The sequence below is a fragment of the Pseudomonas sp. MWU347 genome (assembly GCF_017947305.1).
Classification (GTDB): Bacteria; Pseudomonadota; Gammaproteobacteria; order Pseudomonadales; family Pseudomonadaceae; genus Aquipseudomonas; species Aquipseudomonas putida_A.
In genome coordinates this window covers 115,344-171,739 of sequence record NZ_JAFGZB010000002.1, presented here as the reverse complement: position 1 = coordinate 171,739, position 56,396 = coordinate 115,344, and the positions used below count along the sequence as shown (strand labels likewise).

Annotated in this window: 55 protein-coding genes (2 of these 55 cut by a window edge); 21 read left to right on the top strand and 34 right to left on the bottom strand. The window is 61.4% G+C overall.

What is annotated here, in order from left to right; genetic code table 11:
• Both KCG87_RS04410 and KCG87_RS04405 read left to right on the top strand, forming a co-directional pair.
• Positions 1-1,686, top strand: partial view of a circularly permuted type 2 ATP-grasp protein gene (locus KCG87_RS04410; RefSeq protein WP_134785308.1) — the 3' portion only. The gene continues 801 nt to the left of window position 1, outside the view; the window shows 1,686 of its 2,487 coding nt (coding positions 802-2,487); its start codon lies off the left edge, out of view; its stop codon occupies positions 1,684-1,686.
• Entirely contained in the window at positions 1,686-2,576 is an 891-nt protein-coding gene (locus KCG87_RS04405; RefSeq protein WP_098966948.1) for a transglutaminase family protein, read from the top strand. Before KCG87_RS04410 ends, KCG87_RS04405 begins: the two co-directional genes overlap by 1 nt.
• A 211-nt stretch (positions 2,577-2,787) precedes the next feature.
• Here KCG87_RS04405 and KCG87_RS04400 read toward each other — a convergent pair whose 3' ends face one another.
• Positions 2,788-2,976, bottom strand: coding sequence for a hypothetical protein (locus tag KCG87_RS04400; protein ID WP_097089877.1), 189 nt, complete (start codon positions 2,974-2,976; stop codon positions 2,788-2,790).
• Positions 2,977-3,044: 68 nt separating this feature from the next.
• Positions 3,045-3,632, bottom strand: a complete 588-nt coding sequence (locus KCG87_RS04395; protein ID WP_003221147.1) for a TIGR00730 family Rossman fold protein — start codon at positions 3,630-3,632, stop codon at positions 3,045-3,047.
• Positions 3,633-3,972: 340 nt separating this feature from the next.
• Here KCG87_RS04395 and azu point away from each other — a divergent pair, with 340 nt between their 5' ends.
• On the top strand, positions 3,973-4,419 hold the full coding sequence (gene azu / locus KCG87_RS04390; RefSeq protein WP_098966950.1) for an azurin: 447 nt from the start codon (positions 3,973-3,975) through the stop codon (positions 4,417-4,419).
• Between the two features lie 198 nt (positions 4,420-4,617).
• On the opposite strand, the gene nadE is transcribed toward azu, so the two are convergent.
• From nadE to KCG87_RS04375, 3 genes are all read right to left on the bottom strand, one after another.
• Positions 4,618-5,445, bottom strand: a complete 828-nt coding sequence (nadE, locus tag KCG87_RS04385) for an ammonia-dependent NAD(+) synthetase (RefSeq protein WP_098966951.1) — start codon at positions 5,443-5,445, stop codon at positions 4,618-4,620.
• A 4-nt stretch (positions 5,446-5,449) separates the two neighbouring features.
• Positions 5,450-6,673 (bottom strand): nicotinate phosphoribosyltransferase, encoded by a 1,224-nt coding sequence (pncB, locus tag KCG87_RS04380; RefSeq protein WP_041065644.1) that lies wholly within the window; start codon positions 6,671-6,673, stop codon positions 5,450-5,452.
• A gap of 214 nt (positions 6,674-6,887) precedes the next feature.
• Positions 6,888-7,799, bottom strand: coding sequence for a LysR family transcriptional regulator (locus tag KCG87_RS04375; protein ID WP_098966954.1), 912 nt, complete (start codon positions 7,797-7,799; stop codon positions 6,888-6,890).
• Between the two features lie 165 nt (positions 7,800-7,964).
• Between KCG87_RS04375 and KCG87_RS04370 the strand changes: the two genes are divergently transcribed.
• The 9 genes from KCG87_RS04370 (at position 7,965) to KCG87_RS04330 (ending at position 19,130) form a co-directional block, all read left to right on the top strand.
• On the top strand, positions 7,965-9,455 hold the full coding sequence (locus KCG87_RS04370) for an aldehyde dehydrogenase family protein (protein WP_210556698.1): 1,491 nt from the start codon (positions 7,965-7,967) through the stop codon (positions 9,453-9,455).
• A 154-nt stretch (positions 9,456-9,609) separates the two neighbouring features.
• Complete coding sequence (locus tag KCG87_RS04365; RefSeq protein WP_210556697.1) at positions 9,610-10,893, top strand: FAD-binding oxidoreductase; 1,284 nt, start codon at positions 9,610-9,612, stop codon at positions 10,891-10,893.
• 368 nt (positions 10,894-11,261) lie between these two features.
• Positions 11,262-12,395, top strand: a complete 1,134-nt coding sequence (locus KCG87_RS04360; protein ID WP_027613531.1) for an ABC transporter substrate-binding protein — start codon at positions 11,262-11,264, stop codon at positions 12,393-12,395.
• 238 nt (positions 12,396-12,633) lie between these two features.
• A complete protein-coding gene (locus KCG87_RS04355) occupies positions 12,634-13,548 on the top strand; it encodes a branched-chain amino acid ABC transporter permease (protein WP_027613532.1) in 915 nt (304 codons plus the stop codon).
• Positions 13,549-13,551: 3 nt separating this feature from the next.
• Complete coding sequence (gene livM, locus KCG87_RS04350; RefSeq protein ID WP_135294846.1) at positions 13,552-14,853, top strand: high-affinity branched-chain amino acid ABC transporter permease LivM; 1,302 nt, start codon at positions 13,552-13,554, stop codon at positions 14,851-14,853.
• Positions 14,850-15,722 carry an ATP-binding cassette domain-containing protein gene (locus tag KCG87_RS04345; RefSeq protein ID WP_027613534.1) on the top strand — a complete coding sequence of 291 codons (873 nt, stop codon included), beginning with the start codon at positions 14,850-14,852 and terminating at the stop codon, positions 15,720-15,722. The genes livM and KCG87_RS04345 overlap by 4 nt, the downstream gene beginning before the upstream one ends.
• Positions 15,719-16,435: an ABC transporter ATP-binding protein gene (locus KCG87_RS04340; protein WP_047600666.1), complete on the top strand. Its 717-nt coding sequence runs from the start codon at positions 15,719-15,721 to the stop codon at positions 16,433-16,435. Before KCG87_RS04345 ends, KCG87_RS04340 begins: the two co-directional genes overlap by 4 nt.
• Positions 16,436-17,285: 850 nt before the next feature.
• Positions 17,286-18,050, top strand: coding sequence for an SDR family oxidoreductase (locus KCG87_RS04335; protein ID WP_027613536.1), 765 nt, complete (start codon positions 17,286-17,288; stop codon positions 18,048-18,050).
• Between the two features lie 174 nt (positions 18,051-18,224).
• Positions 18,225-19,130, top strand: a complete 906-nt coding sequence (locus tag KCG87_RS04330) for a cation diffusion facilitator family transporter (protein ID WP_098966960.1) — start codon at positions 18,225-18,227, stop codon at positions 19,128-19,130.
• 122 nt (positions 19,131-19,252) lie between these two features.
• Here the strand turns inward: KCG87_RS04330 and KCG87_RS04325 are convergent, their stop codons facing one another.
• The 7 genes from KCG87_RS04325 to KCG87_RS04295 form a co-directional block, all read right to left on the bottom strand.
• Positions 19,253-20,386 carry an AGE family epimerase/isomerase gene (locus tag KCG87_RS04325; protein ID WP_210556695.1) on the bottom strand — a complete coding sequence of 378 codons (1,134 nt, stop codon included), beginning with the start codon at positions 20,384-20,386 and terminating at the stop codon, positions 19,253-19,255.
• Between the two features lie 181 nt (positions 20,387-20,567).
• A complete protein-coding gene (locus KCG87_RS04320) occupies positions 20,568-21,140 on the bottom strand; it encodes a HupE/UreJ family protein (RefSeq protein ID WP_098966964.1) in 573 nt (190 codons plus the stop codon).
• A gap of 27 nt (positions 21,141-21,167) precedes the next feature.
• Positions 21,168-21,782, bottom strand: coding sequence for an urease accessory protein UreG (gene ureG / locus KCG87_RS04315; protein ID WP_098966966.1), 615 nt, complete (start codon positions 21,780-21,782; stop codon positions 21,168-21,170).
• A 23-nt stretch (positions 21,783-21,805) separates the two neighbouring features.
• Entirely contained in the window at positions 21,806-22,480 is a 675-nt protein-coding gene (locus KCG87_RS04310; protein WP_098966968.1) for an urease accessory protein UreF, read from the bottom strand.
• On the bottom strand, positions 22,477-22,977 hold the full coding sequence (gene ureE / locus KCG87_RS04305; protein ID WP_003221180.1) for an urease accessory protein UreE: 501 nt from the start codon (positions 22,975-22,977) through the stop codon (positions 22,477-22,479). Before ureE ends, KCG87_RS04310 begins: the two co-directional genes overlap by 4 nt.
• 314 nt (positions 22,978-23,291) lie before the next feature.
• Complete coding sequence (locus KCG87_RS04300; RefSeq protein WP_027613541.1) at positions 23,292-23,924, bottom strand: TetR family transcriptional regulator; 633 nt, start codon at positions 23,922-23,924, stop codon at positions 23,292-23,294.
• A 173-nt stretch (positions 23,925-24,097) separates the two neighbouring features.
• Positions 24,098-24,562 (bottom strand): hypothetical protein, encoded by a 465-nt coding sequence (locus tag KCG87_RS04295; protein ID WP_098966970.1) that lies wholly within the window; start codon positions 24,560-24,562, stop codon positions 24,098-24,100.
• Positions 24,563-24,947: 385 nt separating this feature from the next.
• On the opposite strand from KCG87_RS04295, the gene KCG87_RS04290 reads away from it, so the two are divergent.
• Entirely contained in the window at positions 24,948-27,023 is a 2,076-nt protein-coding gene (locus tag KCG87_RS04290; protein WP_098966971.1) for an AsmA family protein, read from the top strand.
• Positions 27,024-27,126: 103 nt separating this feature from the next.
• Here the strand turns inward: KCG87_RS04290 and KCG87_RS04285 are convergent, their stop codons facing one another.
• A complete protein-coding gene (locus KCG87_RS04285) occupies positions 27,127-27,660 on the bottom strand; it encodes a ferritin-like domain-containing protein (RefSeq protein ID WP_027613544.1) in 534 nt (177 codons plus the stop codon).
• A gap of 90 nt (positions 27,661-27,750) precedes the next feature.
• Complete coding sequence (locus tag KCG87_RS04280; protein WP_210556692.1) at positions 27,751-28,680, bottom strand: LysR substrate-binding domain-containing protein; 930 nt, start codon at positions 28,678-28,680, stop codon at positions 27,751-27,753.
• 108 nt (positions 28,681-28,788) lie between these two features.
• Here KCG87_RS04280 and KCG87_RS04275 point away from each other — a divergent pair, with 108 nt between their 5' ends.
• From KCG87_RS04275 to KCG87_RS04265, 3 genes are all read left to right on the top strand, one after another.
• Positions 28,789-29,427, top strand: a complete 639-nt coding sequence (locus KCG87_RS04275; RefSeq protein ID WP_210556691.1) for an NAD(P)H-dependent oxidoreductase — start codon at positions 28,789-28,791, stop codon at positions 29,425-29,427.
• A complete protein-coding gene (locus KCG87_RS04270) occupies positions 29,428-29,733 on the top strand; it encodes a multidrug efflux SMR transporter (RefSeq protein ID WP_097089887.1) in 306 nt (101 codons plus the stop codon).
• A gap of 91 nt (positions 29,734-29,824) precedes the next feature.
• Positions 29,825-30,715 carry a triacylglycerol lipase gene (locus KCG87_RS04265; RefSeq protein ID WP_210556690.1) on the top strand — a complete coding sequence of 297 codons (891 nt, stop codon included), beginning with the start codon at positions 29,825-29,827 and terminating at the stop codon, positions 30,713-30,715.
• A gap of 120 nt (positions 30,716-30,835) precedes the next feature.
• Here KCG87_RS04265 and KCG87_RS04260 read toward each other — a convergent pair whose 3' ends face one another.
• Positions 30,836-31,723, bottom strand: a complete 888-nt coding sequence (locus KCG87_RS04260) for a DMT family transporter (protein ID WP_027613549.1) — start codon at positions 31,721-31,723, stop codon at positions 30,836-30,838.
• 96 nt (positions 31,724-31,819) lie between these two features.
• Between KCG87_RS04260 and KCG87_RS04255 the strand changes: the two genes are divergently transcribed.
• From KCG87_RS04255 to KCG87_RS04245, 3 genes are all read left to right on the top strand, one after another.
• Positions 31,820-32,614, top strand: a complete 795-nt coding sequence (locus KCG87_RS04255; RefSeq protein ID WP_210556947.1) for a helix-turn-helix transcriptional regulator — start codon at positions 31,820-31,822, stop codon at positions 32,612-32,614.
• Between the two features lie 63 nt (positions 32,615-32,677).
• The gene (locus KCG87_RS04250; RefSeq protein WP_007966973.1) at positions 32,678-32,983 is read left to right on the top strand and encodes a PsiF family protein; all 306 of its coding nucleotides are present in this window, start codon (positions 32,678-32,680) and stop codon (positions 32,981-32,983) included.
• 197 nt (positions 32,984-33,180) lie between these two features.
• Positions 33,181-34,194, top strand: coding sequence for an AI-2E family transporter (locus KCG87_RS04245; protein ID WP_027613551.1), 1,014 nt, complete (start codon positions 33,181-33,183; stop codon positions 34,192-34,194).
• A 114-nt stretch (positions 34,195-34,308) separates the two neighbouring features.
• Here KCG87_RS04245 and KCG87_RS04240 read toward each other — a convergent pair whose 3' ends face one another.
• A complete protein-coding gene (locus KCG87_RS04240; RefSeq protein ID WP_098966982.1) occupies positions 34,309-35,583 on the bottom strand; it encodes an Hsp70 family protein in 1,275 nt (424 codons plus the stop codon).
• A 291-nt stretch (positions 35,584-35,874) separates the two neighbouring features.
• On the opposite strand from KCG87_RS04240, the gene KCG87_RS04235 reads away from it, so the two are divergent.
• Both KCG87_RS04235 and KCG87_RS04230 read left to right on the top strand, forming a co-directional pair.
• On the top strand, positions 35,875-36,822 hold the full coding sequence (locus tag KCG87_RS04235; protein WP_027613553.1) for a DnaJ C-terminal domain-containing protein: 948 nt from the start codon (positions 35,875-35,877) through the stop codon (positions 36,820-36,822).
• 23 nt (positions 36,823-36,845) lie between these two features.
• Positions 36,846-37,151: a chaperone modulator CbpM gene (locus KCG87_RS04230; RefSeq protein WP_003221201.1), complete on the top strand. Its 306-nt coding sequence runs from the start codon at positions 36,846-36,848 to the stop codon at positions 37,149-37,151.
• Between the two features lie 142 nt (positions 37,152-37,293).
• Here the strand turns inward: KCG87_RS04230 and KCG87_RS04225 are convergent, their stop codons facing one another.
• From KCG87_RS04225 to KCG87_RS04140, 18 genes are all read right to left on the bottom strand, one after another.
• A complete protein-coding gene (locus KCG87_RS04225; RefSeq protein ID WP_027613555.1) occupies positions 37,294-38,421 on the bottom strand; it encodes a sensor histidine kinase in 1,128 nt (375 codons plus the stop codon).
• Positions 38,422-38,568: 147 nt separating this feature from the next.
• Complete coding sequence (ureC, locus tag KCG87_RS04220; protein ID WP_134785318.1) at positions 38,569-40,269, bottom strand: urease subunit alpha; 1,701 nt, start codon at positions 40,267-40,269, stop codon at positions 38,569-38,571.
• A gap of 160 nt (positions 40,270-40,429) precedes the next feature.
• Entirely contained in the window at positions 40,430-40,735 is a 306-nt protein-coding gene (locus KCG87_RS04215) for an urease subunit beta (protein ID WP_098966985.1), read from the bottom strand.
• Positions 40,732-41,268 (bottom strand): GNAT family N-acetyltransferase, encoded by a 537-nt coding sequence (locus KCG87_RS04210; RefSeq protein WP_027613558.1) that lies wholly within the window; start codon positions 41,266-41,268, stop codon positions 40,732-40,734. Before KCG87_RS04210 ends, KCG87_RS04215 begins: the two co-directional genes overlap by 4 nt.
• A 6-nt stretch (positions 41,269-41,274) precedes the next feature.
• A complete protein-coding gene (locus tag KCG87_RS04205) occupies positions 41,275-41,808 on the bottom strand; it encodes a GNAT family N-acetyltransferase (protein WP_047600616.1) in 534 nt (177 codons plus the stop codon).
• Positions 41,809-41,817: 9 nt separating this feature from the next.
• The gene (ureA, locus tag KCG87_RS04200) at positions 41,818-42,120 is read right to left on the bottom strand and encodes an urease subunit gamma (RefSeq protein ID WP_007915951.1); all 303 of its coding nucleotides are present in this window, start codon (positions 42,118-42,120) and stop codon (positions 41,818-41,820) included.
• Positions 42,121-42,345: 225 nt separating this feature from the next.
• Positions 42,346-43,185 carry an urease accessory protein UreD gene (locus tag KCG87_RS04195; RefSeq protein ID WP_210556689.1) on the bottom strand — a complete coding sequence of 280 codons (840 nt, stop codon included), beginning with the start codon at positions 43,183-43,185 and terminating at the stop codon, positions 42,346-42,348.
• 30 nt (positions 43,186-43,215) lie between these two features.
• Positions 43,216-43,914 (bottom strand): urea ABC transporter ATP-binding subunit UrtE, encoded by a 699-nt coding sequence (gene urtE / locus KCG87_RS04190; protein ID WP_098966990.1) that lies wholly within the window; start codon positions 43,912-43,914, stop codon positions 43,216-43,218.
• A gap of 132 nt (positions 43,915-44,046) precedes the next feature.
• Entirely contained in the window at positions 44,047-44,889 is an 843-nt protein-coding gene (urtD, locus tag KCG87_RS04185; protein WP_171061818.1) for an urea ABC transporter ATP-binding protein UrtD, read from the bottom strand.
• A gap of 23 nt (positions 44,890-44,912) precedes the next feature.
• Complete coding sequence (urtC, locus tag KCG87_RS04180; RefSeq protein WP_098966991.1) at positions 44,913-45,992, bottom strand: urea ABC transporter permease subunit UrtC; 1,080 nt, start codon at positions 45,990-45,992, stop codon at positions 44,913-44,915.
• Positions 45,992-47,494 (bottom strand): urea ABC transporter permease subunit UrtB, encoded by a 1,503-nt coding sequence (urtB, locus tag KCG87_RS04175; protein WP_210556687.1) that lies wholly within the window; start codon positions 47,492-47,494, stop codon positions 45,992-45,994. The genes urtC and urtB overlap by 1 nt, the downstream gene beginning before the upstream one ends.
• 237 nt (positions 47,495-47,731) lie before the next feature.
• Positions 47,732-48,997, bottom strand: coding sequence for an urea ABC transporter substrate-binding protein (gene urtA, locus KCG87_RS04170; RefSeq protein WP_064585757.1), 1,266 nt, complete (start codon positions 48,995-48,997; stop codon positions 47,732-47,734).
• A gap of 324 nt (positions 48,998-49,321) precedes the next feature.
• The gene (locus KCG87_RS04165) at positions 49,322-50,332 is read right to left on the bottom strand and encodes an iron ABC transporter permease (RefSeq protein WP_210556685.1); all 1,011 of its coding nucleotides are present in this window, start codon (positions 50,330-50,332) and stop codon (positions 49,322-49,324) included.
• Positions 50,329-51,276, bottom strand: a complete 948-nt coding sequence (locus KCG87_RS04160) for an ABC transporter substrate-binding protein (RefSeq protein WP_210556683.1) — start codon at positions 51,274-51,276, stop codon at positions 50,329-50,331. Before KCG87_RS04160 ends, KCG87_RS04165 begins: the two co-directional genes overlap by 4 nt.
• Entirely contained in the window at positions 51,273-52,061 is a 789-nt protein-coding gene (locus KCG87_RS04155; RefSeq protein WP_134785324.1) for an ABC transporter ATP-binding protein, read from the bottom strand. Before KCG87_RS04155 ends, KCG87_RS04160 begins: the two co-directional genes overlap by 4 nt.
• A gap of 220 nt (positions 52,062-52,281) precedes the next feature.
• Complete coding sequence (locus tag KCG87_RS04150; RefSeq protein ID WP_210556681.1) at positions 52,282-54,405, bottom strand: TonB-dependent receptor; 2,124 nt, start codon at positions 54,403-54,405, stop codon at positions 52,282-52,284.
• A gap of 219 nt (positions 54,406-54,624) precedes the next feature.
• Entirely contained in the window at positions 54,625-56,004 is a 1,380-nt protein-coding gene (locus KCG87_RS04145) for a PepSY domain-containing protein (RefSeq protein ID WP_210556678.1), read from the bottom strand.
• A gap of 177 nt (positions 56,005-56,181) precedes the next feature.
• Positions 56,182-56,396, bottom strand: the 3' portion of a protein-coding gene (locus KCG87_RS04140) for a TonB-dependent copper receptor (protein WP_210556676.1). The gene runs 1,906 nt beyond the window's last position; 215 of the gene's 2,121 nt are visible here — the last part of the coding sequence; the start codon falls outside the window, past its right edge; its stop codon occupies positions 56,182-56,184.

The following is a 56,396-nucleotide window of genomic DNA, read 5'->3' as shown; positions in this document are numbered from 1 at the left end:
AAAACCCTCAGTGGTCTGCGCCGGGTGCACGCAATCATGCGCCGGCTCGACGATGACTTCTGCGACCCGCTGGAGCTGCGCACCGACTCGGCACTCGGGGTGCCTGGCTTGCTGGAAGCGGTGCGTCAGGGCCGGGTGCTGGTGGCCAATGCGTTGGGCAGCGGCGTGCTGGAGTCGCCGGGATTGCTTGGATTTCTGCCGAAGATCAATCAGTACCTGTTCGGCGAGGAACTGCTCCTGCCGTCCATCGCCACCTGGTGGTGCGGCGAGGCACCGGTATTGGCGCAGGCGCTGGAAAAGCTTCCGGAGCTGCTGATCAAACCGGCGTTCCCCTCACAAAGCTTCGCCCCGGTATTCGGCCGCGATCTGAGTGAACAACAGCGCCAGGCACTCGCCGAGCGGATGCAGGCGCGGCCGTACGCGTATGTCGCGCAAGAGCTGGCGCAGTTGTCGCAGGCGCCGATCTGGCAAGCCGAAGACGGCCAGTTGCAACCGCGAGCCATCGGCATGCGCATGTACGCCGTGGCCAGTCGCGATGGCTATCGCGTATTGCCCGGTGGGCTGACCCGGGTCGCCGCCGAGGCCGATGCCGAAGTGGTGTCGATGCAGCGCGGTGGCGCGAGCAAGGACACTTGGGTGCTGGGCGAGCGTGCGCCGAGTGGCGAACAATGGAAAACCCAGCGCAACGTCGGCGTACACGATCTGGTGCGCCGCGATCCTTATCTGCCCTCGCGGGTAGTGGAAAACCTGTTCTGGTTCGGTCGTTACTGCGAGCGTTGTGACGACAGTGCGCGACTGCTGCGGATCATGCTCGCGCGGTATGTCGATGGCGATGATCCGCAAGCGTTGCAGGCCGCTGTGGAGCTGGGTGAGCGTCTGATGTTGCTGCCGGAGGAGGGTGAGCTGCCGGAGCGGCTGCTGGCGGCGCTGCTCGGCGAGGACTGGTCGTTCAGCCTGCGCTCCAACCTGCAGCGCCTGCAATGGGCGGCCTCGCAGGTGCGCGGCAAGCTCTCGCGGGAGAACTGGCAGGCCTTGGTCGAGTTGCAACGCGAGGCGCTGGAACTGGACACCGAGGAGCCGGACTTCGGCGAGTTGCTGGATTTTCTCAACCGGCTGGTGATGTCGCTGGCGGCGCTTTCGGGTTTCGCGCTCGACGACATGACCCGCGACGAAGGCTGGCGCTTTCTGATGATCGGTCGGCGGATCGAACGCTTGCAGTTTCTCAGCCGCAGTCTGGCCGCATTTCTGCGCGGCGCCGGGGCGTTCGATCAGGCGGGGCTGGAATGGCTGCTGGAACTGGGCAACAGCAGCATCACCTACCGTTCGCGGTATCTGGCGGTGGCGCAGTTGATTCCGGTGCTCGACCTGTTGCTGCTGGATGAGCAGAACCCGCACGCGGTGCTGTTCCAGTTAAAACTGGTGACCCGCACTTTGAAACGCTTGAACGATGATTTCGGCGTGCCTCGCGAGGCCGGATTGCCGCAGTTGGTCGAGCGTCTGGCTCGGTTCGATCTGGGCTGTCTGGAGAACCCGCTGTTCGGGGAAAACAGCGTGCGTGCCGCGCTCGATGGTCTGGCGGATTTGCTGCAAGAGATTGCCGAAGCCAGCGGTCAGGTGTCCGATCGGCTGGCGCTGCGCCACTTTGCCCATGTCGATGATGTCAGCCAGCGCACGGTGTCCGTCTGATGAGCGCGCACTACCAGATCTTTCACGACACCTGTTACCACTACGACAGCCCGGTTTCGCTGGCACAGCAACTCGCGCACCTGTGGCCGCGTGAGTGCACGTGGCAACGCTGCACCGAGCAGCAATTGCTGATCAGCCCGGACCCGACCACGCGGCGGGATGAACTGGATGTGTTCGGCAATCCGCTGACCCGACTGGCCTTCGAGCGCCCGCATGACGAGTTGCAGGTCAACGCCCGGCTCACGGTTGAGGTGCTGGCGCGGCCACTGGCGGATTTCAGTCTGTCCCCGGCGTGGGAGCAGACGCGCAACGCGCTGACCTACAGCAGTCAGCCGTTGTCCGCCGAAATGCTGGAGGCTTGTCGCTATCGGTTTCAATCACCCTACGTGCATTTGAAACGCAGCTTCGTCGAGTTTTCCGAAAGCTGTTTTCCTCCAGGCAGGCCCTTGTTGCTGGGCGTGCAGGCCTTGATGCAGAAAATTTTCAGCGAATTCACCTTCGATGCCGAGGCCACGCAAGTGGCGACGCCGCTGGTCGAGGTGCTCGAGCGCCGGCGTGGCGTGTGTCAGGACTTCGCGCATCTGATGCTCGCTTGCGTGCGCTCGCGAGGACTGGCAGCGCGCTACATCAGTGGCTATCTGCTGACCCAGCCGCCACCGGGGCAGCCACGGCTGATCGGCGCCGATGCGTCGCATGCCTGGGTGTCGGTGTTCTGTCCGGTATTGGGCTGGGTGGATTTCGATCCGACCAACAACGTGCAGCCGGCGCTGGAGCACATCACCCTGGCCTGGGGCCGGGATTTTTCCGATGTGTCGCCGTTGCGGGGGGTGATTCTGGGGGGCGGTTCGCATGATCCGGAAGTGCGGGTCACGGTGATGCCATTGGAATAACACAGCAACCCATGTGGGAGCGGGCTTGCTCGCGAAGGCGGTGTGTCAGTTACATCAATGTTAAAGGTGAAGACGCCTTCGCGAGCAAGCCCGCTCCCACAGGAAGCCGTATCGTGTTCGGAAAACGGGGAGGGTGTGGGGGCCAGCGGCTGAACCGCCAGCCCCGTCACAAATCCGCAGGGTCTGACTCGATCATCAAACCCGGTGGGGCTCAGGCGTCAGGCGCCTGGTCTTTCGGTGCATCAACAACTTCATCATCGTTGTCAGTCGCCACTTCACCGTCAGGGTTTAGTGCCGCTTCTTCAGCCTGTTGTTTCTTGCGCTGAAGCTTTTCCTCTTTCTTCTTTTCCTTTTCCAGGTCTCGTTGACGTTTGGCGAAGGAGTAATTGGGTTTGGCCATGGGCGATCCTCTGGGGTCGAAGGTGAGGTTGAGCGGCGCGTATTCTGCCCTGTATCGGTGCCTGGCGGTTAGCCGGGTTTTTGGTCGACCCACTTGGGCGTGACGGTCGGCTTCCAGTTATCCAGGGCGTCGAGCAGCGTTTGTGCTGATTCGCTCACTTGCAGCATGTCACGGTGTGGGGCGCGAACGAAGCCTTCGCCGACGATATGGTCAAGAAAAGCGGTGAGTTTGCTGTAAAAACCGTTCACCTCAAGCAGCCCCAGCGGCTTGCCGTGGTAACCGAGCTGGCCCCAGGTCCAGACTTCGAACAGCTCTTCCAGCGTGCCGAGGCCACCGGGCAACGCGATGAACGCATCGCTCAGTTCAGCCATGCGGGCCTTGCGCGCGTGCATGCCATCGACCACTTCAAGGCGCGTCAGGCTTTTGTGACCGATCTCCTTGTCCATCAGGCTTTGCGGAATGATCCCGATCACTTCGCCGCCAGCGGCCAGCGCGGCGTCCGCCACCAGGCCCATCAGGCCCACGGCACCCCCACCGTAAACCAGCGTCAGCTGGCGCTCGGCGAGAGCCCGGCCAAGGGCTTGGGCGGCTTCGGTATAAGCTGGATCAGTGCCGGCGTTGGCACCGCAAAATACACAAACGGATTTGAGAGACATGCCTTCCTCCTGGGTCAATCCGTCACAGGGTAATGGCTGGCACGCCTTGATCCAAGGACTAAGCTTCGCGTTCTGGCGATTCAAAGGTACCGCTGGCGCCACAGGCGTAGGCGGCGAGCAAACTGCACAACAGACCGTTAAAGAACATGATCGGTACTCCGTTTCAGTAGATGCGCCGATCATAGGCCCGGCCCGGGATTATCGCCGGTAGATTGTTTCGATGAGTGTCATAGCCTGAAAGTTGTATACAATTTTTGACTCAAGTCATAGGAACTTGCGAAGATTTCAGGCAGTCTTTCCACCATTAGTGTTTTTGTTAACCCTGCCTTGGAGATTCACCATGTTTTCCAAAGTTGTTGCGGTATCCCTGCTGGCGCTGGCCAGCAGCCAATTGATGGCTGCCGAGTGCAAAACCACCGTTGATTCCACCGACCAGATGTCCTTCAACACCAAGGAGATCGTGATCGACAAGAGCTGCAAGACCTTCACCGTCGAACTGACCCACTCCGGCAGCCTGCCGAAGAACGTCATGGGCCATAACCTGGTGGTCAGCAAAACCGCTGACATGCAGCCGATCGCCACCGACGGCCTGGCCGCTGGCATCGACAAGAACTACCTGAAAGACGGTGACGAGCGCGTTATCGCTCACACCAAGATCATCGGTGCCGGCGAGAAAGACACGCTGACCATTGATGTATCGAAGCTGACCGCTGGTACTGACTACGGCTTCTTCTGCTCCTTCCCGGGCCACATCTCGATGATGAAAGGCACCATTGCTGTGAAGTAAGCAGGCTCACCGCGTTATCGTTCTTCGCGAGCAAGCCCGCTCCCACAGGGTTTGTGTCGGTCACACATTTTGTGAACAACCGGGACACTGTGGGAGCGGGCTTGCTCGCGAAGAGGCCATCAGCATCGACAGGTGAACTGGCCAAAGAAAAGCCCGCTGAGGATCGCTCCTCAGCGGGCTTTTTCATTCGGTCGCCGATCAAGGCGCGAACGGCATGACCCGCTTGTGATGGGTCTTGTTGTAGGTGCTGACGATGATGTCGAACGCTTCCTGACGCACCGGCTCGCCGTGCAGGAAGGCGTCGATCTCGGCGTAGGTCACGCCGTGGGAGGCTTCGTCCGGTTTGCCCGGCGACAGGTCTTCCAGATCCGCGGTCGGCACTTTTTCCACCAGCGATTCCGGTGCGCCGAAGCTGCGGGCAATCGCCCGGACCTGGTTTTTCACCAGGCCGCTGAGCGGGGCCAGGTCGCAGGCGCCGTCACCGAACTTGGTGAAGAAGCCCATCACCGCTTCCGCCGCGTGGTCGGTGCCGATCACCAGACCGTGCGCGGCGCCGGCGATGGTGTACTGGGCGACCATGCGCATCCGCGCCTTGGTGTTGCCGAGCACAAAATCCACCGACACCGCATGTTTGCCTTCGAACGCCGCCACTTCCTTGGCCAGTGATTTGACCGCCGGGCCGATGTTCACCGTGTGGCGTTCGTCCGGAGCGATGAAGTCCACCGACGCCTGGGCGTCGTGCTCGTCGAACTGGGTTTCGTACGGCAGGCGCACGGCGATGAACTTGTAGGCGTCGTCGCCGGTGCGCTCGCGCAGTTCACGCATGGCGCGCTGGGCCAGCAGGCCGGCGGTCAGCGAGTCGACGCCGCCGCTGATGCCCAACACCAGGGTCTTGAGGCCGGAATTGACCAGGCAATCCTGGATAAAGGTGATGCGCCGGGCGACTTCCGCTTCGAGGGCCTGATGCCCGGCGAATGGCGGTTGCACCTTGAGCTGTTCAGCAATCTCACGCTGTACGGCTTGCATGAATTCACTCCTTGCTAGATAGGCTGGAAACGGCAGGAACCTGGAACACATGTCGCAAATAGGCGACGAAATTCGGGTCTTTGCAGTGGGTCTTGCCGGGCTCGTCGGAGATCTTCGCCACCGGCTGGCCGTTGCAGGCGGTCATTTTAAGCACGATGCTCATCGGTTCGACACCCGGAATGTCACAGGTCAGGTTGGTGCCGATGCCAAAGCTGACGTTGATCCGCCCGTGCAGCGCGCGGAAGATCTCCAGCGACTTGGGCAGGGTCAGGCTGTCGGAGAACACCAGGGTCTTGCTCATCGGGTCGATGCCGAGCTTGTGGTAGTGGGCGATGCACTTTTCACCCCACTGCACCGGATCCCCGGAATCGTGGCGCAGACCGTCGAAGAGCTTGGCGAAGAACAGGTCGAAATCGCCGAGGAAGGCGTCGGTGGTGATGCAATCGGTGAGAGCAATCCCCAGCAAACCACGGTACTCGCGCACCCAGCAGTCGAGGGCGGCGATCTGGCTGTCGATCAGCCGTGGGCCGAGTTGCTGGTGGGCCATGATCCATTCATGGGCCATGGTGCCCAGCGGCTTCATATCCAGTTCCCGTGACAGGTGCACGTTGCTGGTGCCGACGAAGCGCCCGGGGAAATCGTGCTTGAGCACGTTGACCACTTCTTCCTGCACGCGGTACGAAAAGCGCCGGCGGGTGCCGAAGTCGGCGACCTGCAATTGCGCCAGTTCGTCAGCCGAGGCGTTGGCGCTGAGCCAGTCGAACTTGCGATACAGCTGTTCCCGCGCCTGCACCAGTTCGATTTCCCGGTAGCGATAGCGGTTGCGCACTTCGCTGACGATCGCCAGCAGCGGCACTTCGTAGAGGATCACATGCAGCCACGGACCGCGCAGGCGGATGAACAACTCGCCGTTCTCGATCCCGGTGTGCAGGTAGCGCAGGTTGAAGCGGAACAGTCCGAGAAAGCGCAGGAAATCCGGTTTCAGGAAGGTGATGCGCTCGAGAAAGCTCAACTGGTCGGCACTCAGGCTCAGCTCGGCCAGGCGCTCGATCTGGTAGCGAATCTCGGCCAGATACGGCCGCAGATCCTCGCTGTTACGGCAACGAAACTCCCATTCGACTTCGACGTTGGGGTAGTTGTGCAGCACCGCCTGCATCATCGTCAGTTTGTAAAAGTCGGTGTCGAGCAGGTTCTGCACGATGCGATCGGCAAACACACTCTCGCTCATAAACGGGGTCTCCAGGTACACCGCGCGGATGCGCGGGATCAATCAATGACGCTAGTGGCGCATATCAGCGGTGGGGATTGCCAGCATTTTTTAAGAGCGTCGAGATCACCTGTGGGAGCGGGCTTGCTCGCGAATGCGGTGGGTCAGTCAATTCAAATGTGACTGATGCACCGCATTCGCGAGCAAGCCCGCTCCCACAGGGTTGTTGAAAACTCTATATCGGCGTCAGGTCCGGGCTATCAATCTGCTCCAGCATCCACTTCACAAAATCCCGCACCTTCGGCACTTCCGCCGCATGTTCCGGGTAGGCCAGGTAATAGGCGTCGGAACTGGGCATTGCATGCTGCCATGGAATGACCAGTTTGCCGTCGGCCAATTCCTCTTCCACCAGAAACCGTGGCAGCAGCGCCACACCGCAGCCGACCTGGGCGGCGCGGATGCACATATAAAAGGTTTCGAAACGCGGGCCGTGGTAGCTGTGTTCGGTGTGGTAACCCTGACTGTCGAACCAGTCATGCCAGGCCTGTGGGCGCGAGGCGTTTTGCAGTAGCACCAGATCGGTCAGTTGCGTCGGATCGGTGAAGGGCTGATCCGGCAGGCTGCCGGGCGCACAGACCGGCACCAGCTCTTCGCCGAACAGCTTCAGGCATTCGGTGCCGGGGCGTGAGCCCTGACCGAAATAGAACGCCAGATCGCTGCGCCCCTGCAGCAAATCGTCGGCCTCCTGTTCGTTGCACAAGTCGAGATGGATCGACGGATGGCGCAGACGCCAGCCCTTCAGACGCGGTACCAGCCAGCGCGCGCCGAAGGTCGAGGGTGTAGAGACGCGCAGGACTTCGGTCTCGCCGCCGTAGGAGCGCAGGTAATGCGTGGACATTTCCACCTGGGTGAGGATTTTTCGGACTTCCACCAGGTACAAATCCCCGGCCGGGGTCATCTGCAAGCGACGACGCACCCGACGGAACAACAAGTGCTGCAACAATTCCTCAAGCTGCGCCACTTGCTTGCTGACAGCGCTCTGGGTCAGGTTCAGCTCTTCGGCGGCCCGGGTGAAGCTCAGGTGCCGGGTCACGGCCTCGAAGCACTGCAACGCGGTGATCGATGGCAGGTGGCGTTTATTCAGCATGGGTGATCCCTTTTTCTTGTCTTTCTGTGCGCAGCATGAATAAACGGAATGATATCTCGCGTAAAGGTCGTTTGTTGCCTTGCCCTCGGGAAGCTACAACTAAAGGCCTGCCCGGTCGCGAAAATGCGTCCGCACACATTCTGTTTTTCGCTTGAGGAGTGACCCATGGTTGCCGCATTGCTTGATCGTCTTGGTGTGAACCCGGCCCTGTATCAGAACGGCAAAGTGCCGGTGCATTCGCCCATCGACGGCAGCCGCATCGCCGCGGTGAACTGGGAAGGCCCGGCCGAAGTCGAGCAGCACATCAGTCGCGCAGATCATGCTTTCGAGCTGTGGCGCAAGGTGCCGGCCCCGCGTCGCGGCGAACTGGTGCGTCAGTTCGGCGAAGTGCTGCGTGAGTACAAGGCTGACCTCGGCGAACTGGTGTCGTGGGAAGCGGGCAAGATCACTCAGGAAGGCCTCGGTGAAGTGCAGGAGATGATCGACATCTGCGACTTCGCCGTCGGTCTGTCGCGTCAGTTGTACGGTTTGACCATCGCCTCCGAGCGCCCGGGCCACCACATGCGTGAAACCTGGCATCCGCTGGGCGTGGTCGGCGTGATCAGCGCGTTCAACTTCCCGGTCGCGGTGTGGGCGTGGAACACTACGTTGGCGCTGGTCTGCGGTAACCCGGTGGTGTGGAAGCCGTCGGAGAAAACCCCGCTGACCGCACTGGCCTGTCAGGCGCTGTTCGATCGTGTGGTGAAGAATTTCAGCGATGCGCCGGCGCACCTGTGCCAAGTGATCATCGGTGGTCGCGATGCTGGCGAAGCGCTGGTGGATGACCCGCGTGTCGCGCTGATCAGCGCCACTGGCAGCACCCGCATGGGCCGCGAAGTGGCACCGAAAGTCGCCGCACGTTTCGCCCGCAGCATTCTCGAACTGGGCGGCAACAATGCGATGATCCTCGGCCCAAGCGCCGATCTGGACATGGCCGTGCGCGCCATTCTGTTCAGTGCGGTCGGCACTGCCGGGCAGCGTTGCACCACCCTGCGTCGGCTGATTGCTCATGAATCGGTGAAGGAAGAAATCGTCACCCGCCTCAAAGCCGCGTACGCCAAAGTGCGCATCGGTCATCCGCTAGAAGGCAATCTGGTCGGCCCGCTGATCGACAAACACAGCTACGAAAATATGCAGGACGCGCTGGAGCAGGCACTGAGCGAGGGCGGCCGGGTGTTCGGCGGCAAGCGTCAGCTCGAAGATCAGTTCCCCAACGCCTACTACGTGTCGCCGGCCATTGTCGAAATGCCAGAGCAGAGCGACGTGGTCTGCAGCGAAACCTTTGCCCCGATCCTCTACGTGGTCGGCTACAGCGACTTCCAGGAAGCACTGCGCTTGAACAATGCGGTGCCGCAGGGCCTGTCGTCGTGCATCTTCACTACCGACGTGCGCGAGGCCGAGCAGTTCATGTCGGCGGTCGGCAGCGACTGTGGCATCGCCAACGTCAACATCGGCCCGAGCGGCGCGGAAATCGGCGGCGCGTTTGGTGGCGAGAAGGAGACCGGTGGCGGTCGTGAGTCGGGCTCCGACGCCTGGCGCGCCTACATGCGCCGCCAGACCAACACCGTGAACTACTCGCTGGAGTTGCCGCTGGCGCAGGGCATTACCTTCGACTGAGTTTGGAATGAAGCAGATCCCCTGTGGGAGCGGGCTTGCTCGCGAAAGCGGTGGGTCAGTCGACACAGATGTTGGCTGAAACACCGCTTTCGCGAGCAAGCCCGCTCCCACAGGATCAGCAGTGTGTTTGGCAGGTTTCTGTTGGAGTCTGGCAATGCCGTTACGCGAAGAATGTCTGTGGGAAAAACTCACGCCGCAGCGCCCGGATAACTCCGCCCTGCGCGGCGAGGTCAAAGTCGATGTCTGCGTGATCGGCGCCGGGTTTACCGGGTTGTCGGCGGCGCTGCATCTGTTGGAAAAAGGCAAAAGCGTCTGCGTGCTCGAAGCGCATCGTGCCGGGCATGGCGGCTCCGGACGTAATGTCGGGCTGGTCAACGCCGGCATGTGGATCCCGCCGGATGAGATCGAGGCCGGATTCGGCGAAGCGGTCGGCAGTCAGCTCAACCGCATGCTCGGGGCGGCGCCGGCGCTGGTGTTCAGCCTTGTGGATAAATACAACATCGATTGCCAGTTGCGCCGCGAAGGCACCCTGCACATGGCGCACAACGCCAAGGGCGAGGCGGATCTGCGCAGTCGCGAGCAACAATGGAAGCGTCGCGGGGCGCCGGTCGAGTTGCTCACCGGCAAGGCCTGCGAGCAAGCCACCGGTACGCAGAGGATCGCCGCCGCACTGCTCGACCGCCGCGCCGGTACGCTCAACCCGATGGCCTATGTCACCGGCCTGGCCAACGCGGTGAAGGGCCTGGGCGGGCAGATGTTCGATCACTCGCCAGTGACCCGTCTCGAACGCGTGGGCCAGCTATGGTCGGTGCAGACCGAGCTAGGTTCGGTACTCGCCGAGCAAGTGGTGATCGCCTCCAACGCCTACACCGAGGGCGACTGGACCGAACTCAAGCGCAACTTCTTCCCCGGTTACTACTATCAGGTCGCTTCGGTGCCGCTGACCGAAGACGCCGCCCATGACATCCTCCCCGGCGGGCAGGGCTCGTGGGACACGCGCCAAGTGCTGAGCAGCATCCGTCGTGACAAGGACGGCCGGTTGTTGCTCGGAAGTCTGGGCAACGGCAATCAGAAGCCGACGTGGTTCCTCAAGGCCTGGGCCGACCGGGTGCAGCAACACTACTTCCCCAACCTGAAACCGGTGGAATGGGAATGCACCTGGACCGGGCGCATCGCCTTCACCCCCGATCACCTGATGCGCCTGTTCGAACCGGCGCCGGGACTGGTGGCCGTCACCGGTTACAACGGTCGTGGCGTGACCACCGGCACCGTGGTCGGCAAAGCCTTCGCCGACTACCTGTGTGACGGAAATCCTCAAGCCCTGCCGATCCCCTTCGCACCGATGCAGCCCCTGGCCGGCGTCGGCCTGCGCAGTTGCCTGTACGAGGCCGGCTTCTCGCTGTATCACGCGGGCCAGTGCCTGCGCATCGTCATTTGAGTGTTGAAATATGTTGCCGGAAGCGGCGCTTTTCGGCGTAGCGACTAGCCTCTAATGGTGCGGGTTGTAGCAGTCCCGCACCAGCAGTGTGCAGTTCGGTGACGCGAGCTGTTACAGGCTGGTTGCACGTCGTTTGGTGCCGCGGTTGCAATGATGGCGCAAGCGGGTTGCGCCTCAGATTTAAAAAGGTTTCACCTTCCGCGGTTTAGACGGTTGCACGCCCAATGAAAATGGGAACGAAACAGTCGAAATAACAAGAAAGCAGCGACTTTTTGAAGAATAAAAAACCGATGGCACGGCGCTTGCTCAGAGCATTCAGTGAAGTGAAGTCGCAGTGCCAACTAAAAAAAACCTTGGAGCACCACCTCATGTCCCAGACGTTTTACAAGAAAGGCTTTCTGGCCCTCGCAGTAGCTACTGCGCTGGGTGTTTCTGCGTTTGCTCAAGCTGATGTGAAAATCGGTGTAGCGGGTCCGATGACTGGCGCCAACGCGGCATTTGGCGAGCAGTACATGAAGGGTGCACAGGCAGCGGCGGACGCAGTCAACGCGGCAGGCGGCGTCAACGGCGAGAAAATCGTACTGGTCAAGGGCGATGACGCCTGCGAACCGAAACAGGCAGTGACAGTCGCCAAGGATCTGGTCAACCAGAAGGTAGCCGGCGTGGTCGGTCACTTCTGCTCCTCTTCCACCATCCCCGCCTCGGAAATCTACGACGAAGCCGGCGTTATCGCGATCACCCCGGGTTCCACCAACCCGCAAGTGACCGAGCGCGGCCTGAGCGCCATGTTCCGTATGTGCGGGCGTGACGACCAGCAAGGCATCGTCGCGGGCGACTACATCGTCGACGTGCTCAAGGGCAAGAAGGTCGCCGTGCTGCACGACAAGGACACCTACGGTCAGGGCCTGGCCGATGCGACCAAGGCTCAACTGGAAAAACGTGGCGTGAAGCCGGTGCTGTATGAAGGCCTGACCCGTGGCGAGAAAGACTTCAGCGCTGTGGTCACCAAGATTCGTGCAGCCGGTGCCGACGTGGTCTACTTCGGCGGCCTGCACCCGGAAGCCGGCCCGCTGGTCAAGCAACTGCGTACCGAAGGCCTGAAAGACGTCAAGTTCATGTCTGATGACGGCATCGTCACCGACGAACTGGTGACCACCGCCGGTGGCCCGCAATACGTTGACGGCGTGCTGATGACCTTCGGCGCCGACCCTCGCCTGCTGCCAGACAGCAAGACGGTAGTGGACGCGTTCCGCAAGGCCGGCACCGAGCCTGAAGGCTACACCCTGTACGCGTACGCGTCGGTTCAGACCCTGGCGGCCGCCTTCAACGGCGCCAAGTCCAACAGTGGCGAAAAAGCCGCCGAGTGGCTCAAGGCCAACCCGGTGAAAACCGTCATGGGCGAGAAAGCCTGGGACAAGAAGGGCGACCTGAAAGTCTCTGACTACGTGGTTTACCAGTGGGACAAGGACGGCAAATACCATCAGCTGGAAAAACAGAAGTAAGGGCTGACGCGATCATCCGAACACCATGAACCCCTGTGGGAGCGGGCTTGCTCGCGAATGCGGGATGTCAGTCGCCATCAACGGTAGCTGATACACCGCTTTCGCGAGCAAGCCCGCTCCCACAGGAGGCGATGGTGTTCCGGGGGAACGTGTCTGCATTGCTCCGACGTAAATCTGTATTTTTCCTAGAAGAACCGCCCGCTCCGGTGGGCAGGTTCTCATTGCGTGAGATTGCGTTATGGATGGTATTTTCCTGCAGCAACTGGTCAATGGCCTGACCCTCGGGTCGGTCTATGGCCTGATCGCCATCGGCTACACAATGGTCTACGGCATCATCGGCATGATCAACTTCGCCCACGGCGAGGTTTACATGATTTCCGCGTACCTCGCGGCAATCAGTCTGGCTCTGCTGGCTTACTTCGGTATCGAATCCTTCCCGCTGTTGATGCTCGGCACGCTGGTTTTCACCATCGTCGTCACCGGCGTCTATGGCTGGGTAATCGAACGCGTCGCCTACAAACCTCTGCGCAACTCCACCCGACTGGCACCGTTGATCAGTGCCATCGGTATCTCGCTGATCCTGCAAAACTATGCCCAGATCAGCCAGGGCGCCCGTCAACAGGGTGTTCCGACGCTGCTCACCGGTGCCTGGCGCATCGACGTCGGCAGCGGTTTCGTCCAACTGACCTACACCAAGATCTTCATTCTGGTCGCCGCATTTGTCGGCATGGGCCTGCTGACCTACGTGATCAAGTACACCAAGCTCGGCCGCATGTGTCGCGCCACCCAGCAAGACCGCAAGATGGCCTCGATCCTCGGGATCAACACCGACCGGGTGATTTCCTACGTGTTCATCATCGGTGCAGCGATGGCGGCGCTGGCCGGCGTGCTGATCACCATGAACTACGGCACGTTCGACTTCTACGCAGGCTTCGTCATCGGCATCAAGGCGTTCACCGCCGCCGTGCTTGGCGGGATCGGCTCACTGCCCGGCGCGATGCTCGGCGGGATCATTCTCGGCATCTCCGAGTCGCTGTTCTCGGGCCTGGTCAACTCCGACTACAAAGACGTGTTCAGCTTCTCGCTGCTCGTACTTGTTCTGGTCTTCCGGCCTCAGGGCCTGTTGGGCCGTCCTCTTGTGTCGAAGGTGTAAGCGATGTCTTCAACCACCCAAAAATCCATCGATATCAAAAAAAGTCTGGTTGAGGCGATTCTGGCCGGCCTGATTGCCCTGATCGTGTTCGGTCCGATTGTCGGCGTCGTGCTCGAAGGCTACAGCTTCAACCTCGAACCAACCCGCGTGGCGTGGATCATCGGCATTGTCATGATCGGCCGCTTTGCCTTGAGCCTGTTTCTGCAGACGCCCAAGGGCCTGAAGATTCTCGATGGATTCGAGAGCACCGGCTCCGGTGTGCATGTGCTGCCTGCCGATCACAAATCACGCCTGCGCTGGATCATTCCGCTGTTGATTGTGCTGGCGGTGATTGTGCCGTTTGTCTCCAACTCGTACCTGCTGGGCGTGGTCATCCTCGGGCTGATCTACGTGCTGCTGGGTCTGGGGCTGAACATTGTGGTCGGGCTGGCCGGTCTGCTCGATCTCGGTTACGTGGCTTTTTACGCCATCGGCGCCTATGGTCTGGCGCTGGGTTATCAATACCTCGGGCTGGGCTTCTGGACCGTGCTGCCACTGGCGGCAATCACTGCCGGTTTGGCCGGCTGCATCCTCGGTTTCCCGGTGCTGCGTCTGCACGGCGACTATCTGGCGATCGTGACCCTGGGCTTCGGTGAAATCATTCGCCTGATCCTTAACAACTGGCTGTCGCTGACCGGCGGGCCGAACGGCATGCCGGCGCCATTGCCGACCTTCTTCGGTCTGGAATTCGGCAAGCGGGCCAAGGATGGCGGGGTGCCGTTCCATGAGTTCTTCGGCATCGCCTACAACCCGGACGTGAAGTATTACTTCATCTACACGGTTTTGTTCCTGGTGGTACTGGCCGTGCTGTACATCAAGCATCGTCTGGTGAAAATGCCGGTGGGTCGCGCTTGGGAAGCCCTGCGCGAAGATGAAATCGCCTGCCGCTCGATGGGCCTCAACCACGTACTGGTCAAGCTTTCGGCGTTCACCATCGGCGCATCGACCGCGGGCCTGGCCGGGGTGTTTTTCGCCACCTATCAAGGCTTCGTCAACCCGACCTCGTTCACCTTCTTCGAATCGGCGCTGATCCTCGCCATCGTCGTGCTCGGCGGCATGGGCTCGACCATCGGCGTGGTGATTGCGGCATTCGTGTTGACGGTTGCTCCAGAACTGCTGCGCGGCTTCGCTGAATACCGCGTGCTGCTGTTCGGCATCCTGATGGTGTTGATGATGATCTGGCGACCTCGCGGGCTGATTCGCATCAGCCGTACCGGGGTCACTCCACGCAAAGGTGCCATTCACTATGAGAGGACTGCGCCATGAGTGAAGTCGTACTCTCTGTGGAAAAACTGATGATGCACTTCGGTGGCATCAAGGCCCTGAGCGATGTCAGCCTCAAGGTCAAACGCAACTCGATCTTCGCCCTGATCGGCCCCAACGGCGCCGGCAAGACCACGGTGTTCAACTGCCTGACCGGGTTCTACAAGGCCTCCGGCGGCAAGATCGAACTCAACGTGCGCGGCAAGCAGACCAACGTCATCCAGCTGCTGGGCGAGTCGTTCAAACCGACCGACTTCGTCTCGCCGAAAAGCTTCCTCAGTCGCCTGTACTACAAGATGTTCGGCGGCACCCATTTGGTGAACCGCGCCGGCCTGGCCCGGACATTCCAGAACATTCGCCTGTTCAAGGAAATGTCGGTGCTGGAGAACCTGCTGGTGGCGCAGCACATGTGGGTCAACCGCAACATGCTCGCCGGCATCCTCAACACCAAGGGCTACCGCAAGGCCGAAAGTGATGCGCTGGACTGCGCGTTCTACTGGCTGGAAGTGGTGGATCTGGTGGACTGCGCCAACCGTCTGGCCGGTGAACTGTCCTACGGCCAGCAACGCCGTCTGGAAATCGCCCGGGCCATGTGCACGCGGCCGCAGATCATCTGCCTCGACGAACCGGCTGCTGGCCTCAACCCTCAGGAAACCGAAGCGCTGAGCGCGATGATCCGGCTGCTGCGCGACGAGCACGATCTGACCGTGGTGCTGATCGAACACGACATGGGCATGGTAATGAGCATTTCCGACCACATCGTGGTGCTGGATCACGGCGTGGTCATCGCCGAGGGCGGTCCCGAGGCGATCCGCAACGATCCGAAAGTGATTGCCGCCTACCTGGGCGCCGACGAAGAGGAGCTGGTATGAGCAAACCGATCCTCGAACTGAAAGACCTGGACGTGTTCTACGGCCCGATCCAGGCCCTCAAGGGCGTGTCGCTGCAGATCAACGAAGGTGAGACCGTCAGCCTGATCGGCTCCAACGGCGCGGGTAAATCGACGCTGCTGATGTCGATCTTCGGCCAGCCGCGCGCGGCGGGTGGGCAGATCCTCTATCAAGGCGTCGACATCACCCACAAGTCCTCGCACTACATCGCCTCCAACGGCATCGCGCAGTCGCCGGAAGGGCGGCGGGTGTTCCCCGACATGACCGTCGAGGAGAACCTGCTGATGGGCACCATCCCGATTGGCGACAAGTACGCCAAGGAGGACATGCAGCGCATGTTCGAGCTGTTCCCGCGGCTCGAAGAGCGCCGTACCCAGCGGGCGATGACCATGTCCGGTGGTGAGCAGCAGATGCTCGCCATTGCCCGTGCGCTGATGAGCCGGCCGAAATTGCTGCTGCTCGATGAGCCAAGCCTGGGCCTGGCGCCGATCGTGGTGAAGCAGATCTTCGCCACCCTGCGGGAACTGGCGAAAACCGGCATGACCATTTTCCTCGTCGAGCAGAACGCCAACCATGCGTTGAAGCTGTCGGATCGGGCGTACGTGATGGTCAACGGCGAGATTCGCCTGACCGGTACCGGCAAGGAGTTGTTGGTGAATGAGGAGGTGCGTAACGCTTATCTGGGCGGGCACTGATTCTGCTTGAGTTGTCCACAAAGCCCCGCGACGAAAGTCCCGGGGCTTTTTACATCCCAAGTCCCGCACAAATCCCTTGTGGGGGCGGGCTTGCTCGCGAAGAGGGTGTGTCAGATAACGCCGTGTTTTATGACACATCCTCTTCGCGAGCAAGCCCGCTCCCACAGTTGATCTGCGCCAGATTTCAGAATTGTGGAAAACAAATTCCCATAGCTGCCAGAGCGCGACATATAGACGCTGCAAATGGCTGTTTTTCCACAGTTTTGACTTGTCCCCGTTTACTGTGGAGCTGGCTGTGAATAACGTGGGAGTAGCTGGCTGAAGCCCTTGTGTTCCGTGGCTTGCAGGCTGGTGATCGCTTTTTGATCAGGCGTTTTTGCTGGAGCTGAAGACGCTGTTGTCAACCTTTTTCTAGGCTGCGCTGTGGCGACAATCCGATGTGAACAAGCCTGTGGATAAGTCTGTGACTAAACTCTGGAAAGACTCCGCTGAGGGCCGTAATTACTGGCCTCGCGCAATCACTGCACTGACCGTCCGGTCGTGCAAAATGCCATCTCCGGCACATCAGCCGCTTCAGGGTCAAGCAAAAAACTTTCTGTTTCCCGCGCAAAGCCTTGTATGGCGCGGCTTTGCGCGTTTCCACTTGCCCCCGGAAACTGTGGAAGGGACTGTGGATAACGTGCGTGCACATGGCTACAGGCCACGGCAGGTATGGCGTAGCGACGGTTGATCAAAATTTGATCGGAAGTTGTCCCGGTGCGGGTGTTGCTCGTAAATGCCGGGCCGGGCATGCTGGCTGCTGATTTTCTATTCCAATGGCTGCGCTGGCGGCCGACGCAAGGAGAACACGATGTCCAACACCCTGTTTATTACCGGCGCAACCTCCGGTTTTGGTGAAGCCTGTGCCCGTCGTTTCGCCGAGGCTGGCTGGAAACTGGTGTTGACCGGCCGTCGTGCAGAACGTCTCGACGCGCTGTGCGCCGAGTTGTCGAAGCAGACTGAAGTGCATGGCCTGGTGCTCGACGTGCGTGACCGCAAGGCGATGGAAGAGGCAATTGCCAATCTGCCGCCGTCGTTCGCCAAGCTGCGTGGCCTGATCAACAACGCCGGGCTGGCGCTGGGCGTCGATCCGGCGCCCAAATGCGACCTCGACGACTGGGACACTATGGTCGACACCAACGTCAAAGGCCTGATGTACAGCACTCGTCTGCTGCTGCCGCGGTTGATCGCTCACGGCCGTGGCGCCGGTATCGTCAACCTCGGCTCCATCGCCGGCAACTACCCGTACCCGGGCAGCCACGTGTATGGCGCGACCAAGGCGTTCGTTAAGCAATTCTCGCTGAACCTGCGTTGCGACCTGCAGGGCACTGGCGTGCGTGTCAGCAACATCGAGCCGGGTCTGTGCGAAAGCGAGTTCTCGCTGGTGCGCTTTGCCGGTGACCAGGAACGCTACAACGCCACTTACGCCGGTGCTGAGCCGATCCAGCCGCAGGACATCGCCGAGACCATCTTCTGGGTGCTCAACGCCCCGGCGCACATCAACATCAACAGCCTGGAGCTGATGCCGGTGAGCCAGACCTGGGCGGGGTTTGCGATCGAGCGTAACAAGGCCTGACACCGCGTTGAGGCCATTCGCGAGCAAGCTCGCTCCCACATTTGATCGCGGTCTCATGTGGGAGCGAGCTTGCTCGCGAAGGGGCCGTCACAGGCAATAAATACCGATAAGGTAAACTCTCCTCGCAACAACCCCACCGCACCCTGCGGTTTTCAAGGTTTTCGAGGAGTTAAAGTGAGTAACCGAGGTGAGCAGTCACTGCTCAAACAATCGACCATCCTGATGTTCGCGGTGTCGATTGCCGGGATCGTCACCGGTTTTGTTTCAGGTTCGCAATCCATCCTTTTCGATGGTTTTTTCTCGCTGATCGCAACGTTCATCAAAGTGCTGATGCTGATCACCGCCCGGCTGATCGCCAAAGAAAGCAATCACCGCTTCCAGTTCGGTTTCTGGCATCTGGAGCCGATGGTGCTGCTGATCGAAGGCAGCTTCCTGCTGTTGATCGCGATCTATGCCTTTCTCAACGGTGTGTTCGGCATCATCAACGGCGGCCGCGACATCGAGCTGGGGCTGGTGATCATTTATGCGGCGGTGTTCACCGTCGTCGAATTCGCCTATTTCTTCTATGTGCGTCGGCGCAATCGCAAGCTCAAGTCCAGCCTGATCCAGTTCGACAACATCAGCTGGCTGGTGGACGCGATGCTCTCGGTCGGCCTGTTGATCAGTTTTCTCGCCGCGTTGCTGCTCAAGGCCCAGGGCTTTGACGAGTGGGCGAAGTTTGTCGACCCGCTGATCCTGATCGTGCTGGCGCTGACCATGTTGCCACCGGCGTTCAAAATCCTCGGCCCGGCACTGCGTGATGTACTGGGTATTGCCCCGGACACCCTGGATGATCAGGTGCGTCAGGTCATGGAAGCGGCGAAGGTCGAGCATGGTTTCGATGATTACGTGACCTACGTGCAGAAGCACGGGCGGGCGCGGTTTATCGAGATTCATGTGGTGTTGCCGGCGGATTATGCGCTGAGCAGCGTAGGTCAGCTGGATGTGTTGCGGGAGGAAATCTCGGCGCAGCTCGGCGAGCCGGATGCGGCACGCTGGTTGACGATCAGCTTTACCGGTGACAAGAAGTGGATTGCCTAGAGACCGTGTAACGGCTATTCGCGAGCAAGCCCGCTCCCACAGGGATCCAGGCTGTTCACAGATTATGTGTTCGCCGAAATTCCCATGTGGGAGCGGGCTTGCTCGCGAAAGCTATTTTTCAATCAACGCAGATATTCAGCCAGCCCGCTGTAGCACGTCGCCAGGTGATAAGGCGTCGTTGAAGGCATGTCCTTGCGGCTGACCTCTCCCAGCTCATCTCGGCATTCATGCCACCCGCCCGCATGCAGAAACCGCTGCTGCAGCGCCTGCAACTGGCGCAGCACGGTGCCTTCGCTGTCCGGGCGCAAGGTCAGGGCGCGCAGGTATTCCGCCTGAGCCCAGATGCGCTGAGTCGAATCTTTCGGGCGACCGTCCAGTTCCAGATCGAGCATCGCCCGCACCGCCCCTGAAGGCTGTTCAACACCGAATTGCTCGGTGAAAGCGAATGCCCGGTCCAGCGCTGCATGCAGTTTCGAACCGCGCAGCAGGGCTGAAGATTCAAGCAGGAAATACCATTCGAACTGATGCCCTGGCTCGTACCAGTTATCCACAGCCCCGAGCGGCTTCTCCATCAACACTCCGTGCTGCGGATCGACGAACTGCGTGTGCATGGCTGTGCATAACTCGAGCAGCGCTTGCTGCGTCGGCGCGTCTTCGCGCACCGCGAGGGTGGCGAGAAATGCTTCGGCCAGGTGCATCAGCGGGTTCTGCAGCGGGCCGGTTTGCAGCGTGATCCAGTCGCGGTCCAGGCACGCTTCGTACAGGCCGTCACCGGTGGCGAAGCGCCGGGCGATGACTTCCAGTGCGGCGTTGAGCGTGGATTCCACCAGCGGCTCCCGGGACTTGGCCCAGTAATGGGCGCAGGCGAACAGGATGAAGGCGTGGGTGTAGAGGTCTTTGCGCTGATCCAGCGGCTTGCCTTGCGCGTCGATGCTGTAGAACCAGCCGCCGTGCTCGGCATCGTGGAAATGCCGTTGCAGCGAGCGAAACAGCGCGGTGGCGCGCACCTCGGCGTTATCCACAACCCCGATCAGGCTGGAAAACAGATACAGCTGCCGTGCGCAGGCCATCGCCCGATAGCGTTGCGGTGGCAAAGGTTGATGCGCCGCGTCGAGTGCCTCGTAGGGCAGCGCCATGTCGGCGTTCCAGCCCGGGCCTTGCCAAAGCGGCACGATCACGTTCAGAAAGTGCTGTCGCACATCGCTGAACAGGGCGGTCAATTCGGGCAGGGAGGTGGAGCGGCAAGCATGGGGCATTGGCGGACGTCGTCACGGCTGGGGCGATTGCGCGACATGGTAGCAGAGCGACGGCCTGATGAGACGCGGTGTCTGTCAGTCCGCCTTCGCGAGCAAGCCCGCTCCCACAGGTTTTGTGTACACCGCAAATCCAGGGTGGGAGCGGGCTTGCTCGCGAAGAGGCCGGTTCAGGCGATAAAGATCAGCCGGCCAGCAACCATGCACCGGTCACCGCCGAAGCAGCCCCCGCCACTCGCACCAATGGTGCAGCAGCCTGAGGCAACACGCGCACCAGGCCATAACCCGCCGCATGCAGCGCCGCCGTCGCCGCGACAAAACCGGCGGCATACGCCCAAGGGCTGCTCATGTCCGGCAGCTCCAGGCCATGCGCCACGCCATGGAACAACGCAAACAACGCCGTCGCCGCCACCGCCATCACCAGCGGTGGACGCACCGCCAGTGCCACCGCCAGACCCAGCGCCAGCACCGAAGCGGCGATCCCGCTTTCCAGCGCCGGCAACTCCAGCCCTTCAAAACCGAGCATGCCGCCGATCAGCATGGTGCCGACGAATGTGCAGGGCAGCGCCCAGCGTGCCGCGCCTTGCTGCTGCGCGGCCCACAGGCCGACTGCAACCATCGCCAGCAAGTGGTCGAGGCCGCCGATCGGGTGGCTGATGCCGGCGATCAAGCCGCTGTCGCCGTGGCCCGGGTGGGCGAAGGCGAGTGCCGGGGTCAGCAGCAGCGCCACGGCGCCGAGAATGCGTTTGAGTGTCATGGATAAGCTTCCTTGTTGGTCATTGAATCAGGCGGCGTTCAGCAGGCCCTGGCGCTCGATGAAGGCGATGATGTCTTCCAGGCCCTGGCCGGTTTTCTGGTTGCTGAAGACGAATGGCTTGCCGTTGCGCATGCGCTGGGTGTCGCTATCCATCATTTCCAGCGAGGCACCGACCAGCGGCGCCAGGTCGATTTTGTTGATCACCAGCAGATCGGACTTGCAGATCCCCGGGCCGCCCTTGCGCGGCAGCTTGTCGCCGGCGGAGACGTCGATCACGTAGATGGTCAGGTCTGACAGCTCCGGGCTGAAGGTTGCCGACAGGTTGTCGCCACCGGATTCCACCAGAATCAGGTCCAGCCCCGGAAAGCGCCGGTTCAGTTGATCGACGGCTTCGAGGTTGATCGAAGCGTCTTCGCGGATCGCCGTGTGCGGGCAGCCACCGGTTTCCACGCCGATGATCCGCTCCGGTGCCAGCGCTTCGTTGCGCACCAGAAAGTCGGCGTCTTCGCGGGTGTAGATGTCGTTGGTAACGACGGCCAGGTTGTAGCGATCGCGCAACGCCAGGCACAGGGCCAGGGTCAATGCAGTCTTGCCGGAACCGACCGGGCCGCCGATGCCGACGCGCAGGGGTTGTGTGTTCATGTGCTTCTCCAAGATGACAGGCCCTAAGAGCGAAACAGACGGCTGTATTGGCGCTCATGCGCCATGCACGCCAGAGACAGGCCGAATGCGGCGCTGCCGATGTGTTCGGGATTGATGCGGGTGGCGTCCTGCTGCGCCTGTTGCAGCAACGGCAACAGTTCGCTGGTCAGGCGCTGGGCGGCTTGCTGGCCCAGCGGCAGGGTTTTCATCAGTACCGCGAGCTGGTTTTCCAGCCAGCTCCATAGCCACGCAGCGAGGGCGTCCTGTGGGCTGATCTGCCAGGCGCGGGCAGCGAGTGCCCAGCCAAGGGCCAGGTGCGGTTCAGCGCATTGCTCAAGAAAGCTGCGGGCCGGCGCGTCGAGTTCCGGCAAACCGTTGAGCAATTGCTGCAGCGAGTAGCCCATCTGCCGGCTCTCCAGATGCAACTCGCGGGTCTCGCGGCTGGCGCGGTGGGTTTCGCAGAGATGCAGCAACTTGGGCCAGTTTTCCTCGGCCGCGGCCTGACAATGGGCCAGCAGCAGCGGCGCCTCAAAACGGGCGAGGTTGAGCAGTAGTTGATCGCTGATCCAGCGGCGGGCGTTGTCCGGGTTGTTCACGCGGCCGTTATCCACCGCCATTTCCAGGCCTTGCGAATAGCTGTAGCCGCCAATCGGCAGTTGCGGACTAGCCAGGCGCAACAGCGCCCAGGCCGGATTCACAGACGTACGCCGAACTGATGGAGTTTGGGCGCGTAGTTGAAATCTTCGTCGCCATGCCGCGAATGGTGATGGCCGCCGCCGTAGGCACCGTGTTCCGGCTGGAACGGCGCTTCAATCGCCTCGACCTGGGCGCCGAGCTGTTCGAGCATGGCCTTGAGCACGTAATCATCGAGCAGACGCAGCCAGCCATCGCCGACTTGCAAGGCAACGTGGCGGTTACCGAGGTGATAGGCGGCGCGGGTCAGTTCGAAGGCATTGGCGCAGGTGACGTGCAGCAGTTGCTCGGGGCGGGCGCAGACGCGAACGATGCGGCCGTCCTCGGCCTGCAGGCATTCGCCGTCATATAACGGTGCCTGACCGCGCTCCAGAAACAACCCGACGTCTTCGCCATCGGCACTGAAACAGCGCAGACGGCTTTTGCTCCGCGCTTCGAAGGTCAGGTGCAACTCGGCGGACCAGACAGGTTGAGGGTCGATTCTGCGATGAATCACCAGCATCGGAAAGCTTCCAGCAGTGGACTTGTAGGAGGGCTAGAGCAAGGGGCTTGCCAACCGGACGAGATGTAGGAAATCCCTGTCGGAGCGTAGAGGATGTTTCAAGATGTTGCAGAATTTTGGAAGGTTTTGGTGCGTGAAGATTTTTACATGCACCAAATGTGAGCGGCGGTGCATGACCAATGTGGGAGCGGGCTTGCTCGCGAAAGCGGTGCATCAGTCAACAATGAAGTGACTGACCCACCGCTTTCGTCGGATCGCCGCCCGGAGCAAGCCCGCTCCCACAGGGATTTGTGTTGGGTTTGAAAAAAGGGGAATTACTCGGTACTGCCCAACCCTTGCCAGTGCTTGAGGCCGATAAAGATGAAGCGCAATTGCTGGGTGATCTTCGCCTGCGGCGTCAGATGCTCCGGCAGGGCCTCGGCGGGCGGGTCAATGATGTCCGGCAGAGTGGCGAACACCGATTTGACGATCAGGTCGGCGATTACGCTCAGCCCGGCAGCGTCCAGATGCTGCAACTTGGGCATCAATGTCAGGTCGGCCGCGAGGTCGGCGCTGATGTTTTCGCGCAGACGGCCAATCGCCTGACGCACCGGCTGCGAGCCGCCGTATTGCTCACGAGCGAGAAACAGGAACTGCGAACGGTTGGCGCTGACCACGTCGAGGAAAATCCGCACCGACGCATCGATGATCCCGCCCATGACGAATTCGTTGTGGCGCACCAGGCGGATGGTTTCGCGGAAGGTCTGGCCGACTTCACTGACCAGCACCAGACCCAACTCGTCCATGTCGGCAAAATGCCGATAGAAACCGGTGGGCACAATGCCGGCGGTCTTGGTCACTTCGCGCAGGCTCAGGCTGCCGAAACCTCGGCCGCTTTCCATCAAATGGCGGGCAGCGTCCATCAGGGCGTTGCGGGTCTGTTGTTTCTGTTCGGCGCGGGGCAGCATCGCAAAGGCGTTTTCTTGAGCGGGACAAGCGCCGCACTCTAGCAAATCGGCTTTGCTGGCGTCGAACGGCAGGGGGGAAAGTCAGTAGGAAAAAAGGTTTCGCAGATTGTCGGTACTGAAAAAGTCAAAAGCCCAATCCGGTGATTGGGCTTTTTTTCCAGGCCGCCATGGGCTTAGCTCAAAGCGCTGTTGCGTTCGATCACACGGTCACCACCGCCTTCGGCAACGGCTTGGCCCAGTGGGGTTTTATCGAAACCGTCTTCAGCCAGGGTCTGGCCTTGTGGAGTGCGGTCGCTGCCATCGGAAGCCAGGGTCTGACCTTGTGGAGTTTTGTCATAGCCGTCTTCAACCAGACCTTTCTGTTCCAGGCGATCACGGCCGCCTTCTGCTACAGCTTGACCTTGTGGGGTCTTGTCGTAGCCATCTTCAACCAGACCTTTTTCTTCCAGACGATGACGACCGTTTTCAGCCAGAGTCTGACCTTGTGGAGTACGGTCGCTGCCGTCTGCCGCCACAGTCTGGCTGAACACCGAGTGGCTGGATTTCACTTGTGGGGTAGCCTGATCGGCAGCGGGCAGGGCAAAAGCGGTGCTGGCTAGCATCGACAGGGTAAGGCTGAGCAGTAATTGGCGTTTCATGATGGGTTGCTCCTTGGGAGGGCGATAAAGTGGGTACGAAGCCAATGCTACTCTCGATAAGTCGATATAAAAGTTCATAAACGCAATGGTAATAATCAACAGAATTGATTGTTCTGCGGGAGCGCTCTAGCTCGGGCATTTGCGGGCGGTGGTTTTGCACCGCAGTGGGTATTTTCGACTCACTCGCGCCTCGCAAATGTGCGGGCAGCGGTAACGCTGTTCGACCAATCGGTCAGCATTCGGGCGATTTTTTGCCGCGGAATCTATATTCCGATTAAACCTGCGCACTGTTTGCCAGTCGTAGAATTCATGAGGGCCGCTTTGGCCCGCCGTTTCAGCTGTGCGTCGCGAAGTCGGCGTGCGGTCGTCATCAGGAGTTTTGTGCATGACGCGCACCGGAAAAATCTTCAGTTGGACCTTCGCCATCCTCGTACTGCTGCTGGCGGTACTGGTTCTGATCATCGTGTTCTTCGACTGGAACCGGATCAAACCGCCGCTCAACGCCAAAGTCTCGGAAGAATTGCATCGTCCGTTCGCCATCAATGGCAACCTCGCGGTGATCTGGCAGCGTGAGCCGGACGAGGGCGGCTGGCGGGCCTGGGTGCCGTGGCCGCATGTGGTGGCTGAAGACCTGACGCTGGGCAACCCGGACTGGTCGAAGCAGCCGCAGATGGTTACGCTCAAACGCGTGGAACTGCGCATCTCGCCGCTGGCACTGCTGGCGCAACGGGTGACGATCCCGCGCATCGACCTGACCGAACCCAACGCGCAACTGCAACGCCTGGCCGATGGCCGCGCCAACTGGACCTTCAAGTTCGACCCGAAAGACCCGAATGCCGAACCGTCGAACTGGGTGGTGGACATCGGAGCCATTGGTTTCGACAAGGGCCACGTCACCCTGGATGACCAGACACTCAAGACTAATCTCGACGTGTTGATCGATCCGCTGGGCAAACCGATTCCGTTCAGCGATATCGTCGGCGCCAAAGCCGCGAAGACCGCGCAGGACAAGGGCGCCGCGCCGCAGGACTATGCATTCGCGCTGAAGGTCAAAGGCCAGTACCACGGTCAGAATCTTACCGGCCAGGGCAAGATCGGCGGATTACTGGCGTTGCAGGACGCGAACAAGCCATTCCCGCTGCAGGCTCAGGCGAAGATCGGCGCCACTAGCATCGAACTCGCTGGCACCTTGACCGACCCGCTCAACCTCGGCGCCCTCGATCTGCGTCTGAAACTGGCCGGCGCCAGCCTCGGCAACCTCTATCCACTGACCGGCGTGACCCTGCCGGACACGCCGCCGTATTCCACCGACGGTCATCTGATTGCCAAGTTGCATGACGCCGCTGGTGCGAAATTCACTTATGAACAGTTCAACGGCAAGATCGGCGGCAGTGACATTCACGGCGATCTGACCTACGTCGCCAGCCAGCCACGGCCCAAGCTCAGCGGCGCGTTGCTGTCCAATCAATTGCTGTTCGCCGACCTCGCGCCGCTGATCGGCGCCGACTCCAATGACAAGCAAAAGGCCCGCGGCGGCGAGAGCAAGCAGCCGACCGACAAAGTGCTGCCGGTGGAAGAATTCAAGACCGACCGCTGGCGCGCGATGGATGCCGACGTCGAGTTCACCGGCAAGCGCATCGTCCACAGTGAAAAGCTGCCGTTCACCGACCTCTATACCCACCTGAAACTCAACGACGGCGAACTCAGCCTCGAACCGCTGCGCTTCGGCGTGGCCGGCGGCAATCTGGACGCGCAGATCCGCCTCAACGGTCGCACCGAACCGCTGGAAGGCCGGGCCAAACTGACTGCGCGCGGCTTCAAGCTCAAGCAGTTGTTCCCGACCTTCGAACCGATGAAAACCAGCTTCGGTGAGCTCAACGGTGATGCTGATATCAGCGGTCGCGGCAACTCGGTGGCCAAGCTGCTTGGCGGCGCCAATGGCCAGTTGAAGATGCTGATCAACGACGGGGCGATCAGCCGTGAGCTGATGGAACTGGCAGGGCTCAACGTCGGCAACTACGTGGTCGGCAAGATCTTTGGCGACAAGGAAGTGAAGATCAACTGCGCGGCGGCGGACTTCGACATCAAGACTGGCCTGGCGACCACACGGCTGTTTGTGTTCGATACCGAGAACGCGATCATCTACATCGACGGCACCGCGAACATGGCCACCGAGCAATTGGACCTGACGGTGACACCGGAGTCCAAGGGCTGGCGTCTGATTTCGCTGCGTTCACCGCTGTACGTGCGCGGCAAGTTCATCAAGCCGGACGCCGGGGTGAAGGCCGTGCCGTTGATGCTGCGCGGGGCGGGGATGGTGGCGCTGGGCGTGATTGCTGCACCGGCGGCGGGGCTGTTGGCGCTGGTGGCGCCGAGTGGCGGGGAGCCGAATCAGTGTGCGCCTCTGCTTGAGCAGATGAAGGCGGGCAAGGCGCCAGTGACCGTCAAGCCAACCAAGTAAATCTTCAGCGTCTGTAAAAGCGTCATCGCGAGCAGGCTCACTCCTACAAGTACAGCGCAAAACTTGTAGGAGTGAGCCTGCTCGCGATAGCGGTATCGAAGGTTCAGAGGTCTTTCAGAATGTCGGCCATGTCATCCGCATGCTCTTCTTCCTGCGCGAGGATGTCTTCGAAGATGCGCCGGGTGGTCGGGTCTTTCTCGCCGATGTACTGGATGATCTCGCGGTAGCTGTCGATGGCGATCCGTTCGGCCACAAGGTCTTCGTAGACCATTTCCTTCAAGGTGTTCCCCGCCACATATTGAGCGTGGGACATTTTCGACAGCAGGTCCGGATTGAACTCCGGCTCGCCGCCCAGTTGCACGATGCGCTCGGCCAGACGGTCGGCGTGTTGCGCTTCCTGGGTCGCGTGTTCGAGGAATTCTTCTGCGGCCACGTGGGCTTTCACGCCGTTGGCCATGAAGTAGTGACGCTTGTAACGCAGCACGCAGACCAGTTCGGTGGCCAGCGACTCATTGAGCAGGCGCAGTACCTCGTCACGGTCGGCGCTGTAGCTCTCGGTTACCGCGCCGTTCTCGACGTGTTGTCGCGCACGTTCGCGCAGGGTTTTGACATCTGACAAGTGCAGGTCGTCGCTCATGTTGATCTCCAGGAGGCTAATCCAATGGCGCCACGCTCTACAGGCGTGATCGGTTACCCAAGTTGTGAGTCCTGAGCGACGCAAAAAGTTTTATGAGATTTCCGGCGACCTTGGTACCAGCCCGGACAACTGCGCTTCTTCGCGCAACCAGGCAAAAAATGCCCGCACCGGCGGATGCCGCTCCCGTCCCGGCACACACAGCGCGCTGTATCCGGCACCATCGACTTGCACCTGCCCCTTGTACGGCACCAGCAACCCACTGGCGACGCTCTGCGACACCAGAATATTGCTCGCCAGCACCAGACCTTGCCCGGCAATCGCTGCTTGCAAGGCGTAGTGCTCTTCGTCGTATTCGCGGATCGCCGGATGCTGGTTCAGCCAGCGCTCGCCGGAGCGAGCGCACCACGCTTCCCAGCCATGGGCATACAGCTTCGAGTTGTGCCAACGCACGCTGATCAGCGCCGGTGTGCGTCGGGCGGCCAGAGCTACCTGCTCCGGCGAGCCATACACGCCGAAGGTCTCATCGAACAGGCACAAGCCGTAAAGGTTGGGGTAGTCGTCGAGGCTGTAGCGCAACACCAGATCGACGCTGGCGTCCTGATGCAGGTCGATGACTTCGCAGTGGGTATCGAGGCGCACGTTGATGTTCGGGTGTTGCGCATAAAACCTTCCGAGGCGCGGCACCAGCCACAGCGCGGCAAACGCGGCGGTGGTCGACAGTGTCAGGTTGCTGCCGCTGCGTTGCGGACGCAGGGTGTCGACGCTTTGCGCGACTTCCAGCAGCGCCCCGTGCAGGCTGCGAAACAGCCGCTCGCCCCCTTCGGTCAGGCGCACCTGACGCGGCAAACGCTCGAACAGCGCCACGCCGAGCCAGTCTTCCAGCGCTCGGATCTGATGGGAAATCGCCGTCGGTGTGACTGACAGCTCTTCAGCAGCGGCCTTGAAGCTCAACAGCCGCGAAGCGGATTCGAAGGCGCGCAGGGCGGTCAGCGGCAACGAGGCGAACATTGAATACTCCATGGATGAAACAAATTCATCCCGACTGATTTTTGCTCATTTGAGACAGCGGCGGGTCGGCGCCAATCTGGCGCTACACAGCCATTCAAGTCTAGTCCCAAGGAGATTCAGATGAGCAAGATTCTTGCGATCCATGCCAGCCCTCGCGGTGATCGTTCGCACTCACGGCGTTTGGCAGAAAGTTTTCTCAGCGCCTGGCAATTACGTCATCCGCAGGCGCAGGTCACCCGCCGTGAAGTCGGACGGGCGCCGATTCCAGCGGTCAACGAAGCGTTTGTGGCGGCTGCTTTTTACCCTGAACCCGAAGCACGGCCGCTGTCGATGCAGGCCGATCTGGCGCTCAGCGATCAACTGGTCGGCGAGTTGTTCGAGCATGACCTGCTGCTGATTTCCACGCCGATGTACAACTTCAGCGTGCCCAGCGGCCTCAAGGCGTGGGTCGATCAGATCGTGCGTCTGGGCCTGACGTTCGACTACACCCTGGACAACGGCATCGCTCAATACACGCCGTTGCTGCAAGGCAAGAAAGCGCTGATTGTCACCAGCCGTGGCGGTTTCGGCTTCGGCCCCGGTGGTGAGCTGGAAGCCCTCAACCACGCCGATCCATGGCTGCGCACGGCGCTGGGTTTCGTCGGCATCAACGACGTCAGCGTGGTCGCAGCCGAGGGCGAAGAGTCGGCCGAGCGCACCTTCGCGGTATCAGTGGCCGAGGCCGAGCAGCGTTTGCTCGACCTCGCGCGGACGTTCTAAGTGGCCTGGCTGTGCCTGCTGATCGCCGCCGGCTTCGAGGTGACTTTCGCCATGGGCATGAAGTACGCCGAAGGCTTCACCCGCTTGTGGCCGTCGCTGATCACGGTGGTGGCGGCGATTGGCGGGATTTACTTCCTGACGTTGGCGCTGCGCGAGTTGCCGGTGAGCATCGCCTATCCGATCTGGACGGCGATCGGCTCGCTGGGCACGGTGTTTCTCGGTTTTGCCCTGCTCGGCGAGAGTCTGACCCTGGTCAAACTGCTGTCAGTGGGGCTGATTGTGGCGGGGGTGGTGGGCCTGAAGTAGGCTGATGGTGCAGTTGTCATCATCAGGGAGGAGGCTTGGCGGGCGTTTTGCACGTCTGGCATCCACTCAGCGACCACAAGGATGTTTGCCCATGTCACAAGGTTCGGCGACACGTTATCCACTGGTGCTGGTGCCGGGCATGCTCGGGTTTATCCGGCTGCTGCTGTATCCGTACTGGTACGGCATCATCAAGGCGTTGCGCCGTGGCGGGGCGACGGTGATTGCGGTGCAGGTGTCGCCGCTCAATTCCACCGAGGTGCGCGGCGAGCAGTTGCTGGCGCGCATCGACGAAATTCTGCGCGAGACCGGCGCCGCCAGGGTCAATCTGTTCGGCCACAGCCAGGGCTCGTTGACCGCGCGTTATGCCGCCGCGAAACGGCCGGATCTGGTCGCCTCGGTAACCTCCGTGGCCGGGCCCAATCACGGTTCTGAACTGGCCGACTATCTGCAGAAACACTACCCGGCGAACAGCGCCAAGGGCCGCGTGCTGGAGGTGCTGTTGCGTTTTGTCGGCTGGCTGATGGCGTTGCTGGAAACCGGTTACCACGGGCCGAAACTGCCGGTGGACATCCACGCTTCGCATCAATCGCTGACCAGCGAAGGCGTGGCGCTGTTCAATCAGCGTTATCCACAGGGCCTGCCCGAGACCTGGGGCGGTCACGGGCCGGAAGAGGTCAATGGCGTGCGTTATTACTCGTGGTCGGGGACGTTGCAACCGGGCAAAACCGATCGCGGTGGCAACCTGTTCGACGGCACCAACCGCAGCTGCCGCTTGTTCGCGAAAACCTTCGTGCGTGAGCCGGGGCAGTGTGACGGGATGGTCGGGCGTTACAGCTCGCACCTCGGCACGGTGATTGGCGACGACTATCCGCTGGATCACTTCGACATCGTCAATCAGTCGCTGGGGCTGGTGGGCAAAGGGGCGGATCCGGTGCGGTTGTTTGTCGAGCATGCGGCGCGGCTAAAGGCTGCCGGATTGTGACTCGCTTTTGTGGCGAGGGGATTTATCCCCGATGGGCTGCGCAGCAGCCCTTGTTTTGAGATAAATAGCGGGGTCGCTTCGCGCCCCTTCGGGGATAAATCCCCTCACCACAGGGCCAGATCAGGCAACGCTGAGTTTTCGGCCTAGAACGGTGGTCCAGCGCTCCGACAGAATCACCCCACCCAACGTCAACACCCCACCCACCAGGTGATACATCGCCAGCTCTTCCTTCAACACCACCGCCGCAATCAGCGCGGTAATCAACGGCAGCAAGTTAAAGAACAAGGTCGTGCGACTCGGCCCCAGACGCTGCACCGCCTGCATCCACGCCAGCGGCGCAAGCATTGACGCCAGCAGGCACGCGTACAGCACCAGCGGAATGTTCTGCGCGGTGAAACCGGTTTTCGGTGAGGCGGCGTACAGCGGAAACAGCACCACAATCGCCACCAGCACCTGCAGGTACAGCAACACCAGCGGCGGCAAACGCAGCTGCCATTTTTTCAGCAGGGTGCTGTAGATCGCGTAGGCCAGGGTGGCGATCAGCATCATCGCGTCACCCAGGTTCACTCCATGTTGCAGCAGCGCGCCGAGGCTGCCTGACGACACCACCACCAGCACCCCGGCGAACGACAGCACCGCGCCGAACAATGCCCCAGCGGTCAGGCGCTGGCCGAGGCTGATGATTGCCATAGCCAGCGACATCAGCGGCATCAGCGACAGGATGATGCCCATGTTGGTCGCCGTGGTCAGCGTCGCGGCGAAGTAGGCGAGGCTTTGATAGACCGCCATCCCGAGCACGCCGAGGATGAAGATCTTGCCCAAGTTCGGGCGGATCTGCGGCCAGTGCGCGATCACCGCTTTGAGCATGAACGGGGTGAACAGCAGACCGGCGAGCAGCCAGCGGTAGAAACCGATCTCGGCGGGGAAGATCGCCCCGACCGCCAGTTTGTTGATCACGGTATTGCCGGCCCAGATGAAAATCGCCAGCAGGGGAAACGCGTATTGCATGGGTTAAAACCAGAACGTTGATGAACGGTGATTATCGCCTGTCTGGATGCAGCCCTATACTGCGAACCGGACAACCTGCCACTGCAACCGGACAGCATGAACAGCAAACACATCGATCTGCTGGATTTCAGCGAACTGCCGTCGGCGGTGTACTTTCGCTATGCCGACTTCAACGCCCATGAATACGCGGCGCCGCACCGTCATCCGTGGGGCACGCTGGAGTACGCGGCCCACGGTGTGCTGCACATGGACGTCGACGGCAACCGCTTCATGTCGCCGCCGCACTACGCGGTGTGGGTGCCGCCGCAGGTCGAGCACAGTTTCTACAGCCATCAACCGGTCAACTACCGCGCGGTGTGCCTCGATCCGAAGGTTTGCGCCGATCTGCCGCCGCGCGCCTGCACGCTGGCAATCAGCGACATTCTCAAGGCGATTCTCAAGGACTTCGCCGCCCGCGACGTGAAAATCCCCGAACTGGATGCCGACCAGCGTCTGGCCCAAGTGTTGGTCGATCAATTGCAACAGGCGCCGGTGCATGAATGTTATCTGCCGTACGCAAGCAATCCCGGGTTGCTGGCGATCCTCGACGCCTTGCAGGCCGATCCGGGCAATAACCTCCCGCTGGCCCACTGGGCGGCGCAAGTGCACGTCAGCGAGCGTACGTTGGCCCGGCAGTTCGTGCGCGAACTGGGACTGAGTTTCGGCGAATGGCGTCAGCGCCTGCGTTATCTCGCGGCGATCGAGGCGCTGGAAAGCAAGAAGAGCGTGCAGGAAATCGCTTTCGATCTCGGCTACAGCAGCGGCTCGGCGTTCATTGCCATGTTTGCCCGGCAGGCCGGGTGTACGCCGGAACAGTATCGGCGTAGCCACGTGGAAGGCAGGAAGGTGTAACAAGATTTGGCTACACTTCAGCGGAGGCCGCATCCATCGATGCGGCGACAAGGAGAAAACTCCATGAAGATGTTGCGTGTCCCTTTGTTGATGATCGGTCTGCTCCTGTGTTCCCAGGGTTTCGCCGCCACGGCGCAACAGAACAAAATGACCACCTGCAATGCTGACGCTACCGCCAAAAGCCTCAAGGGCGACGAGCGCAAGACTTTCATGAGCACTTGCCTCAAGGCTGCACCGGCCGCCAATGACGGCAAAGTGCTGACCCCGCAGCAGGAGAAAATGAAAACCTGCAACGCCGACGCGAAAACCAAGGCGCTGACCGGCGATGCGCGCAAGACCTTCATGAGTGATTGCCTGAAGAAAAAGTAAGCACTTGAGTCTTGTGGTGAGCGGGCTGGCCTCTTCGCGAGCAAGCTCGCTCCCACAGGAGTGCGCATTCCAATGTGGGAGCGAGCCTGCTCGCGAAGGGGCCATTGAGCACGACAATAGCCCCTGCATATCCCTAGTGCTCTCCCCGGATCGCTGGCAGACTGCCAATCCTTTTACGCCGTTCGTTTTGAGGCTGTATGCCAACGTTTTCTGAGCGTCATGTTGTGTTTTGGGTCAGCTGCATCATCATTTGCGGCGGTTTGTTGCTGGCGTTGCCGCTGCGCTTGTTGCCCAGCCTGCTGGCCGGTTTGCTGGTGTTCGAGCTGGTCAACATGCTCACCCCGCAACTGCAACGGCTGATCGAAGGTCGGCGTGCGCGCTGGCTGGCGGTGGCGCTGCTGGGCACCCTGGTGGTCAGTGTGCTGGCGCTGATCTTTGCTGGCGCCATCAGTTTCCTGCTGCACGAAGCGGAAAATCCGGGCGCCTCGCTCGACAAATTCATGGGCGTGGTCGATCGCGCGCGCGGGCAACTGCCGCCGTTTCTCGATGCCTACCTGCCGGCCAGCGCAGCGGAATTTCGCGTGGCCATCGGCGAATGGGCGAGCAAGCACCTGTCAGAGCTGCAACTGGTAGGCAAGGACGCGGCGCATATGTTCGTCACCCTGCTGATCGGCATGGTCCTCGGCGCGATCATTGCCCTGCAGCGAGTACCGGATCTGACCAAGCGCAAACCGCTGGCCGCGGCCCTGTTCGACCGTCTGCACCTGGTGGTTCAAGCCTTTCGCAACATCGTCTTCGCGCAGATCAAGATTTCCCTGCTGAACACGTTCTTCACCGCGATTTTCCTGGTGGTGGTCTTGCCACTGTTCGGTATCAAGCTGCCGCTGACCAAGACCCTGATCGTCCTGACCTTTCTGCTCGGCCTGCTGCCGGTGATCGGCAACCTGATGTCGAACACGCTGATCACCATCGTCGGCCTGTCGCTGTCGATCTGGGTGGCGGTGGCGGCGCTGGGCTATCTGATCTTTATCCACAAGCTCGAATACTTCCTCAACGCGCGCATCGTCGGCGGGCAGATCAGTGCCAAGTCGTGGGAGTTGCTGCTGGCGATGCTGGTGTTCGAAGCCGCGTTCGGCCTGCCGGGGGTGGTGGCGGGGCCGATTTATTACGCGTACCTGAAGAGTGAGTTGAAGCTGGGCGGGATGGTTTGATTCAAGCCTTATAGCGTTTGAAAGTGCCCTTTCGCGAGCAAGCCCGCTCCCACAGGTTCAGTGTGATCCTGTGGGAGCGGGCTTGCTCGCGAATGGCGCGCCGCTGATTCTGGATCAGGCCATCGAACCGTAGCGCTTCATCGCCTCAATCGCCAGACCGCTGCCAATGCTGCCAAAGATATTCCCTTCAACATGTCGCGCATTCGGCAGCATCGCCGAAACGCTGTTGCGCAGCGCCGGAATGCCGCTTGAACCGCCGGTGAAGAACACCGTATCGACCTGAGCCACCGACACGTTGGCATCGTTCAACAGCTGCGTAACGCTGCCGCGCACGCGCTCAAGCAAGGCGTCGATGGAGGATTCGAACAGGGCGCGGCTCAGTTCCACGCTCAGGCCCGGCTCAATACGGTCCAGCGGTACGTGGCGGCTGTCGGCGTGGGTCAACTGGATCTTGGTTTCTTCGACTTCCATCGCCAGCCAGTGCCCGGCGCGCTGTTCGATCAGCTTGAACAACCGGTCGATGCCGCCGGTGTCTTCAATGTCGTAGCGCATGCTGCCCAGCGCCAGGGTGGATTTCTGCGAGTACACCGAGTTGATGGTGTGCCAGGTCGCCAGGTTCATGTGGTGACTGGTCGGCATGTAGGCGCCGCTCTTCATCCGGCTGCCGTAGCCGAACAGCGGCATCAGGCCTTGCAGGCTCAGCTGTTTGTCGAAATCGGTACCGCCGATGTGCACGCCGCCGGTGGCGAGGATGTCATCGTGGCGGTTGTCCATGCCGCGACGCTCGGGCGACAGGCGCACCAGCGAGAAGTCCGAGGTACCACCGCCGATGTCGACGATCAGCACCAGCTCTTCTTTTTCGATGGTCGACTCGTAGTCGAATGCCGCAGCGATCGGTTCGTACTGGAACGACACGTCCTTGAAACCGAGCTTGCGCGCCACTTCGACCAGGGTGTCTTCGGCTTCCTGGTCGGCCAGCGGGTCGTCATCGACGAAAAATACCGGACGCCCCAGCACCACCTGCTCGAACTCCCGACCGGCGGCCGTTTCGGCACGGCTCTTGAGCTGGCCGATGAACAGCCCCAACAGATCCTTGAACGGCATCGCCGTGCCGAGGACGCTGGTGTCGTGCTTGATCAGCTTGGAACCCAGCAGGCTCTTGAGCGAGCGCATCAGCCTGCCTTCGTAGCCTTCCAGGTACTCGTGCAGGGCCAGGCGCCCGTAAACCGGACGGCGCTCTTCGATATTGAAGAACACCACCGACGGCAGGGTGATCTTGTCGTCTTCCAGCGCGATCATCGTTTCCATGCCGGGGCGCAGCCAGCCGACGGTGGAGTTGGAGGTGCCGAAGTCGATACCGCAGGCACGGGCTGGAGAGGCGTTGTTCATGTCTTTCGGGTTCCGGTCAAAAAACGGCCGCGCAGTGTATGTCAGTGCGCGGCAGATTCGAAGGCCGGTCATCTGCTATTTCACGACTAAGCTTCTTGAAAGTCGCAGCTTCGCCCCAAACTTGCTGGCATGGGCCGACAGACATACCGGCGGTCGCAAGAACCGTCGTCCACTGCCGATAAACTTCTGCTGCGCCACCCGGTCACAAAGTTGAGATCGGTCAACCCGGCACGCGCGAATGAGCGCATGCTGGCCTCGGCGCGAAATCGATAACGGATGGTGATTCCTTCGATGGACTTCAAAGACTATTACAAGATACTCGGCGTGGAGCCGACAGCGGACGACAAGGCGATCAAGGCTGCCTATCGCAAGCTGGCGCGCAAATACCACCCCGATGTCAGCAAGGAAAAAGATGCCGAGGCCAAGTTCAAGGACGCCTCGGAAGCCTATGAAGCGCTGAAAAGCGCCGACAAGCGCGCCGAATATGACGAGCTGCGCCGTTATGGCCAGCACGGTCAGCCGTTCCAGGGCCCGCCGGGCTGGCAGAGCCGTGGCGGTTTTGGCGGCGGCGGTGGCGACACCGGCGACTTTTCGGACTTCTTCAGTTCGATCTTCGGCAATCGCGGCGCCGGTTTCGGTGGCGACGGTCGGCAACAACGCAGTGCAGGGCGCCGAGGGCAAGACGTGGAAATGGAACTGCCGGTCTTCCTTGAGGAGACCCTGTCGGACGAGTCGAAGAAGGTCAGCTTCCAGGTCCCGCAATACAACGCCAACGGTCAGCACGTCAGCAACACCAGCAAGAGCCTGAACGTGAAGATCCCGGCGGGCGTCACCGACGGCGAGCGCATCCGCCTCAAAGGGCAGGGCGCACCGGGCATCGGTGGCGGGGCCAATGGCGACCTGTACCTGACCATTCGCTTTGCGCCGCATCCGAAATTCGATGTCGAAGGCGAAAACCTGATCATCACCCTGCCATTGGCACCGTGGGAGCTGGCGTTGGGCGCTGAAGTGGCCGTGCCGACCCTGACCGGCAAGATCAACCTCAAGGTTCCGGCCGGCAGCCAGAATGGCCAGCGCATGCGCGCCAAGGGTCATGGCTTGAAAAACAAGGCCGGTGAGCGTGGTTATCTGTTCGTGCAGCTCAAGGCCGTGATGCCGAAAACCTCCGACGACGAGGTCAAGGCGCTGTGGCAGGAACTGGCGAAAAAAGCCGCGTTCAACCCACGCGAGAACTTCTGAATCCGACGACGGAGTAGCCCATCATGAGCAGCCCCCTGATCGTTCAACTGGACATGGCAGAATTCTGTGAGGCGGCCGATCTGTCGGACGTCTACGTGATCGAAATCGTCGAACACGGCATCCTCGAACCTCAGGGCGCGCAGCCCCGGGAATGGCGGTTCACCGACTACGAGCTGAGCCTGGCCAAGCGCGCCGCGAAGTTGCGGCGCGAGCTGGAGCTGGAGTGGGAGGGCGTCGCCCTGGCACTGAATCTGCTGGAGGAAGTGCACGAGTTGCGGGCGGAGAACCGGATGCTGCGTCAGCGATTGGGGCGCTTGGTGGTCGAATAGTTTTACCGTTGGTTTTTGAGTGTTTTTGCCGGCCCCTTCGCGAGCAAGCCCGCTCCCACATTCGACCGCGGTTTTCCAGTTGAAAAGCAGTCAAATGTGGGAGCGGGCTTGCTCGCGAAGAACGATTACGCGGTAAGCCTGCTTAAACCTTTCTCGGCAAAACCACACTGAACAATGTCCCGTCAGCCTCACTCGAGCTGACATCGATCGTCCCGCCATGGGCGGTCACCACTTCCTTGACGATAAACAGACCCAACCCGAGGCTGGTCGACGGCTGCCCGAGTTCTTCGTCGGCGCTGCGCACCAGCGGGTCGAAAATCGTACCGATCGCCTCTTCGGAAATCGGTGTGCCGTAGTTGTGCACCGACAGGCACACGTGGTCGCCCTCGCCACGCAGATCGAGGGTCACGTCGCGCTGGTTGGCACCGTGCTGCAAGGCATTGCCGATCAGGTTTTGCAGTAACTGGTCGATCCGTCCGGCGTCCCACACGCCGCTGGTGTCACCGTGCACGGTGAGCCTGGGATCGGATTGCGGTTGACCGGCGCAAGCTTCGGCGATCGCCGCTCGCGCCGCAACGGCCAGATCCATCGGTGCCGGCTCGATCGGCAGGCTACGGCCCAGACGACTGCGCACCAGTTCCAGCAGATCGCTGACCATCGTCGCCATGTGCCGCGCGCCACGCTTGATGTGCTGGGCGCAGGCCAGGGCATCGCCTTCAAGGCTGGATTTGCGCAGCAGCAGTTCGGTGGACATGCTCACCGCCTGCAGCGGCGCACGCAGGTCATGGCCGAGGATGGCGAGGAAAATGTCCCGCGAGCGATTGACCTGCTCGGCGTAGGCCGCGGTGGATTCGGCCAGTGCCTCGTCGATGGCTTCGTTGAAACGGATCATGTCCTGAAAATAGGTCATGTCCGGCGATTCAAGGCTGTTGACCCACAGGCGGATCACGCAGGCACGCAAATGGCGGAATTCACTGGTCATCTGCACCAGGTCAAAACCGACGGTGTGGCGCAGTTCGCCATGGCTGGCGCCGGCCTCGTCCAGGCTCGGGGTCTTTTCCGGGCCTTCGCCCTTGGCTTTGGCAGCCTGTTCGGCGGGGCTTTGCGGCTTGTTCATGTCGCGGGCGGCGGCCCGCAGAATCTCGCTGGCGTGATCGCGCAGCGCAGTGGAATCCAGATAGTCGGCGGCCGGCGTGATGGTCGCGGCGAACTGTTCCCACTCATCGACGATAGGGTCGATATTGGCCACGATGAACTCGGAAAGACGCATGGGCAGTTCCTGAAAAAAGGCGGAGCGAATCGAATATTAGCCCCTTTGGCGGGAAATACACGACCGTTTGCACAGTGCTTTTCCAGCGACATGAAAAAGGCCCCGGGATCGTGCGCAAGACACGAAACCGGGGCCTTTTGCCGTGCGTCAGAACAGGAAGTAGCGCTGAGCCATCGGCAGGGTCTCGGCCGGTTCACACCACAGCAGCACGCCGTCAGCCTTGACCTGATAGGTCTGCGGATCGACGTCGATGTTCGGCAGGTAATCGTTGTGGATCAGGTCGGTTTTCTGTACGTCGCGGCAGCCTTTGACCACGCTGATTTTCTTCTTCAGGCCCAATGCCTCGGGCAACCCGGCCTCCTGCGCGGCCTGACTGATGAACGTCAGGCTGGTGGCGTGCAGCGAGCCGCCGTAACTGGCGAACATCGGGCGGTAGTGCACCGGTTGCGGGGTTGGAATCGACGCGTTGGCGTCGCCCATCAGACTGGCGGCGATGGCGCCACCCTTGAGGATCAGCGTCGGTTTGACGCCGAAGAACGCCGGACGCCAGAGCACCAGGTCGGCCCATTTGCCAACTTCGATCGAACCCACTTCATGGCTGATGCCATGGGTGATCGCCGGGTTGATCGTGTACTTGGCGATGTAGCGCTTGGCGCGGAAGTTGTCGTTGCCTTCGCCGTCCTGCGGCAGCGGGCCGCGCTGCTTTTTCATCTTGTCAGCAGTCTGCCAGGTGCGTGTGATGACTTCGCCGACGCGGCCCATGGCCTGGCTGTCGGAGCTGATCATTGAAAACGCGCCGAGGTCGTGGAGGATGTCTTCGGCGGCGATGGTTTCGCGGCGGATACGGCTTTCGGCGAACGCCACGTCTTCGGCGATGCTCGGGTCGAGGTGGTGGCAGACCATCAGCATGTCGAGGTGTTCGTCGATGGTGTTGCGGGTGAACGGCCGGGTCGGGTTGGTCGAGCTCGGCAGCACGTTAGGAAAACCGCAGGCCTTGATGATGTCCGGCGCATGACCGCCGCCGGCACCTTCGGTGTGATAGGTGTGAATGGTGCGGCCCTTGAACGCGCCGAGGGTGGTTTCGACGAAACCCGATTCGTTGAGGGTGTCGGTGTGGATCGCCACCTGCACGTCGTACTGGTCGGCGACGCTCAGGCAGTTGTCGATGCTCGCCGGGGTGGTACCCCAGTCTTCGTGCAGTTTGAGGCCGATGGCGCCGGCCTTGACCTGCTCGATCAGCGGCTCCGGCAGGCTGGCGTTGCCCTTGCCGGTGAGGCCGATGTTCATCGGGAACGCGTCGGCGGCCTGCAGCATCCGCGCCAGGTGCCACGGCCCGGAGGTGCAGGTGGTGGCGTTGGTGCCGGTCGCCGGCCCGGTGCCGCCGCCGATCATGGTGGTGACACCGCTCATCAGCGCTTCTTCGATCTGCTGCGGGCAGATGAAGTGGATGTGCGTGTCGATGCCGCCGGCAGTGAGGATCATGCCTTCACCGGCGATCACCTCGGTGCTGGCGCCGATGGCGATGGTCACGTTGGGCTGTACGTCCGGGTTACCGGCCTTGCCGATCGCGGCGATGCGCCCGTCCTTGAGGCCGACGTCGGCTTTGACGATGCCCCAGTGGTCGATGATCAACGCGTTGGTGATCAGCGTGTCGACCACTTCGGCGGCGAGCAGTTGGCTCTGGCCCTGGCCGTCGCGGATGACTTTGCCGCCGCCGAATTTGACTTCTTCGCCGTAGGTGGTGAAGTCCTTTTCGACTTCGATCCACAACTCGGTGTCCGCCAGGCGCACCTTGTCGCCGACGGTGGGGCCGAACATGTCGGCGTAGGCTTGTCTGGAAATCTTCATGTGTTCGCCTTGGAATTCAATGGTCTTTGAGGCTGTTCGCTGCGCTCACAGATTCGCGAGCAAGCCCGCTCCCACAATTGACCGCATTTCAACTGAAGGAACGCGGTCGAATGTGGGAGCGGGCTTGCTCGCGAAGGGGCCAGAGCAGACACCGCATTACTTAGAGATCACCCATGACCCGCCCGGCAAAGCCGAACACCCGCCGATGCCCGGCGTACTCCACCAGCTCGACCTCGCGGCTCTGCCCCGGTTCGAAGCGCACCGCGGTGCCGGCCGGGATATTCAGGCGCATGCCACGGCTGGCCGCGCGATCGAAGGTCAGCGCGTCGTTGGTTTCGAAAAAGTGATAGTGCGAACCGACCTGGATCGGCCGGTCGCCGCTGTTGGCGACTTTCAGGCTGAGGGTGCGGCGGCCGACATTCAATTCGATGTCGCCGGGCTGGATCTGGTACTGGCCGGGAATCATGGCCGGGCTCCTTGCAGAATCTTGTAGTAGAGGGCGGTCGGGCGATACGTGCCGTGCGGGTCGCAGGCGTAGTCGGGAATTTCGCCGGCGCGGGTGTAACCCAGGGCCTTGTAGAAATCTTCGGCGGGGGAGCCAGCCTCGGTGTCGAGGTAGAGCATGCCGCGCTTGTGCTTGGCCGCTTCGAGCTCGAGCGCATTCATCAATTGCTGGCCGAGGCCACGACGCCGCGCCTGTTCACGCACCAGCAGCTTCTGCACTTCGGCGCGATTGAGGCCGTTGGCCTTCTGGCACAGGCCCAACTGCACGCTGGCCTGCACCTCTTCATCCTTGACCACCACCCAGAGCAACACGCTGCCCTTGTTCACTTGTTGCTGCACTTCATCGAAATAGGCGCGGGCCTGCGCGGCATCGAGGTCGGCCATGAAGCCGACGCTGGCGCCATAACCCACGGCGTCGAGCAGCAGATCAATCAGGCCCTGACGATAGTGCGCAAAACTTTCCGCATTGACGCGTCGCAGTTGGGCGGGGTTCATCGCGTGTCACTCCTTGTTGGCGACCGGCGGCTGGGCGCCAGGATTGAGGGTCAGTTGCATGAAGGTCAGATCGAGCCAGCGACCGAACTTGGTGCCGACTTGCGGCATTTGTCCGGTGATGCTGAAACCGGCGCGTTCATGCAGACGAATGGAAGCGGCGTTGCCACTTTCGATGGCGGCGACCATCACATGCTTGTCACAGGCTTTGGCCCGCTCGATCAGCACGCTCATCAATTGCGGGCCAAGGCCATTGCCGCGCTGATCGCTACGGACGTAGACCGAGTGTTCGACGGTATGGCGGAAACCGTCGAACGGCCGCCAGTCGCCAAAGGAAGCGTAGCCGAGCACAACGTTGTCGGCGTCGACGATCACCAGAATCGGGTAGGCCTGGGCCTGACGGGCGCTGAACCACGCCTGGCGATTGCCGAGGTCGACCGCCGATTCGTTCCAGATCGCCGTGGTGTTGAGCACCGCGTCGTTGTAGATGTCGCGGATTGCAGGCAGGTCGGCGTGCAGGGCATCGCGAATGGTGTAGGTCATGGCGCGGCCTCAGACGATCGGTTGGTGGACGGTGACCAGTTTGGTGCCGTCGGGAAACGTCGCTTCGACCTGGATCTCCGGGATCATTTCCGGGATGCCTTCCATCACCTGCTCGCGGCTGAGCAGGGTGGTGCCGAAGTGCATCAGCTCGGCCACGGTCTGGCCGTCACGGGCGCCTTCTAGCAGGGCGGCGGAGATATAGGCCATGGCTTCCGGGTAGTTGAGCTTCACACCTCGGGCCAGTCGGCGTTCGGCGACGAGGCCGGCGGTGAAGATCAACAGCTTGTCTTTTTCGCGTGGGGTCAGGTCCATTGCGGGTATCCATCAGGGCAGTTTTGTGAGGTTCTTGCGGGCGTGGGGGCCAGTTAGAGCCATCCCTCACCCTAGCCCTCTCCCGGAGGGAGAGGGGACTGATCTCGGTCGTTTGTCGAGGCCGGTCCAGTCAGTCAATATTTTTCGAGAATGCAAATTTCCTTCCAGACAACCTGGTCAGGCTCCTTCTCCCTCCGGGAGAGGGCGGGGGGTGAGGGTGGCTTTTCAAGTGCTCCAGATTCTCGGTGATACCGCTTCGCGGCCGAGCAGGGCCGGGCGCAGCAGGCGCCACAGGTCGATCAGCCAGGCGCGGGCCAGCAGTGCCTCGCTCGCCAGGCAGCGGGCAACCAAAAGCCCCGGCAACTGGGTCAGATCACCGCGCACCTCATGGCCCAGCGAACGACACCGCTCCAGCAGCTCGGCGTCGATTTCACCGCTCACCAGCAGCGTCGCAAACACCGGATTGCCATCCAGACCGATCGGCGAATCGAGCAAGCCGTCACCGCCAGTAATCCTCTGACGCTCGTGCCAGAGCAATCGCCCGTCACGGCGGATATCCAGATGCGCTTGAAAGTGTCCGAGGTCGAAGCGCTCGCCACTGGCCGGGCGACCCAGCGCCACCACGTCCCAGTAGAACAGCCGCGCATCGCCCTCAAGCTCGATCGAGGTGGTGAGTTCGGCCTGAGCGGCGCTGTAGACGATAGTTTCCTGCGGCAGCCACTCCAGCGTCGCACCGGTCGCGATTTTCAGATCGAGCTGCTGATACGCCGGCCCCGCTGCGCGATACCACTTGGCGGCGCCGGGGCTGGTGATCTGCGCCCAGGCGTCCCGTTCGACGCGGGCGCTGATGTTCAGCCGGTCACCCCCGGCGATCCCGCCCGGCGGGTGGACGATGATGTGCTGGCAGACCTCGGGGCCTTCGGCATACAGGTGCTTTTGCACGCGCAGCGGGCCGAGATGCCGGCGCTGAACCGGGCGCGTGCAGTCGCCGAAGCGGGCGTAGGCCAGTTCCAGCTCGGCGTGCCAGCTCGGGGTAAACAGGGCAGTGGGAAGCGGTAAGTTCATGGTTTGTAATTATCGTTAGGAAGCTACAGATTAAATTGTTACCAGACCTCGTACACCCTCGGCCTCCATATTTTCACCGCGACCCTGCTGCACGATCTCGCCCCGGGACATCACCAGGTACTGATCGGCCAGCTCCGCAGCGAAATCGTAGAACTGCTCCACCAGCAAAATCGCCATGTCGCCCCGCGCCGCGAGCTTCTTGATCACCGCGCCGATCTCCTTGATCACCGAAGGCTGGATGCCTTCGGTGGGCTCGTCGAGGATCAGCAAACGCGGACGACTGGCCAGGGCGCGACCGATAGCCAGCTGCTGTTGCTGACCGCCGGACAGGTCACCGCCGCGGCGCTGCTTCATTTGTAGCAGCACCGGGAACAATTCGTAGATGAAACCTGGTACTTCTTTCGCTTCGCTGCCGGGAAACCGTGACAGGCCCATCAGCAGATTCTCCTCCACGGTGAGCCGGCCGAAGATTTCCCGGCCCTGTGGCACATAGGCGATGCCGGCGTGTACACGTTGGTGCGGCTTGAACGTGGTAATCGGTTGGCCTTCCCAGTTCACCACGCCTTCCTTGGCCGGCAACAGGCCCATCAGGCATTTGAGCAGGGTGGTCTTGCCCACGCCGTTGCGCCCGAGCAGGCAGGTGACTTCGCCGACTTTTACGTCGAATGAGAGGCCACGGAGGATGTGGCTACCGCCGTAGTACTGGTGCAGCTTGTCGACTTGCAGCATTCTCAAAATCTCCTCAAATCCCCCTGTGGGAGCGGGCTTGCTCGCGAATGCGGTGGATCAGTCGCCATCAACTTGAATGGCACACCGCATTCGCGAGCAAGCCCGCTCCCACATTGGAAAGGTGTTTGCAGTTCAACGGCCGAGATAGACCTCGATCACCCGCTCGTTTTCCTGCACCTGCTCCAGCGAGCCTTCCGCCAGCACGCTGCCCTGATGCAGCACCGTCACATGGTCGGCAATCGAGCCAACGAAGCCCATGTCGTGCTCGACCACCATCAGCGAATGCTTGCCGGCCAGGCTCTTGAACAGCTCGGCGGTGAATTCGGTTTCGGCGTCGGTCATGCCCGCCACCGGTTCGTCGAGCAGCAACAGTTGCGGGTCTTGCATCAGCAACATGCCGATCTCCAGAAACTGCTTCTGGCCGTGTGACAGCAAGCCCGCCGGGCGATTGACCGAGGTGGTCAGGCGGATGGTCTCCAGCACTTCGCTGATGCGATCGCGCTGCTCGCCGCTCAGGCGTGCGCGCAAACTGGCCCACACCGACTTGTCGGTCTTCTGCGCCAGCTCCAGATTCTCGAACACGCTGAGCGCTTCGAACACTGTGGGTTTCTGGAACTTGCGGCCGATCCCGGCCTGGGCGATCTGCACTTCGCTCATCTGCGTCAGATCGAGGGTTTCGCCGAACCACGCCTTGCCGTGGCTGGGGCGGGTCTTGCCGGTGATGACGTCCATCAGCGTGGTCTTGCCTGCGCCATTGGGGCCGATGATGCAGCGCAGTTCGCCGACACCGATGTACAGGTTCAGATTGTTCAGCGCACGGAAGCCGTCGAAGCTGACGCTGATGTCTTCCAGGGTCAGGATCGTGCCGTGGCGGGTGTCGAGGCCCGGGCCGACGCGTTGGCCGAGGCCGATCGAGTCACGGCTGGTGCCTTCGTCCTTGTTCGGTTCCACGGGGAAGAACGCCGGTTCGAGCATGAATTCAGCACTCGCAGTGACTCTCATTGTTCACCTCGTTTCTTCAGCAGGCCGATCACGCCTTTGGGCAGATACAACGTCACGACGATGAACAGCGCGCCGAGGAAGAACAGCCAGTATTCGGGGAAAGCCACGGTGAACCAGCTCTTCATGCCGTTGACCACACCGGCACCGAGCAACGGCCCGATCAGCGTGCCGCGACCGCCGAGGGCGACCCACACTGCCGCTTCGATGGAGTTGGTCGGCGACATTTCGCTGGGGTTGATGATCCCCACCTGCGGTACATACAACGCCCCGGCCAGACCGCACAGCACCGCGCTCAAGACCCAGACGAACAGCTTGAAGCCGCGCGGGTCGTAGCCGCAGAACATCAGGCGGTTTTCCGCATCGCGCAGCGCGGTCAGCACCCGGCCGAACTTGCTCTGCGCCAGACGCCAGCCGATGAACAGACTCGCCACCAGCAGCAACACGGTCGCCAGAAACAGCACCGCGCGGGTGCCCGGCTCAGTGATGCCGAAACCGAGAATCGTGCGGAAATTGGTGAAACCGTTGTTGCCGCCGAAGCCGGTCTCGTTGCGAAAAAACAGGAGCATCCCGGCGAAGGTCAGGGCCTGGGTCATGATCGAGAAATACACACCCTTGATCCGCGAACGGAAGGCGAAGAAGCCGAACACCAGCGCCAGCAGACCCGGTGCCAGCACCACCAGACACATCGACCAGATAAAACTGCTGGTGCCGCTCCAGTACCACGGCAGGTCGGTCCACGACAGAAAGGTCATGAACGCCGGCAAACCATCACCGGCGGCCTGACGCATCAGGTACATGCCCATCGCATAACCGCCGAGGGCGAAGAACAGGCCGTGGCCCAGCGACAGCAGCCCGGCGTAGCCCCAGACCAGATCCAGCGCCAGAGCGACGATCGCGTAGCAGAGGATTTTGCCGACCAGCGTCAGGGTGTAGGCCGAGACATGCAGCGCGCTGTCCGCCGGCAACAGCGAGAGCAACGGTAGAGCGATCAGCAGCGCGAGGATCACCGCGCCGATGGCAAGGGTGACTTTCGGCCCGGCTTTTTGCGTGGCCGTGACAAGTAGAGGCTGGTTCATCAGTCGATCACCCGTCCTTTCAGTGCGAAGAGGCCTTGCGGACGTTTCTGGATGAACAGAATGATCAGCGCGAGGATCAGGATCTTGCCGAGTACCGCACCGATCTGCGGTTCGAGAATCTTGTTGGCGATGCCCAGCCCGAACGCGGCGAGCACGCTGCCGGCGAGTTGGCCGACGCCACCGAGCACCACTACCAGGAATGAGTCGATGATGTAGCTCTGGCCCAGGTCCGGGCCGACGTTGCCGATCTGGCTCAGCGCCACGCCACCGAGGCCGGCGATGCCCGAGCCGAGGCCGAAGGCGAGCATGTCGACGCGCCCGGTGGGCACGCCGCAGCAGGCGGCCATGTTGCGGTTCTGCGTTACCGCACGCACGTTGAGGCCGAGGCGGGTCTTGTTCAGCAGCAGCCAGGTCAGCACCACCACGAACAAGGCAAAGGCGATGATCACGATGCGGTTGTACGGCAGCACCAGATTCGGCAGCACCTGAATCCCGCCGGACAGCCACGCCGGGTTCGCCACTTCAACGTTCTGCGCGCCGAACAGCAGGCGCACCAACTGGATCAGCATCAGGCTGATGCCCCAGGTGGCGAGCAGGGTTTCCAGTGGTCGGCCGTAGAGATGACGAATCACTGTGCGTTCCAGCGCCATGCCGATCGCCGCCGTGACGAAGAACGCCACCGGCAGCGCGATCAGCGGGTAGAACTCGATGGCTTGCGGGGCGTAGCGCTGGAACATCAGCTGCACCACGTAGGTCGAGTAGGCGCCAAGCATCAGCATCTCGCCGTGGGCCATGTTGATTACCCCGAGCAGGCCGAAGGTGATCGCCAGACCGAGTGCCGCGAGCAGCAGAATCGAACCGAGGGACATGCCGCTGAAGGCTTGACCGAGTACTTCGCCGATCAGCAGTTTGCGCTTGACCTGCGCCAGACTGGTTTCGGCGGCGGTGCGCACCCCGGCATCGCTTTCGACGCCGGGTTCGAGCAGACCCTCGAGGCGGGTGCGGGCCAGGGGATCGCCGGTTTCACCGAGCAGGCGCACGGCGGCCAGACGCACTGCCGGATCGCTGTCCACCAATTGCAGGTTGGCCAGGGCCAGGCTCAGGGCGGCGTGGACGTTCTCATCTTTTTCGCCAGCCAGTTGCTGGTCGAGGAATTTCAGCTGCGCGGGTTTCGCGCTTTTCTGCAATTGCTGCGCGGCAGTCAGACGGGTTTTGGCGTCGGCGGCGAGCAATTGGTGGCTGGCCAACGCGGTGTCGATCAGACCCCGCAGGCGGTTGTTCAGACGCAGGGTTTTTGGCTGGCCGTCGATGATCAATTCGCCTTGTTGCAGGGCGTTGATCAGCTCGACACGCGCCGGCTCGGGCTGCGCGGCCCAGGCTTCAAGCAGTCTGGCTTGCTGCACGGGATTGGCGGCGACGAAGTCTTCGGCGTCGCCGGCAAAGGCAGTCATCGGCAACAGCAGTGCGATGGCGAGGATGAAGCGGTAAAGGGTAGTCGGCATAAAGAGTCGCCTTGCGCGGACTAATGGTGGGCACAGTCTTTGTGGCGAGGGGATTCATCCCCGATCGGCTGCGAAGCAGTCGCAAAAACAGTCGCCGCGATTCACAGGTACATCGCGCCTGTAGCATTTGGGGTCGCTTCGCGACCCATCGGGGATGAATCCCCTCACCACAAAATATTGTTCCCACAGGGGGATCGAGTCGGCCTCACGCCAGGCGCGAGGCCGACACCCAATGGCTCAGTTGCTCTTCACCGCATAATCCGGCTTCTTGTCGTTGCCATCGATAAACGGACTCCAAGGCTGGGCGCGGATCGGGCCTTCGGTCTGCCACACGACGTTGAACTGACCGTCGTTCTGGATCTCGCCGATCATCACCGGTTTGTGCAGGTGGTGGTTGGTCTTGTCCATGGTCAGGGTGTAACCGGACGGCGCGGCGAAGGTCTGGCCAGCCAGTGCTTCGCGAACCTTGTCGACGTCGGTGGACTTGGCTTTCTCCACCGCTTGCGCCCACATGTGGATGCCGACGTAAGTGGCTTCCATCGGGTCGTTGGTCACCGCTTTGTCGGCGCCCGGCAGGTTGTGTTTCTTCGCGTAAGCCTTCCAGTCAGCGACGAACTTCTTGTTCACCGGGTTCTCCACGGACTCGAAGTAGTTCCACGCCGCAAGGTTGCCCACCAGCGGTTTGGTGTCGATGCCGCGCAGCTCTTCTTCACCCACCGAGAACGCCACCACCGGTACGTCGGTAGCTTTCAGGCCCTGGTTGGCCAGCTCTTTGTAGAACGGCACGTTGGAGTCGCCGTTGACCGTGGAGATCACAGCAGTCTTGCCGCCAGCGGAGAATTTCTTGATGTTGGCGACGATGGTTTGATAGTCGCTATGACCGAACGGGGTATAGACCTCTTCGATGTCCTTGTCGGCCACGCCTTTGGAGTGCAGGAACGAGCGCAGGATCTTGTTGGTGGTGCGCGGATAGACGTAGTCGGTGCCGAGCAGGAAGAAGCGCTTGGCGCTGCCGCCTTCTTCGCTCATCAGGTATTCAACGGCAGGGATCGCTTGCTGGTTCGGCGCGGCGCCGGTGTAGAACACGTTTGGCGACATCTCTTCGCCTTCGTACTGCACCGGGTAGAACAGCAGGCCGTTGAGTTCTTCGAACACTGGCAGTACCGATTTACGTGATACCGAGGTCCAGCAACCGAACACCACGGCGACTTTGTCCTGAGTCAGCAACTGCCGGCCCTTCTCGGCGAACAGCGGCCAGTTCGACGCCGGGTCGACAACCACCGGTTCGAGCATCTTGCCGTTCACGCCGCCCTTGGCGTTGATCTCGTCGATGGTCATCAGCGCCATGTCTTTGAGCGATGTTTCGGAGATCGCCATGGTCCCGGACAACGAATGCAGAATCCCCACCTTGATGGTCTCGGCGGCCTGGACAGTCCAGGTCATGCCCATCGCGGCAATGGATGCCGTGAGTGTGAAAGCCTTGATCAAACTGCGACGCTTCATTGTGCGATCTCCATGAACGTTAAAGTTTTTTATGGTTGGCAGATGCGGACGACTGAAGGTGTGTTTTGCAAGGGCTGTGCCCGGTCGGGATCGGGCAGGGAAATGTCGGTTTAGAGCGGTTCCGCGCGGGTGGGGTGCACCATGAAGGGACGCGGAGAGAGCGTTGGTGCAAGCGGCCGCGCCAGATTGGGGCGCGATTTCAAGGACAACACTGTCCCCTGTAGGAGTGAGCCTGCTCGCGATAGCGTTCTGTCATCCGCATTGATATCGAATGTGTCGCCGTCATCGCGAGCAGGCTCACTCCTACAAGTTGATTGTGCTGGATCAGCGGCGGCGCATCAGGCCGATGAAGAACAGACCGCCGATAGCCGCGGTGGCAACGCCGATGGGCAGGTCTTCCGGCGCGATCAGGGTGCGCGCGGCGACATCGACCCACACCAGAAACAGGCTGCCGAGCAGTACGCAGGCCGGCAGTAATCGGCGGTGTTCGGCACCGACCAGGCGCCGGGCAATGTGCGGCACCATCAGCCCGACAAAACCGATCGAGCCGCTGATCGACACCAGCACCCCGGTCATCAAGGACGCGATCACAAACACCCGCAGGCGCACCGCACGGGCATTCAGACCGAGGGTGACGGCGGTCTGTTCGCCGGCCATCAAGGCGTTCAACGGTCGGGCCATACCCAGCAGCAAACCGAGGCCGAGCAACACGCTCAGGGCCGGCACCGTCAGCAACTCCCAACGCGCGAGGCCGAGGCCGCCGAGCATCCAGAACATCACCGCCGAGCTGGCGCGATGGTCGCCCATGAACAGCAGCAGGTTGGCGATCGCCATCATCACGAACGACACCGCCACGCCGCACAGCAGCAACCGGTCGCTGTCGAGCCGGCCCTGACGGTTGGCAATCCCCAGCACCAGGAACATGCTCAGCAACGCACCGATGAAAGCAGCAATCGGCAAGGTCAGCAGACCGACGATCTCACCTATGTGCAGCACCACGATCACGGCGCCGAGTGTCGCGCCGGAGGTGACGCCGAGCAGGTGCGGATCGGCCAGTGGATTGCGCGTCACCGCTTGCAGCACCGCGCCAATCAACGCCAACCCGGCACCGACCAACGCCCCGAGCAACATGCGCGGCACACGGATCAGCCAGACAATGTGCTCCTGCCCGGCGCTCCAGCTCACCTCGCCGAAACCCAAGGTCTTGTGCAGCAGAATCCGCCACACCACCTCCACCGGCACCCGCGCCGGACCAAAACCGAGCGAGACCACGCACGACACCAGCAACACGGCGCCGAGGGCGATCAGCAACAAGGCGTAGCGACGGTCGATCATTCGCTGTGGAACCCCTTGGCCAGGGTTTCCACCGCCAGCACGTTATCGATCCCCGGCGTGGCCTGCACGTAAGGGATGACGATGAAGCGCTGGTTCTTGATCGCATCGACCGATTGCAGCGCCGGGTTCTTCAGCAGAAATTCGATCTTCTGTTCAGCGGTGATTTCGCTGTAGTCGACGATCACGATCACCTGCGGATTGCGCTCGACCACGGTCTCCCAGTTGACCCGGGTCCAGCTCGCTTCGACGTCATCGAGAATGTTGCGCCCGCCCGCAGCGTCGATCAGCGCTTGCGGCATGCCGAGACGCCCGGAAGTCATGGCGCGGTCTTCGCCGCTGTCGTAGAGAAACACCCGCGGCTTGTCGACGGGCAGGTCTTTGCGGATCTCGGCGACCTGATTCTGCATGTCGGCGATCAGTGCGTTGGCGCGATCCTGCACGTCGAAAATCTTCCCCAGATTGCGCAGGTCGTTGTAGGTGTCGTCCAGCGTCGCCGCCGGACGCTTCATCACGAAGGCGCAGGATTCGGTCAGCTCATATACGTTGATGCCCAGCGGTTGCAGGGTCTGCGGCGTGAGGTCGCCACCGACGCGCATGCCGTAATCCCAGCCGGCGAAAAAGAAATCGACGTTGGCGTTGAGCAGGGTTTCCACCGACGGGTATTTCGCGGCCAGCTCCGGCAAGCCGTCGAGCAGCGACTGCATTTCGGGCGTTACTGACTTCCAGCCGCTGACACCGCTGTAGCCGGCCATACGCGATTTGAGGCCGAGGGCGAGCATCATCTGGGTCATGTTGATGTCGTGACTGACCGCGTGTTTCGGCGCTTCGTTGAAGGTCACTTCGCGGTTGCAGCTATGGATGGTCAACGGGTATTTCGTGGCTTCGGCGAAGGCCTGGGCACTGCACAACAAAAGAGCGACACAAAGCAGGGAACGCACAGTCATGGTCGGGTTATCCAGGTGATTCGCGGGTAGCCGTGGAGGGGATGGGAATCGATCAACGCCTCGACGCCGAACACTTCGCGCAGCAGCTCGGTGGTCAGTACTTCTTGCGGCGTGCCGCTGGCGACGATCCGCCCGTGGTTGATCACGTACAGTCGGTCACAGAACGCGGCGGCCAGGTTCAGGTCGTGAATGCTGGCGAGGGTGCCGATCTGCAGACGTTTGACCAGTTGCAGCAGTTCGAGCTGATAACGCGGGTCGAGGTGGTTGGTCGGCTCGTCGAGGATCAGCAGTTGCGGTTGCTGAGTCAGGGCGCGGGCAAGGATCACCCGCTGCTTCTCACCGCCGGACAGGGTGGCGAACGCATGGTCTTCGAAGCCGTCGAGGCCGACGGATTTGAGCGCTTGCGTCGCCAGATTGCGATCTTCCAGCGTGTCGCCATCGAACAGGCCTTTGTGCGGCGTGCGACCCATGGCGACCACTTCTTCGACGGTCAGGCCAAAGGCATCGGGGAATTCCTGCAGGACCACGGCGATGCGCTTTGCGCACCAGCGCGAAGACTGTTTCCACACGTTGTGATGATCGAGTCTGACCTCACCGCTTTCCGGCTGACTGAAGCGATAAGCGCAGCGCAGCAGGCTGGTCTTGCCGCTGCCGTTGGGACCGATCAGCCCGACGAACTCACCGGCGGCCACCTGCAACGAGGCGTCACGCAGCTGGAACTGGTGATGGCAGTGGCCGTGGCCCAGAGGTGTCCAGGCGAGGTGGGTGAGGGTGAGTGACGTCATAGGGCGTTCGGTGTGTTCTCGATTTCGTGTTTTTTCGGTAGATCCATCCCCCTCACCCCAGCCCTCTCCCCCAGAGGGGGCGAGGGGGAAAGGGAGCCGATCTTCATGCGTTTCAAAACTGAGTTCGACTCGGACTTTCAAGTCGGTGCAACTTGCCCAAACACCTCGGTCAGTTCCCTCTCCCTCCGGGAGAGGGCTAGGGTGAGGGCGCAATCTTCAATCAAAAAGTGTAATCAGCGGTGACGAAGAACGATCTCGGCTCGCCGAGAATCCACTGCTGGCCCGCATTGTATTGGCTTTGTGCGTACTGGCGGTCAAACAGATTGTTCACCTGCAGGCCCAGCGTGGTGTTGCGCAAGGCTTGCCACGACAGCGTCGCATCGACCACGGTGTAACTCGGCAGCTCGTTGCGGTTGGCCATGTCGGCGTAACGCGCATCGACATAACGCACGCCGGCCCCGGCCTTCAGATCATCACTGAGGTTTTTGTTCAGCCACAGATTGGCGGTGCGCTGTGGTACATCCACCGGGCGATTGCCGTTGTACGACAGGGTTTGCCCGTCGACCACTTCGGAGAAGTCATCGTACTTGGCCTTCACAACCGCCGCGTTGGCCTGCAATTGCCAGGCGTGCGGCAGTTGCAGATCGAGGCTGGCTTCCAGGCCGTTGGACGATTGCTGGCCGACTTGCTGCTTGAGCGTGGGGTTGCCCGGATCGTCGGTCAGCAGTTTCTTTTTGACGATGCGATAGGCCGCCAGGGTGAACTCGCCGCGTTGATCCCAGAGCAACTGCTTCATGCCGACCTCGGTCTGGCGCGCGGTCGACAGGTCGTATTGCTGCTGGCTCGGGCTCAGAGAAATCAAGCCACCGATGCCGTCGGTGCTGGTCGCGACCTGACCGTAGAACGAAGTCTCGGGCGTGAGGGCAAACACCAGTCCGGCCTTCCAGTTGTTGCCGGTCAGGGTCTTGTCGCTCTGGCTGTCGTCGATCAGATTGTTGCGATCCACATGCACATAGTCGCGGCGCACGCCGGTCACCAGCGACCAGCGCTCGCTCAGTTGCGTGCGGTTTTCGGCGAACACTGACATCTGTTTGGTGGTGCTGTCGAACTGGTCGCGGTACGGGTTGGCGCTTTCAAAATAGCCCGGCTGCGGGTGATACAGATCCAGCGCCTGACCATTCGGCAGCACGTCGTTGAACGGCGAGTTGCTGTTGAGCTGGAAGCGGATGCGGTTGTAATCGACGCCGGTCACGGTCTGGCTGTCGAGGCCGAACAGCGAGTGCTTGAAGGTGAAGGTCTGGCGGTCGCCGACCTGCTCCTGCTGATGGCCGATGCCGAAGTAGCCGCTGCGGCTGAGCTGTTGCGTGGCGGTGTCGAAGTTGTAGTTTTCGGCGTTCTGCCAGCGGCGCTGGGCCTTGAGGTAGTACAGCTCGTTGCTGGCACTGACGGCGTCGTTGATCTGCCAATCGGTGGTCAGGCGCGTCCACTGATCGTTGTAGTGCTGCTGGTCGTCGCGCACGTTGTAGTTCTTGTTACGCAGGCTGTTCTGCAATCGGCCGTTGATCAGTGGCGTGCCGAAGTAGTTCTGCGGACGCTGGTCGCCGTAGTCGTGGGCGAGGGTGAACGCCAGCTCATCAGTGGCTTGCCAGCGCAGCGCCGCGCTGATGAAGTCGCTTGATGAGTCACCGCGATCGATCCAACCGTTGCTGCGCAGACGATTGAGATTGAGGCGATAGCTCAGGGTGTCGCTCAGCGAGCCGCCGCTGTCGAACGCCTGCTGCTGGCTGTCGTAGGAACCGTAGCCGACGCGCAGGTGATTTTCGATTTCACCCTCGAACGGTTTCTTCGGAATCACGTTGACCACCGCACCGGTCGCGCCTTCGCCGTACAGCACCGAGGCCGGGCCGCGCAGTACATCGACGCGCTGCACCGCCCAGGTGTCGACCGGAAAGGTCACGGTGCCCATGCCGGTGTACATCCGATTGCCGTCATACAACTGCATCACCGAACTCTGCCCGGTAAAACCGCGTGCCTGCAACGAGGTGCCGCCATCGCCCGGGGTGCCGGTGCGGCTGATGCCGGTGCTGCGTGACACCGCGTCCTGCACGCTGCGATCGCCACGGGCACGCACCTGCTCGCCGCTGAGGCTTTCGACGCTGGCCGGGGTTTCCATGGTTGTCAGGTTCAGACGCGAACCGGCGGTGGTCGGCGTGGTCAGGCTGACGTTTTCTTCGTCAACCGCAGGCGCGGAGATGGTGCCGGTGGGCAGCGTCAGCGGCTGGCCATCAGCGTTGGCGTTGTTCAGGGCGAACAGGCAGAGGCTGGACAAGAGGTACTTGTTCATCGGGACGGTGAATCACTTCTTCAAAAGAAAGCCCGCAACTTTTGGTTGCGGGCAGAGCGGCAATTGTGGGAGCGGGCTTGCTAGCGAAGAGGGCGTGTCAGGCACCCTGTTCGTTGAATGACACTGCGCCTTCGCGAGCAAGCCCGCTCCCACAGGAATCTGCCGGAGTTTAAGCCCCGGCAGTTTAAAGATCTGTCTGAAACGCGCATCTCGCCTGCTTCACGTTGAAGTTGAGGCAGATTCAGCTTGGCGGCCCAGACGCGACAACAGCAGCCGATCCAGCAGCCAGACCAGCACCAGCGAAGCGCCCACCAGCGGAAAGATCACGGCCAGAGCGAGCATGATCGCCACGCCGGTTTTCCATTTCGGCAGATCATGGCGCAGCGGCGGTACGCCGAACTTGCCCTGCGGACGCCGCTTCCACCAGATCACCACACCGCTGACGGCGCTGAGCAGAATCATCAGGCAGATCAGCAGCACGATGATCTGGTTGAAGGTGCCGAACATCTTGCCTTCATGCAGCATTACGCCGATTTCCGTGGCCCGCGCCACTGCGCCGTACTGCTCGAAACGCACATCGGCGAGGACCTTGCCGGTGTACTGATCGACATGCAGGGTCGCATCGTTACGCGGGTCGTCGGCGAACACGGCAATGGTGAACACCCCGATCGCAGTGGTCGGCAGAGTAATGCTGTAGCCGGGTTCGACCTTGCGTTCAATGGCGATGTTCTGCACCTCCTGCAGGCTGATCGCGGGGGCGGCGGGGCCGTGTTGCATGCCGCCGTGGGCCATGTGTTCGGCGTGGTCGCCGGACATCGGCATCGGCGTGTTTTCCATCGCCCACGGCACGGTCTGGCGCGCGGCGTTATTGAGGCTGCCGGCCTCGACGTCGGAGGTCGGCACGTTGTTCCACATCGCCGCCGGGAACACGTTCCACACCTGCGCATATTGCTTGCCCCAGAAGCCGGTCCAGGTCATGCCGCTGAGCAGCATCACCAGCAGCAATGCCGCGCCCCAGAACCCGGTGACCGCGTGCAGATCACGCCACAACACCCGACCGCGACTGTTCAGGCGAGGCCACAGAATCCCGGCGGCCTGACCGCGCGGCCACCACAGAAATACCCCCGACACCACCAGCACCACGCCCCAACCGGCGGCGAGTTCGATCAGGCGATCACCGAGCGTGCCGATCATCAATTCGCCGTGAATGGCGCGGGCGACGGCTTGCAGATTTTTCTTCGCATCCTGCTCGCCGAGGATGTCGCCGTGGTACGGATCGATGAATACGTTGAGTTCATGACCCTCATTCTTGACGACAAACTGAGCACTGCGTTCGGCGTTGGCCGGCGGCAGGTATTGGCTGATCTGACCCTGTGGATAAGCGCTCTTGACCCGTTGCAGCAGATCATCGGCCGGCACTGTGTGATGCGCGGCCGGGACGTTGAGCAGGCTGCTGTACATCAGTGAATCGAGCTGCGGTTTGAACAGGTAAATGATGCCGGTCAGGGCCAGCATCACCATGAAGGGCGCAACGAATAGGCCGGCATAGAAATGCCAGCGCCAGGCCAGGTTGTAGAAGTTCGGTTTGGGCTTTTGCATCACGTTTGCTCCGCTTGGCTTGGATCTTTTCGTTGTTCTGTATGGGGAGTTTCACCACTGCACTCCTGTGGGAGCGGGCTTGCTCGCGAAAGCGTCGTGTCAGGCGCCACCCATGCTGGATGTACCGCCGTCTTCGCGAGCAAGCCCGCTCCCACAAGGGCAGGGCGTGCCGCTCGGTTAGAAACTCATATCAACCTTGGTCCAGAGCGTGCGCCCCGGCTCGTTGATCGCTTGCGGGTCGTTGGCCGGGTAGCCGAAACCGGCGTTGCCCGCCAGGTTCAAGTGCTCGGCGTAAGCCTTGCCGAACAGGTTGTCGACGCCGGTACTGACCTTCCAGTTTTTGTTGATCCGGTAGGCGCCGTTGAGCGAGAACACGCCAAAGCCGCCGCTCT

Bases quoted from the DNA above. Each gene is read 5' to 3' on its own strand.
- KCG87_RS04370 (WP_210556698.1), top strand. From the start codon at position 7,965: ATGGTTGCCGCATTGCTTGATCGTCTTGGTGTGAACCCGGCCCTGTAT.
- KCG87_RS04195 (WP_210556689.1), bottom strand. From the start codon at position 43,185: ATGAACTTACCGCTTCCCACTGCCCTGTTTACCCCGAGCTGGCACGCC.
- KCG87_RS04235 (WP_027613553.1), top strand. From the start codon at position 35,875: ATGGACTTCAAAGACTATTACAAGATACTCGGCGTGGAGCCGACAGCG.
- ureG (WP_098966966.1), bottom strand. From the start codon at position 21,782: ATGAACACACAACCCCTGCGCGTCGGCATCGGCGGCCCGGTCGGTTCC.
- KCG87_RS04155 (WP_134785324.1), bottom strand. From the start codon at position 52,061: ATGACGTCACTCACCCTCACCCACCTCGCCTGGACACCTCTGGGCCAC.
- KCG87_RS04240 (WP_098966982.1), bottom strand. From the start codon at position 35,583: ATGAACAACGCCTCTCCAGCCCGTGCCTGCGGTATCGACTTCGGCACC.
- KCG87_RS04300 (WP_027613541.1), bottom strand. From the start codon at position 23,924: ATGCTGCCCCGCGCCGAACAGAAACAACAGACCCGCAACGCCCTGATG.
- ureE (WP_003221180.1), bottom strand. From the start codon at position 22,977: ATGCTGGTGATTCATCGCAGAATCGACCCTCAACCTGTCTGGTCCGCC.
- KCG87_RS04325 (WP_210556695.1), bottom strand. From the start codon at position 20,386: ATGCCCCATGCTTGCCGCTCCACCTCCCTGCCCGAATTGACCGCCCTG.
- KCG87_RS04365 (WP_210556697.1), top strand. From the start codon at position 9,610: ATGCCGTTACGCGAAGAATGTCTGTGGGAAAAACTCACGCCGCAGCGC.
- urtD (WP_171061818.1), bottom strand. From the start codon at position 44,889: ATGCTCGAACCGGCGTTCTTCCCCGTGGAACCGAACAAGGACGAAGGC.
- urtA (WP_064585757.1), bottom strand. From the start codon at position 48,997: ATGAAGCGTCGCAGTTTGATCAAGGCTTTCACACTCACGGCATCCATT.
- KCG87_RS04400 (WP_097089877.1), bottom strand. From the start codon at position 2,976: ATGGCCAAACCCAATTACTCCTTCGCCAAACGTCAACGAGACCTGGAA.
- KCG87_RS04215 (WP_098966985.1), bottom strand. From the start codon at position 40,735: ATGATTCCCGGCCAGTACCAGATCCAGCCCGGCGACATCGAATTGAAT.
- KCG87_RS04375 (WP_098966954.1), bottom strand. From the start codon at position 7,799: ATGCTGAATAAACGCCACCTGCCATCGATCACCGCGTTGCAGTGCTTC.
- KCG87_RS04205 (WP_047600616.1), bottom strand. From the start codon at position 41,808: ATGACCTACACCATTCGCGATGCCCTGCACGCCGACCTGCCTGCAATC.
- KCG87_RS04395 (WP_003221147.1), bottom strand. From the start codon at position 3,632: ATGTCTCTCAAATCCGTTTGTGTATTTTGCGGTGCCAACGCCGGCACT.
- KCG87_RS04340 (WP_047600666.1), top strand. From the start codon at position 15,719: ATGAGCAAACCGATCCTCGAACTGAAAGACCTGGACGTGTTCTACGGC.
- nadE (WP_098966951.1), bottom strand. From the start codon at position 5,445: ATGCAAGCCGTACAGCGTGAGATTGCTGAACAGCTCAAGGTGCAACCG.
- ureA (WP_007915951.1), bottom strand. From the start codon at position 42,120: ATGGACCTGACCCCACGCGAAAAAGACAAGCTGTTGATCTTCACCGCC.
- urtE (WP_098966990.1), bottom strand. From the start codon at position 43,914: ATGCTGCAAGTCGACAAGCTGCACCAGTACTACGGCGGTAGCCACATC.
- urtC (WP_098966991.1), bottom strand. From the start codon at position 45,992: ATGAACCAGCCTCTACTTGTCACGGCCACGCAAAAAGCCGGGCCGAAA.
- azu (WP_098966950.1), top strand. From the start codon at position 3,973: ATGTTTTCCAAAGTTGTTGCGGTATCCCTGCTGGCGCTGGCCAGCAGC.
- KCG87_RS04145 (WP_210556678.1), bottom strand. From the start codon at position 56,004: ATGCAAAAGCCCAAACCGAACTTCTACAACCTGGCCTGGCGCTGGCAT.
- KCG87_RS04290 (WP_098966971.1), top strand. From the start codon at position 24,948: ATGACGCGCACCGGAAAAATCTTCAGTTGGACCTTCGCCATCCTCGTA.
- livM (WP_135294846.1), top strand. From the start codon at position 13,552: ATGTCTTCAACCACCCAAAAATCCATCGATATCAAAAAAAGTCTGGTT.
- KCG87_RS04210 (WP_027613558.1), bottom strand. From the start codon at position 41,268: ATGAACCCCGCCCAACTGCGACGCGTCAATGCGGAAAGTTTTGCGCAC.
- KCG87_RS04150 (WP_210556681.1), bottom strand. From the start codon at position 54,405: ATGAACAAGTACCTCTTGTCCAGCCTCTGCCTGTTCGCCCTGAACAAC.
- KCG87_RS04335 (WP_027613536.1), top strand. From the start codon at position 17,286: ATGTCCAACACCCTGTTTATTACCGGCGCAACCTCCGGTTTTGGTGAA.
- KCG87_RS04345 (WP_027613534.1), top strand. From the start codon at position 14,850: ATGAGTGAAGTCGTACTCTCTGTGGAAAAACTGATGATGCACTTCGGT.
- KCG87_RS04360 (WP_027613531.1), top strand. From the start codon at position 11,262: ATGTCCCAGACGTTTTACAAGAAAGGCTTTCTGGCCCTCGCAGTAGCT.
- KCG87_RS04230 (WP_003221201.1), top strand. From the start codon at position 36,846: ATGAGCAGCCCCCTGATCGTTCAACTGGACATGGCAGAATTCTGTGAG.
- KCG87_RS04245 (WP_027613551.1), top strand. From the start codon at position 33,181: ATGCCAACGTTTTCTGAGCGTCATGTTGTGTTTTGGGTCAGCTGCATC.
- ureC (WP_134785318.1), bottom strand. From the start codon at position 40,269: ATGAAGATTTCCAGACAAGCCTACGCCGACATGTTCGGCCCCACCGTC.
- KCG87_RS04275 (WP_210556691.1), top strand. From the start codon at position 28,789: ATGAGCAAGATTCTTGCGATCCATGCCAGCCCTCGCGGTGATCGTTCG.
- pncB (WP_041065644.1), bottom strand. From the start codon at position 6,673: ATGAGCGAGAGTGTGTTTGCCGATCGCATCGTGCAGAACCTGCTCGAC.
- KCG87_RS04295 (WP_098966970.1), bottom strand. From the start codon at position 24,562: ATGAAACGCCAATTACTGCTCAGCCTTACCCTGTCGATGCTAGCCAGC.
- urtB (WP_210556687.1), bottom strand. From the start codon at position 47,494: ATGCCGACTACCCTTTACCGCTTCATCCTCGCCATCGCACTGCTGTTG.
- KCG87_RS04260 (WP_027613549.1), bottom strand. From the start codon at position 31,723: ATGCAATACGCGTTTCCCCTGCTGGCGATTTTCATCTGGGCCGGCAAT.
- KCG87_RS04405 (WP_098966948.1), top strand. From the start codon at position 1,686: ATGAGCGCGCACTACCAGATCTTTCACGACACCTGTTACCACTACGAC.
- KCG87_RS04320 (WP_098966964.1), bottom strand. From the start codon at position 21,140: ATGACACTCAAACGCATTCTCGGCGCCGTGGCGCTGCTGCTGACCCCG.
- KCG87_RS04160 (WP_210556683.1), bottom strand. From the start codon at position 51,276: ATGACTGTGCGTTCCCTGCTTTGTGTCGCTCTTTTGTTGTGCAGTGCC.
- KCG87_RS04250 (WP_007966973.1), top strand. From the start codon at position 32,678: ATGAAGATGTTGCGTGTCCCTTTGTTGATGATCGGTCTGCTCCTGTGT.
- KCG87_RS04355 (WP_027613532.1), top strand. From the start codon at position 12,634: ATGGATGGTATTTTCCTGCAGCAACTGGTCAATGGCCTGACCCTCGGG.
- KCG87_RS04265 (WP_210556690.1), top strand. From the start codon at position 29,825: ATGTCACAAGGTTCGGCGACACGTTATCCACTGGTGCTGGTGCCGGGC.
- KCG87_RS04165 (WP_210556685.1), bottom strand. From the start codon at position 50,332: ATGATCGACCGTCGCTACGCCTTGTTGCTGATCGCCCTCGGCGCCGTG.
- KCG87_RS04280 (WP_210556692.1), bottom strand. From the start codon at position 28,680: ATGGAGTATTCAATGTTCGCCTCGTTGCCGCTGACCGCCCTGCGCGCC.
- KCG87_RS04255 (WP_210556947.1), top strand. From the start codon at position 31,820: ATGAACAGCAAACACATCGATCTGCTGGATTTCAGCGAACTGCCGTCG.
- KCG87_RS04225 (WP_027613555.1), bottom strand. From the start codon at position 38,421: ATGCGTCTTTCCGAGTTCATCGTGGCCAATATCGACCCTATCGTCGAT.
- KCG87_RS04285 (WP_027613544.1), bottom strand. From the start codon at position 27,660: ATGAGCGACGACCTGCACTTGTCAGATGTCAAAACCCTGCGCGAACGT.